The organism is Mycolicibacterium sp. SMGY-1XX, from assembly GCF_059132455.1.
In genome coordinates this window covers 6,705,152-6,761,269 of record NZ_CP101139.1, presented here as the reverse complement: position 1 = coordinate 6,761,269, position 56,118 = coordinate 6,705,152, and the positions used below count along the sequence as shown (strand labels likewise).

At 67.4% G+C, this 56,118-nt stretch carries 57 protein-coding genes (2 of these 57 only partly in view); 29 read left to right on the top strand and 28 right to left on the bottom strand.

What is annotated here, in order from left to right:
* Together NL241_RS32290 and NL241_RS32285 are read right to left on the bottom strand one after the other, a co-directional pair.
* Positions 1-466: the 5' end (the start) of a SpoIIE family protein phosphatase gene (locus NL241_RS32290; protein WP_494396124.1), read on the bottom strand. It extends 701 nt beyond the left edge of the window; the window shows 466 of its 1,167 coding nt (coding positions 1-466); the start codon lies at positions 464-466; its stop codon lies beyond the left edge, outside the window.
* Positions 466-1,266: an alpha/beta fold hydrolase gene (locus tag NL241_RS32285; RefSeq protein ID WP_487690234.1), complete on the bottom strand. Its 801-nt coding sequence runs from the start codon at positions 1,264-1,266 to the stop codon at positions 466-468. The genes NL241_RS32290 and NL241_RS32285 overlap by 1 nt, the downstream gene beginning before the upstream one ends.
* 72 nt (positions 1,267-1,338) lie before the next feature.
* Between NL241_RS32285 and NL241_RS32280 the strand changes: the two genes are divergently transcribed.
* The 5 genes from NL241_RS32280 (at position 1,339) to NL241_RS32260 (ending at position 4,392) form a co-directional block, all read left to right on the top strand.
* Complete coding sequence (locus NL241_RS32280) at positions 1,339-1,695, top strand: STAS domain-containing protein (RefSeq protein WP_487690237.1); 357 nt, start codon at positions 1,339-1,341, stop codon at positions 1,693-1,695.
* Positions 1,696-1,758: 63 nt separating this feature from the next.
* On the top strand, positions 1,759-2,424 hold the full coding sequence (locus NL241_RS32275) for a hypothetical protein (protein ID WP_487690240.1): 666 nt from the start codon (positions 1,759-1,761) through the stop codon (positions 2,422-2,424).
* Positions 2,425-2,467: 43 nt separating this feature from the next.
* A complete protein-coding gene (locus NL241_RS32270; protein WP_487690612.1) occupies positions 2,468-2,944 on the top strand; it encodes a MarR family winged helix-turn-helix transcriptional regulator in 477 nt (158 codons plus the stop codon).
* Positions 2,945-2,965: 21 nt separating this feature from the next.
* Positions 2,966-3,400: a DUF5313 domain-containing protein gene (locus tag NL241_RS32265; RefSeq protein WP_487690243.1), complete on the top strand. Its 435-nt coding sequence runs from the start codon at positions 2,966-2,968 to the stop codon at positions 3,398-3,400.
* 38 nt (positions 3,401-3,438) lie between these two features.
* Complete coding sequence (locus tag NL241_RS32260) at positions 3,439-4,392, top strand: TIGR03557 family F420-dependent LLM class oxidoreductase (RefSeq protein WP_494396123.1); 954 nt, start codon at positions 3,439-3,441, stop codon at positions 4,390-4,392.
* Positions 4,393-4,434: 42 nt separating this feature from the next.
* On the opposite strand, the gene NL241_RS32255 is transcribed toward NL241_RS32260, so the two are convergent.
* From NL241_RS32255 to NL241_RS32235, 5 genes are read right to left on the bottom strand one after another with little or no spacing between them, the layout of a single operon-like run.
* Positions 4,435-5,361 (bottom strand): TauD/TfdA dioxygenase family protein, encoded by a 927-nt coding sequence (locus NL241_RS32255; protein ID WP_494396122.1) that lies wholly within the window; start codon positions 5,359-5,361, stop codon positions 4,435-4,437.
* 15 nt (positions 5,362-5,376) lie between these two features.
* On the bottom strand, positions 5,377-6,432 hold the full coding sequence (locus NL241_RS32250; protein ID WP_487690252.1) for a PhnD/SsuA/transferrin family substrate-binding protein: 1,056 nt from the start codon (positions 6,430-6,432) through the stop codon (positions 5,377-5,379).
* 10 nt (positions 6,433-6,442) lie between these two features.
* Complete coding sequence (locus NL241_RS32245; protein WP_487690255.1) at positions 6,443-7,174, bottom strand: ABC transporter ATP-binding protein; 732 nt, start codon at positions 7,172-7,174, stop codon at positions 6,443-6,445.
* The gene (locus NL241_RS32240) at positions 7,161-8,006 is read right to left on the bottom strand and encodes an ABC transporter permease (RefSeq protein ID WP_494396121.1); all 846 of its coding nucleotides are present in this window, start codon (positions 8,004-8,006) and stop codon (positions 7,161-7,163) included. Before NL241_RS32240 ends, NL241_RS32245 begins: the two co-directional genes overlap by 14 nt.
* A gap of 1 nt (position 8,007) precedes the next feature.
* A complete protein-coding gene (locus NL241_RS32235) occupies positions 8,008-8,958 on the bottom strand; it encodes a TauD/TfdA dioxygenase family protein (RefSeq protein ID WP_487690261.1) in 951 nt (316 codons plus the stop codon).
* A 174-nt stretch (positions 8,959-9,132) separates the two neighbouring features.
* Here NL241_RS32235 and NL241_RS32230 point away from each other — a divergent pair, with 174 nt between their 5' ends.
* Together NL241_RS32230 and NL241_RS32225 are read left to right on the top strand one after the other, a co-directional pair.
* Positions 9,133-9,828, top strand: a complete 696-nt coding sequence (locus NL241_RS32230) for a fumarylacetoacetate hydrolase family protein (protein WP_494396120.1) — start codon at positions 9,133-9,135, stop codon at positions 9,826-9,828.
* 45 nt (positions 9,829-9,873) lie between these two features.
* Positions 9,874-10,668 (top strand): serine hydrolase, encoded by a 795-nt coding sequence (locus tag NL241_RS32225; RefSeq protein WP_494396119.1) that lies wholly within the window; start codon positions 9,874-9,876, stop codon positions 10,666-10,668.
* Here NL241_RS32225 and NL241_RS32220 read toward each other — a convergent pair.
* Positions 10,663-11,595, bottom strand: a complete 933-nt coding sequence (locus tag NL241_RS32220) for a phosphotransferase (protein ID WP_494396118.1) — start codon at positions 11,593-11,595, stop codon at positions 10,663-10,665. The genes NL241_RS32225 and NL241_RS32220 overlap by 6 nt on opposite strands.
* A 119-nt stretch (positions 11,596-11,714) precedes the next feature.
* Between NL241_RS32220 and NL241_RS32215 the strand changes: the two genes are divergently transcribed.
* Positions 11,715-12,260 carry a DUF302 domain-containing protein gene (locus tag NL241_RS32215; protein ID WP_487690272.1) on the top strand — a complete coding sequence of 182 codons (546 nt, stop codon included), beginning with the start codon at positions 11,715-11,717 and terminating at the stop codon, positions 12,258-12,260.
* 20 nt (positions 12,261-12,280) lie between these two features.
* On the opposite strand, the gene NL241_RS32210 is transcribed toward NL241_RS32215, so the two are convergent.
* Together NL241_RS32210 and NL241_RS32205 are read right to left on the bottom strand one after the other, a co-directional pair.
* Positions 12,281-12,979 (bottom strand): GAF and ANTAR domain-containing protein, encoded by a 699-nt coding sequence (locus NL241_RS32210; RefSeq protein ID WP_494396117.1) that lies wholly within the window; start codon positions 12,977-12,979, stop codon positions 12,281-12,283.
* Between the two features lie 73 nt (positions 12,980-13,052).
* Positions 13,053-14,012, bottom strand: a complete 960-nt coding sequence (locus NL241_RS32205) for an enolase C-terminal domain-like protein (protein WP_494396116.1) — start codon at positions 14,010-14,012, stop codon at positions 13,053-13,055.
* Between the two features lie 19 nt (positions 14,013-14,031).
* Here NL241_RS32205 and NL241_RS32200 point away from each other — a divergent pair, with 19 nt between their 5' ends.
* Together NL241_RS32200 and NL241_RS32195 are read left to right on the top strand one after the other, a co-directional pair.
* The gene (locus NL241_RS32200; protein WP_494396115.1) at positions 14,032-14,844 is read left to right on the top strand and encodes a PHP domain-containing protein; all 813 of its coding nucleotides are present in this window, start codon (positions 14,032-14,034) and stop codon (positions 14,842-14,844) included.
* A gap of 31 nt (positions 14,845-14,875) precedes the next feature.
* A complete protein-coding gene (locus NL241_RS32195) occupies positions 14,876-16,060 on the top strand; it encodes a metallophosphoesterase (protein WP_494396114.1) in 1,185 nt (394 codons plus the stop codon).
* Here NL241_RS32195 and NL241_RS32190 read toward each other — a convergent pair.
* Positions 16,035-16,658, bottom strand: coding sequence for a M15 family metallopeptidase (locus NL241_RS32190; RefSeq protein WP_494396113.1), 624 nt, complete (start codon positions 16,656-16,658; stop codon positions 16,035-16,037). The genes NL241_RS32195 and NL241_RS32190 overlap by 26 nt on opposite strands.
* Before the next feature lie 23 nt (positions 16,659-16,681).
* On the opposite strand from NL241_RS32190, the gene NL241_RS32185 reads away from it, so the two are divergent.
* Positions 16,682-17,149, top strand: a complete 468-nt coding sequence (locus NL241_RS32185) for a hypothetical protein (RefSeq protein ID WP_494396112.1) — start codon at positions 16,682-16,684, stop codon at positions 17,147-17,149.
* On the opposite strand, the gene NL241_RS32180 is transcribed toward NL241_RS32185, so the two are convergent.
* Positions 17,146-17,604, bottom strand: a complete 459-nt coding sequence (locus tag NL241_RS32180; RefSeq protein WP_487690290.1) for an acyl-CoA thioesterase — start codon at positions 17,602-17,604, stop codon at positions 17,146-17,148. The genes NL241_RS32185 and NL241_RS32180 overlap by 4 nt on opposite strands.
* Before the next feature lie 52 nt (positions 17,605-17,656).
* Here NL241_RS32180 and NL241_RS32175 point away from each other — a divergent pair, with 52 nt between their 5' ends.
* The 4 genes from NL241_RS32175 to NL241_RS32160 all read left to right on the top strand — a co-directional run bounded on the left by NL241_RS32175 (position 17,657) and on the right by NL241_RS32160 (position 23,284).
* Positions 17,657-18,766 carry an alcohol dehydrogenase catalytic domain-containing protein gene (locus NL241_RS32175; protein ID WP_487690293.1) on the top strand — a complete coding sequence of 370 codons (1,110 nt, stop codon included), beginning with the start codon at positions 17,657-17,659 and terminating at the stop codon, positions 18,764-18,766.
* A gap of 85 nt (positions 18,767-18,851) precedes the next feature.
* A complete protein-coding gene (gene oxc / locus NL241_RS32170; RefSeq protein ID WP_494396111.1) occupies positions 18,852-20,576 on the top strand; it encodes an oxalyl-CoA decarboxylase in 1,725 nt (574 codons plus the stop codon).
* A 12-nt stretch (positions 20,577-20,588) separates the two neighbouring features.
* Positions 20,589-21,863: a formyl-CoA transferase gene (frc, locus tag NL241_RS32165; RefSeq protein WP_494396110.1), complete on the top strand. Its 1,275-nt coding sequence runs from the start codon at positions 20,589-20,591 to the stop codon at positions 21,861-21,863.
* Complete coding sequence (locus NL241_RS32160) at positions 21,863-23,284, top strand: AMP-binding protein (protein WP_494396109.1); 1,422 nt, start codon at positions 21,863-21,865, stop codon at positions 23,282-23,284. The genes frc and NL241_RS32160 overlap by 1 nt, the downstream gene beginning before the upstream one ends.
* Here the strand turns inward: NL241_RS32160 and NL241_RS32155 are convergent.
* On the bottom strand, positions 23,271-23,444 hold the full coding sequence (locus NL241_RS32155; protein WP_487690632.1) for a hypothetical protein: 174 nt from the start codon (positions 23,442-23,444) through the stop codon (positions 23,271-23,273). The two genes, NL241_RS32160 and NL241_RS32155, sit on opposite strands and share 14 nt — an antisense overlap.
* Positions 23,441-23,782, bottom strand: a complete 342-nt coding sequence (locus NL241_RS32150; RefSeq protein WP_494396108.1) for a DUF3140 domain-containing protein — start codon at positions 23,780-23,782, stop codon at positions 23,441-23,443. The genes NL241_RS32155 and NL241_RS32150 overlap by 4 nt, the downstream gene beginning before the upstream one ends.
* 136 nt (positions 23,783-23,918) lie before the next feature.
* Here NL241_RS32150 and NL241_RS32145 point away from each other — a divergent pair, with 136 nt between their 5' ends.
* Together NL241_RS32145 and NL241_RS32140 are read left to right on the top strand one after the other, a co-directional pair.
* A complete protein-coding gene (locus tag NL241_RS32145) occupies positions 23,919-24,863 on the top strand; it encodes an endonuclease/exonuclease/phosphatase family protein (RefSeq protein WP_494396107.1) in 945 nt (314 codons plus the stop codon).
* A 75-nt stretch (positions 24,864-24,938) separates the two neighbouring features.
* Positions 24,939-25,679, top strand: coding sequence for a glycine betaine ABC transporter substrate-binding protein (locus tag NL241_RS32140; protein ID WP_494396106.1), 741 nt, complete (start codon positions 24,939-24,941; stop codon positions 25,677-25,679).
* Here NL241_RS32140 and NL241_RS32135 read toward each other — a convergent pair.
* On the bottom strand, positions 25,662-27,521 hold the full coding sequence (locus NL241_RS32135) for a sensor histidine kinase (protein ID WP_494396105.1): 1,860 nt from the start codon (positions 27,519-27,521) through the stop codon (positions 25,662-25,664). The genes NL241_RS32140 and NL241_RS32135 overlap by 18 nt on opposite strands.
* Positions 27,522-27,656: 135 nt before the next feature.
* Between NL241_RS32135 and NL241_RS32130 the strand changes: the two genes are divergently transcribed.
* Positions 27,657-28,022: a response regulator gene (locus NL241_RS32130; RefSeq protein WP_487690313.1), complete on the top strand. Its 366-nt coding sequence runs from the start codon at positions 27,657-27,659 to the stop codon at positions 28,020-28,022.
* Here the strand turns inward: NL241_RS32130 and NL241_RS32125 are convergent.
* The 7 genes from NL241_RS32125 to NL241_RS32095 all read right to left on the bottom strand — a co-directional run bounded on the left by NL241_RS32125 (position 28,000) and on the right by NL241_RS32095 (position 35,583).
* Positions 28,000-28,653 (bottom strand): response regulator transcription factor, encoded by a 654-nt coding sequence (locus tag NL241_RS32125; protein WP_487690316.1) that lies wholly within the window; start codon positions 28,651-28,653, stop codon positions 28,000-28,002. The two genes, NL241_RS32130 and NL241_RS32125, sit on opposite strands and share 23 nt — an antisense overlap.
* A gap of 64 nt (positions 28,654-28,717) precedes the next feature.
* Positions 28,718-29,704 carry an FAD binding domain-containing protein gene (locus NL241_RS32120; protein ID WP_494396104.1) on the bottom strand — a complete coding sequence of 329 codons (987 nt, stop codon included), beginning with the start codon at positions 29,702-29,704 and terminating at the stop codon, positions 28,718-28,720.
* Positions 29,701-30,210 (bottom strand): (2Fe-2S)-binding protein, encoded by a 510-nt coding sequence (locus NL241_RS32115; protein ID WP_494396103.1) that lies wholly within the window; start codon positions 30,208-30,210, stop codon positions 29,701-29,703. Before NL241_RS32115 ends, NL241_RS32120 begins: the two co-directional genes overlap by 4 nt.
* Positions 30,207-32,294, bottom strand: a complete 2,088-nt coding sequence (locus NL241_RS32110; RefSeq protein WP_494396102.1) for a xanthine dehydrogenase family protein molybdopterin-binding subunit — start codon at positions 32,292-32,294, stop codon at positions 30,207-30,209. The genes NL241_RS32115 and NL241_RS32110 overlap by 4 nt, the downstream gene beginning before the upstream one ends.
* Positions 32,295-32,299: 5 nt before the next feature.
* Entirely contained in the window at positions 32,300-33,139 is an 840-nt protein-coding gene (locus tag NL241_RS32105) for an alpha/beta fold hydrolase (RefSeq protein WP_494396101.1), read from the bottom strand.
* Positions 33,140-33,217: 78 nt separating this feature from the next.
* Positions 33,218-34,858 carry a peptide chain release factor 3 gene (locus NL241_RS32100; protein ID WP_494396100.1) on the bottom strand — a complete coding sequence of 547 codons (1,641 nt, stop codon included), beginning with the start codon at positions 34,856-34,858 and terminating at the stop codon, positions 33,218-33,220.
* A gap of 20 nt (positions 34,859-34,878) precedes the next feature.
* Positions 34,879-35,583, bottom strand: a complete 705-nt coding sequence (locus NL241_RS32095) for a potassium channel family protein (protein ID WP_487690614.1) — start codon at positions 35,581-35,583, stop codon at positions 34,879-34,881.
* A gap of 117 nt (positions 35,584-35,700) precedes the next feature.
* Between NL241_RS32095 and NL241_RS32090 the strand changes: the two genes are divergently transcribed.
* Positions 35,701-37,197: a potassium/proton antiporter gene (locus NL241_RS32090; protein ID WP_487690330.1), complete on the top strand. Its 1,497-nt coding sequence runs from the start codon at positions 35,701-35,703 to the stop codon at positions 37,195-37,197.
* Here NL241_RS32090 and NL241_RS32085 read toward each other — a convergent pair.
* On the bottom strand, positions 37,164-38,066 hold the full coding sequence (locus NL241_RS32085) for a LysR family transcriptional regulator (protein ID WP_487690333.1): 903 nt from the start codon (positions 38,064-38,066) through the stop codon (positions 37,164-37,166). The genes NL241_RS32090 and NL241_RS32085 overlap by 34 nt on opposite strands.
* 143 nt (positions 38,067-38,209) lie before the next feature.
* On the opposite strand from NL241_RS32085, the gene NL241_RS32080 reads away from it, so the two are divergent.
* Genes NL241_RS32080 through NL241_RS32060 form a run of 5 tightly spaced genes read left to right on the top strand, consistent with a single transcriptional unit; the run spans position 38,210 to position 43,096 of the window.
* Entirely contained in the window at positions 38,210-39,304 is a 1,095-nt protein-coding gene (locus tag NL241_RS32080) for a tartrate dehydrogenase (RefSeq protein WP_494396099.1), read from the top strand.
* A gap of 17 nt (positions 39,305-39,321) precedes the next feature.
* A complete protein-coding gene (dctA, locus tag NL241_RS32075; RefSeq protein ID WP_494396098.1) occupies positions 39,322-40,710 on the top strand; it encodes a C4-dicarboxylate transporter DctA in 1,389 nt (462 codons plus the stop codon).
* The gene (locus tag NL241_RS32070; RefSeq protein WP_494396097.1) at positions 40,707-41,819 is read left to right on the top strand and encodes a glycerate kinase; all 1,113 of its coding nucleotides are present in this window, start codon (positions 40,707-40,709) and stop codon (positions 41,817-41,819) included. The genes dctA and NL241_RS32070 overlap by 4 nt, the downstream gene beginning before the upstream one ends.
* Positions 41,800-42,705 (top strand): ATP-grasp fold amidoligase family protein, encoded by a 906-nt coding sequence (locus NL241_RS32065; RefSeq protein ID WP_494396096.1) that lies wholly within the window; start codon positions 41,800-41,802, stop codon positions 42,703-42,705. Before NL241_RS32070 ends, NL241_RS32065 begins: the two co-directional genes overlap by 20 nt.
* 10 nt (positions 42,706-42,715) lie before the next feature.
* Complete coding sequence (locus NL241_RS32060; RefSeq protein WP_487690346.1) at positions 42,716-43,096, top strand: VOC family protein; 381 nt, start codon at positions 42,716-42,718, stop codon at positions 43,094-43,096.
* Between the two features lie 4 nt (positions 43,097-43,100).
* Here the strand turns inward: NL241_RS32060 and NL241_RS32055 are convergent, their stop codons facing one another.
* The 3 genes from NL241_RS32055 to NL241_RS32045 form a co-directional block, all read right to left on the bottom strand.
* Positions 43,101-44,573, bottom strand: coding sequence for a protein adenylyltransferase SelO (locus NL241_RS32055; protein ID WP_494396095.1), 1,473 nt, complete (start codon positions 44,571-44,573; stop codon positions 43,101-43,103).
* The gene (gene treS, locus NL241_RS32050; protein ID WP_487690350.1) at positions 44,570-46,831 is read right to left on the bottom strand and encodes a maltose alpha-D-glucosyltransferase; all 2,262 of its coding nucleotides are present in this window, start codon (positions 46,829-46,831) and stop codon (positions 44,570-44,572) included. The genes NL241_RS32055 and treS overlap by 4 nt, the downstream gene beginning before the upstream one ends.
* 192 nt (positions 46,832-47,023) lie before the next feature.
* The gene (locus NL241_RS32045; protein WP_494396094.1) at positions 47,024-48,271 is read right to left on the bottom strand and encodes a multidrug effflux MFS transporter; all 1,248 of its coding nucleotides are present in this window, start codon (positions 48,269-48,271) and stop codon (positions 47,024-47,026) included.
* Between the two features lie 68 nt (positions 48,272-48,339).
* Between NL241_RS32045 and NL241_RS32040 the strand changes: the two genes are divergently transcribed.
* The 3 genes from NL241_RS32040 (at position 48,340) to NL241_RS32030 (ending at position 52,553) form a co-directional block, all read left to right on the top strand.
* Entirely contained in the window at positions 48,340-48,780 is a 441-nt protein-coding gene (locus NL241_RS32040) for a MarR family winged helix-turn-helix transcriptional regulator (RefSeq protein WP_487690355.1), read from the top strand.
* Between the two features lie 176 nt (positions 48,781-48,956).
* Positions 48,957-50,288 carry a serine/threonine-protein kinase gene (locus NL241_RS32035; RefSeq protein ID WP_487690358.1) on the top strand — a complete coding sequence of 444 codons (1,332 nt, stop codon included), beginning with the start codon at positions 48,957-48,959 and terminating at the stop codon, positions 50,286-50,288.
* Between the two features lie 198 nt (positions 50,289-50,486).
* Positions 50,487-52,553 (top strand): HNH endonuclease signature motif containing protein, encoded by a 2,067-nt coding sequence (locus tag NL241_RS32030; protein WP_494396093.1) that lies wholly within the window; start codon positions 50,487-50,489, stop codon positions 52,551-52,553.
* A 47-nt stretch (positions 52,554-52,600) separates the two neighbouring features.
* Here the strand turns inward: NL241_RS32030 and NL241_RS32025 are convergent, their stop codons facing one another.
* On the bottom strand, positions 52,601-52,987 hold the full coding sequence (locus NL241_RS32025; protein ID WP_494396092.1) for a DUF2237 family protein: 387 nt from the start codon (positions 52,985-52,987) through the stop codon (positions 52,601-52,603).
* Between the two features lie 265 nt (positions 52,988-53,252).
* On the opposite strand from NL241_RS32025, the gene NL241_RS32020 reads away from it, so the two are divergent.
* Together NL241_RS32020 and NL241_RS32015 are read left to right on the top strand one after the other, a co-directional pair.
* Positions 53,253-54,506 (top strand): MFS transporter, encoded by a 1,254-nt coding sequence (locus NL241_RS32020; RefSeq protein ID WP_487690616.1) that lies wholly within the window; start codon positions 53,253-53,255, stop codon positions 54,504-54,506.
* Between the two features lie 121 nt (positions 54,507-54,627).
* Positions 54,628-55,473, top strand: a complete 846-nt coding sequence (locus NL241_RS32015) for a class I SAM-dependent methyltransferase (RefSeq protein WP_494396091.1) — start codon at positions 54,628-54,630, stop codon at positions 55,471-55,473.
* Here the strand turns inward: NL241_RS32015 and NL241_RS32010 are convergent.
* Positions 55,457-56,118: the 3' portion of a M42 family metallopeptidase gene (locus tag NL241_RS32010; RefSeq protein WP_494396090.1), read on the bottom strand. It continues 409 nt past the right edge of the window; the window shows 662 of its 1,071 coding nt (coding positions 410-1,071); the start codon falls outside the window, past its right edge; its stop codon occupies positions 55,457-55,459. The genes NL241_RS32015 and NL241_RS32010 overlap by 17 nt on opposite strands.

The window sequence follows — 56,118 nt, the reverse complement described above, 5'->3', positions numbered from 1 at the left end:
GCAACAGGGAACGCTGCAGGGTGTCGGCGAGTACCTGTGCCCGTTCGCGTTCGGTGTCGGCGCGCTGCCGCGCGTGCAGGAGTTCGCGTTCGTAGGAACGGCGTTCGCGGGCATCCTGCACGGTGATGCGCAGGGCCACCGCCTCACCGTTCGGGCCCAACTTGACGTTGGCGGTGACAAAAACCGGGAAACGGCTGTCGTCGGCCGCCACGAGATCGACGGTGATCCCGCTGAGCTCTCCCCGCATCTGGAGCAGTGGCGCAAAGTGCGTTTCGTAGTGGATGCGCCCGCCGCCGTTGAGCAGATCGGGAAAACGCTTGCCCAGCAGATCCTCTCGTGTGAAACCGAGCCACCTTGTCAAAGTGGCGTTCACGTCGGTCAGCCGGCCGTCGGGCTGTGCGGTGACGAACCCGCAGGGAGCGTTGTCGAAGAAGTCGCCGAGGTCCACACGCGCCGCATCGGACATCAGGCGCGTCGGGCGAAGGCGGCGATCGTTGCCGCGGTGGCTTCAGGCACACTCAGGTGGGGGCAGTGGCCGGTGGCCTGAAGCGTCACCAGCTCGCTACCGGGAATGTGGTCGCGGACGTAGGCACCGACCTCACGGGGGGCCAACGTGTCGTCAGAGCATTCCACGACCAGGGTGGGCACCTGCACCTTGGCGAGATCGGCTCGGTTGTCGGACAGGAAGGTGGTGCGGGCGAAGGCCAGCGCCCGCGACGGTTCGGTCCGGCAGAAGCTGTCGGTGAGCTCGTCACCGAGTTCGGGACGATCGGGGGTGCCCATGATGGCCGGCGCCATGGCGCTGGCCCACCCCAGGTAGTTGCTCTCCATCGACTCGAGGAGTTCGTCGATGTCGCGCCGGGAGAAGCCGCCGCGGTAGCCGTCGTCATCGAGGTAACAGGGCGACGGGGTCAGCAGCACCAGCCCGCGGAAGGCGCTCGGTTCGGCGACAGCGGCCAGGACACCGATCATGGCGGCCACCGAGTGCCCCACGAACACGGCGTCCCGCAGCCCCAACCCGTCCACGATCTCCAGAACGTCGTCGGCGTAGCGCTGCAGTGTTGTGTATTGCGCGGCGTCCCAGGCGTCGGGATCCGATGATCCCGCCCCGACATGATCGAACAACACCAGACGAAACTCGGACTCGAGCCTCGGTACCACCAGACGCCACAGGTTCTGATCGCAGCCGAAGCCGTGCGCGAGAACGATGGTCGGCCCGTCGTCGCGCCCCACAACGTGCACGTTGTTGCGCGCTCGGACGTCCATGTCCCCAATACTCCCATCAGGTCCGTGTGCTGAGATACTGCACGGTAGGCACGGCGACCGTGGGGAGAGGTGATGACGGACGACGTATCCGGTGGTTTCGCCGTGCACGAACACGTGGTGGAGGGCATCACAGTGGTGGAGGTTCACGACGTGGTCGACATGCTCACCGCGCCGCTGCTCGGCACCGCCCTCGGCACCGCGCTGGCAGGCTCGCCGCGCGCGCTCGTCATCGATCTCAGCAAGGTCACCTTTCTGGCCTCGGCCGGCATGACGGTGCTCGTCAAGGCGAAGGAACAGATCGGCGAGCAAGCCGGGTTCGCTGTGGTCGCCGACGGTCCGGCGACCAGCAGGCCGCTCAAGCTGGTGGGGCTCGACGACGTACTCAATGTGCACCCCACCCTGGAGGCGGCGCTGCTGTCGTTGGGCTGACGTCGACCAGGCGCGCATCTTGACATCAGGTTGCAGGCCGGCACCAGGTGGCATCCTGGAGGAGTGGGCCTGGTCATCCGGCTGATCGAGTTGCTGATCATCGTGGTTCCGTTGATCGGCGTCATCTTCGCGGGCTCGAAGGCCGTCTCGAGATTCCGGAGACAGGCGACGGATCCGGAGGGGACGGCACCGGCCCCGGCCGTGGTCGCCGAAACCGGGTCGACCAACCAGGCTGCGCGCTGGCGCGCGATCCAGCGCACGATCGGCGAGCATGATCGCACCGACACCAGATGGCTGGAGTACGAGCTCGACCCGGTCACCTTGCTGGACTATCCGCTGATGACCGACATGTCCGAGCCCGTCACCGAGCGTTTCCACCGGGCCAAGTGGCGCGCCGATCTGCTGCGGCCCGCAACCGCGGAGGCGCTGCTCGACGACCGTGATGCCGCCGCCGAGTACCGCGCCGCGGTCGAGGATTACGTCAGCGCGTTCGCTGTCGCCGAGGCCGAAGCGACGCGCCGCAAGCGGAGCTACTTCGCCGAGGACGACCAGCAGCGGGTGGCGCGCGCGCAGAACCTGCTGAGAATGGCCACCGACGACGGGGCGACGCAACAGGAACGCGAGCGGGCGTACGGCCTCGCGAGGCGAGAGCTGGAGGGGCTGGTGGTACTGCCGGAGCGGGCGCGGGCTCAGATCGAACGTGGGATCTCGGGAGAGCTGGGCACGTAGATCGTTAGGGCACTAACAATTAGTGTACTATCTAAGCGTGACGATCGAGACCGTACGTGAGGCCGACCCCCTCGCACTCGAACAGCAAGTCTGTTTCGCGTTGGCGGTCACCAATCGCGCGGTCCTTGCGGTTTACCGTCCACTGCTCGAACCGCTGGGTCTCACGCACCCGCAGTATCTGGTGATGCTCGCACTCTGGGACCGCCGCAAAGACGGTCCGGGGCCGCTGTCGGTGAAGCAGATCGCCACCACCTTGCAGCTCGATTCGGCCACCCTTTCTCCCATGCTCAAACGCCTCGAGGCGCTGGGGTTCATCACGCGCACCCGGAGCGTCGCCGACGAGCGCTCCACAGCCGTCGAACTCACCGCGGCCGGGGTGGAACTGCGTGAGCGGGCGGTGGCCATCCCGCCCGCCGTGATCGCCCGGCTCGGGGTCGACATGGCCGAACTCGAGCAACTGCACCGCGTCCTCACCCGGGTGAACGCCGCCGCACTCGCGGCCGGCGCCCTGGAAAACTAGACCCGACGACACAGGAGCACCATGTCCGCCGACAAACCGAAGACCGCCGACAAACCGAATGTCTGGCAGTACATCGCCTTCTCCTACGGCAAGCGGTTGCCGGATTCCATGAAGCGATGGGTGGCCGAGGATCTCGCCGGCCAGGGCGCCGTCAGGCGTCACATGATCCGGTTCGCCATCCCGCCACTGTTGGTGCTCGGACCGATCTGGCTCATCCCCGCGTCCTTCTACGTGCGTCTGGAGATGACGGCGCCGATCTACATCTGGGCGTTGCTGATGGCGCTGGCCTTGAACAAGGTGTGGCGTCGGCACCGGCTGGCGCAGCACGGCCTGGACCCCAACCTCGTCGACGTGATCAAACGCAAACGCGACGCCCACATCCACGACGACTACATCCGCCGGTTCGGCCCGCGGCCCGAGGACGCCAAGCGGCAGTCGAACAGCAGCCCGTTCTAGCGACGTGTGGGCCCCGGCCATGCGGGTAATAGGCACGCATGGCGAAGATCGGTTACTTCCTGTCGTGTGAGCAGTACACCCCGTCACAATTGATCGACCAGGCCAAGCGCGCCGAGGATGCTGGGTTCGACGCGCTGTGGATCTCGGATCACTTTCACCCGTGGAACGACGAGCAGGGGCAGAGCGCGTTCGTCTGGGGTGTCATCGGTGCACTCTCGCAGGTGACGTCGCTGCCGGTGTCCACCGCGGTCACCTGCCCGCTGATCCGCATGCATCCGGCCATCGTCGCCCAGGCCGCCGCCACCGCCGCCGTTCAACTGAACGGCCGCTTCGTCCTGGGGGTGGGCACCGGTGAGGCGCTCAACGAGCACGTCCTCGGCGACCAGTGGCCGGCCCCGGCAGTGCGCCTGGAGATGCTGGAGGAAGCCATCGAGGTGATCCGGCGGCTGCACACGGGCAAGAAGATCAGCCACCGCGGTGAGTACTACGACGTCGAAGAGGCGCGCATCTACACCGTGCCCGACGAACCCGTGCCGATCTACGTGTCGGCCTTCGGGCCCAAGGCCGTTGACCTCGCGGCCCGGGTGGGCGACGGCTACTGCACCACGATGCCGGACGCCGACCTGATCAAGCAGTTCCGCGACGGTGGCGGTGGCGACAAACCCGTGCAAGCCGGGACGAAGGTCAGCTGGGACGCCGACGCCGACAAGGCGCTCGAGGTCGCCCATCGGTTGTGGGCCAACGAACAACTGCCCGGCCGGCTGGCCCAGACGTTGCCGTCCCCCAAGGATTTCGCCGATGCGATGACACTGGTGCCGCCGGACAAGGTGGCCGAGTCGGTGACCTGTGGCAGTGATCCGGACAAGCACGCCGCGCAGGTCAGGGAGTTCGTCGACGCCGGCGCCGACGAGGTGTACGTGCAGCAGGTGGGGCCCGACATCGAGGGGTTCTTCACCGCCTGGCAGCGCGACGTGCTGCCGCAGCTGCGTTGACGGCCGGGACCCGGTGTTGCGTCCGACACCGGGCGTGAGCCCTCAGATCGCTTCGAACGGTTCCCCGTCCAGGGCCACCGACGGTTCGCCGTCCGGGCCCACCGGAATGTCGCCCACCAGAGTGATGCGGTAGAGCCGGCGGTCATGGTCGGTGGTCAGATCGCTGGGCGCCAGGTGCACGGTGGAGCGGTTGTCCCAAAACGCGATACTGCCGGGCTCCCACTTGAACCGGACGGTGTACTCGGGCCGGGCGAGCTCGTCGTAGAACAGGCCCAGCAGCCGCCGACTCTCGTGTGGTGAGACGCCGACGATGTGGGTGGTGAAACCGGGGTTCACGTACAGGGCTTTCTCACCGGTCTCGGGGTGCACCCGCACCACAGGATGCTCGGTGAGCAGTGGCCGCTGATTGACCCGGCGCTGATAGTCCTCGGTGGCGGTGGTTCCGTCCGGGGGTGAAAAGCGGTGTACCGCACGAAGTGTCTCGGCCAGCCTCTGCACCGGTGCGGACAGGCCGGCATAGGCCGCGACGGTGTTCGACCATTGGGTGTCACCGCCGTAGGGCGGGATCACCTCCGCCCGCAAAATGGAGGCCGCCGGCGGGTTGACCGCCGCGGTGACATCGGCATGCCAGTTCGGCTTGTCGAATCCCCGGGTGGCGCCGTAGCGGGATTTGAAGCGGTCCCGGAAGATCGGGTAGATGGTCGGGTAGTTCGCGTCGGCGATCGAGTCGAACAGTGGATGGGCCGGTGTCGGTGCGCCGAAGGCCGATGCGAAACGCAGGTGATCGTCGTGGTCGATGAACTGATCGCGGAAGAACACCACTTTCCATTTCAGCAGCGCGGCGCGGATGTCCGCGGTCTGCGCGGAATCCAGCGGCCGGGTCAGGTCGACGCCCCGGATCTCGGCTCCGGTCCACCCTGATTGGGGTCGGACGTCAACGGCTTGCGCGGTGTGGGCTACCTGGGTCACTGGCTGGTCTCCTTGTCACTGGTTGATCGGCTTGGGTGTCACACCGTCGAGCTCGTTCTGGGCGGTGACGATGTCGTTGTAGCGGCCGTCGACGTACGGGGTCACGTCCACCAACGTCTTGGTGGTGCCGGTCTCGTGCAACCCGTCGGCGACCGTCTGGAACAGGGCGGTGGACTCGTCGTCGATCGGGTAGTAGGAGGCCACCCCGTCCTCCTCGTAGAGCTTCTTGCCCTGGTCGTAGGTGATGCCCTGCTGCTCGACGTAATAGGCGTTGATCCACTCGTCGGCGTGGGTGTCCTTCCAATTGTTGGCTGCCACAGCGCGTCCCACGTAGTCACCGATCGCCGCGGCCTTGGCGGGGTCATCGAGAACGTCTTTGCGGACGATCAGGCTCTGGATACCGGTGTTGATTCCGGTGCCGTCGCCCAGGATCGGCGGTTCACCCAGCTGGTAGTACTGGTTGCCCAGGACGATCGCCGCCTCGACCGCACCGGCCGCGAAGGTCGGAACCACCTCTGCGCCGGCCAGTTCCACCGGTTGCACATCGGTGCGCAGGTCCAGCCCGTGCTTCTTCAACAGGGCCGCGGTCACCATATGGCGGCCGGAACCCGGCGGGTAGGCCACCCGTTTGCCGCGCAGGTCTTCGATGGAGTCGATCCCGCTGTCGGGCTTGGCCACCAGGTAGTAACCACCACTCGTGCCCGGATTGGCTTGTAGGCCGATGGTGACCAGATCGGTGACACCGCTGTCCACTGCGATCGGCACCGGCGCTTCGCCGATCGAGCCGATGTCCGCGGCGCCGGAACGCAACGCTTCGATCACCGCCGCGCCGCCGCTGAAATCGGCGAACTCGACGCTGTAGGGGGCGTCCTTGCCGGCGTCGGCGAGATTCCACGGCAGTGACTGGGTGGCGTTCTGCTCGGCGACCACGATCGCGGTGCCTGCGGGAACGTCGGTGTTGGTGGCGATCTGTACGGAATCGATGGCCTCTTCCGTGCCGTCATCGGACAGTCCACATGCTGCAGAGAGCAGCGAGACAGCAAGCAGGGCAGACACTTTCAGATATGACATGGGGTTGTCCTCAGAGTTGGATTTCGCCGGTGACGCCGAGTTCGGCGAGCAGTTGCCGGCGCAGGGTGGCGAACTCGTGTGAGTCGCGGGCCCGGGGTTTGGGCACCGTGACGTCGACATCCAGGGAGATGACGCCATCGGTCAGCACGATGACGCGGTCGGCCAGCAAGATGGCTTCGTCGACGTCGTGGGTGACGAGCAGGACCGCGGGGGTGTGCCTGCGGCACAGGTCGACCAGCAGGCCGTGCATCTTGATGCGGGTGAGCGCATCCAGGGCGCCGAACGGCTCGTCGAGCAGCAGCAGCTGTGGTTCGCGAACCAGGGCCCGCGCCAGTGCGACTCGCTGCGCTTCACCGCCGGAGAGGGTGCGCGGCCAGACCTTGGCCTTGTCGGCGAGGTTCACCTCGTCGAGTGCCGCGCGGGCCTTGGCCCGTACCGCCGCCGAGGCGGGTAGGCCGATGGTCACGTTCGTCAGCACCCGCTGCCATGGCAACAGCCGCGGATCCTGGAACACGATGGCCCGGCGTTCCGGAACCCGGACGTCACCGGTGAACTCGGCGTCCAGCGCGCCGAGGGCCCGCAGGAAGGTGCTCTTGCCCGACCCGCTGCGGCCCAGCAGCGCAACGAACTCTCCTGACCGGATCTCGAGGTCGAGTCCGTCCAGAACAACGTTCTCGCCGAACGACTTCCGGACATCGCGGGCGATGACGACGGTCTCGGTGAGCGTTTCAGTCGCCGTCATACGCACGTCTCCAGGTGAGCAGGCGCGCCTCCAGGAAGCGCACGATGAGGATCGAGGTGAGCCCGAGGATCGCGTACACCGCGATGAGGACGAACACCACGTCGATCTGGAAGTACTCGCGGGCGTCGGTCATCATGCGGCCCAGACCCTTCTTGGCGTTGATGGTCTCGGCGAAAATCAGCGACAGCCAGGAGGCGGTCAGGGCCAGCCGCAGGCCCACCAGGAACCCGGGCAGTGAACCGGGGATGATGACCCGGTAGATCAGCTCGGCCCGCCCGGCGCCGAACGAGCGGGCGGCCTCGACCAGGCCGGCGTCGACGCTGCGGATCGCACTGAAGGTGTTGATGTAGATGGCGACCGCCACCGCGAGGGTTATCAGCGTGATCTTGGGGACCTCGCTGATGCCGAACCAGACGATGAGCAACGGAACGAGCGCGAAGTTCGGTACCGCGCGCAGAACCTCCATGTTGGCGTCCACGAAGTTCTCGCCGATCCGGGAAAGCCCCGCGATCAGTGCCAGGACCAGACCCAGGGCGATGCCGAACACCGCGCCGTAGCCGACCCTCAGCAGGCTCGTGACCAGGTGCTCCTGCAGCGAACCCGCCGCGATCAGGTCCACCGCCGCGGCCAGCACCCGGGTGGGTGGCGGGACGGTCCGCTCATCGAAAACACCTGTGGTGGAAAGAATTTGCCACAGTGCGACAAGCAGGACCGGGCCGAACAGGCGTTGCAGCCAGCGTGGCACCAGCTGGCGCCGCTGCCGCTTGCTGATCAGCGCACGCGGGTCCACCAGCACCGCTGCGCTGCGCGCGCGGGGGAGCACCGTGGCCATGTCAGGCTGCTCCGAAGAACTCGCCTGAGATCGATTCCGACTGACGGCCGTCGGGGCCGACGGGGATGTCGCCGACCAGCGTGATGCGGTGCAGTACCCGGTCGCCGTCGACGTGCTCGAAATCGCGTGGGGCCAGGTGCAGCGCCGCCCGGTTGTCCCAGAACGCGACGCTGCCCGGCTCCCACTTGAACCGCACCGAGTACTCGGGGCGGGCGATCTCCTCGAACAGCAGATCCAGGATGTGCCGGCTCTCGCGCGGTGACAGATCCACGATCTCCCGGGTGAACGACGGGTTGACGTAGACCACCGGTTCCTTGGTCTCGGGATGGATCCGCACCACGGGGTGCACCGAAGCCAGTGGATTGGAGCGCACCAGATCGCCGATCTTCTCCGAGCTGCGGTCGGCGCCGACGTGCGTGCCGAACCGGTGTTCGGCACGCAGCTCGCCGATGAACTCCCGGACCGACTCGGACAGGCCCTGATACACGGCAGCGACGTTGGTGAACTGGGTGTCGCCGCCGAACGGTGGCACCACCTCGGCGCGCAGGATCGAATGTGACGGCGGATTGATCAGGGGTGTGACGTCGGCGTGCCAACCAGGACCGTTGGGACTCTGCCGCTTGCGGTACTTGGTGCCGTACCGGTGATCGTAGGCAGCGGGTGAGACCGTGTGGATCTGCGGGAAACCGGGCGGGGCGGAGTCACCTTCGTAGGGGTGTCCCGGTGTCACCGCGCCGAACTGAGCGCCGAACGCGATCTGTGCAGCGTGATCGAGGGTCTGATCCCGGAAGAACACCACCTTCCACTTGTGCAGCGCGGCGCGGATCGCCGCCTTCTCGGGTTCGGTCAGCGGTGTCGCCAGATCGACCCCGCTGATCAGGGCTCCGGTCCAGCCGGACAGCGGCGAAATCTGCACAGCGGTGGCCGTAACATCATCGGTGGCAGCAGTCATCGACACTTCCCCCTCGAAAGTGGTTGCAAGATCCTGGTATTCGACGTTAACGGGGAATTGCCGGATGGCTACGGGTTTGAATCGGCGTGAAAAGAAGGCCGCCGGCGGGCGCTGACACCCGGTACGGCACAATTGGATTCAATCTGAAGTCGAGCGAAAGTCGCAGGTAGCCCTATGTTCACCATCGCCCAGCCGACCCTCGCCGTGCGGAATTCGACCGAGCGGTTCCCGGTACGGCGGGTGTACTGCGTCGGACGCAACTATGCCGACCACGCCCGCGAGATGGGCGCCGACCCCGACCGCGAGCCGCCGTTCTACTTCGCCAAGCCGGCCGATGCCGTCTTCACCGTGACCGAGGGGTATCAAGGTGGCCCGGCCGGCGTCGCGCCCTATCCGCCGCAGACGGCCAATCTCCATCACGAGATCGAGCTGGTGGTGGCGCTAGGTGCCGGCGGGGCCGACATCCCGTCGGCGACCGCCCTCGAGCATGTCTGGGGTTACGCCGTCGGGGTCGACCTCACCCGCCGTGATCTGCAGGACGCCGCCAAGGCGGCGCGCCGGCCGTGGGATCTGTCGAAGGGGTTCGACGCCTCCGGCCCGGTGTCGGAGTTGGTGCCGGCGGCCGGTGTTCACCCGGACCGGGGCCGGATCTGGATCAGTGTCGATGATCAGTTGCGACAGGAAGGTGACCTGGCCGACCAGATCTGGCCGGTGGCCGATGTCATCGCGTACCTGTCCGCCTCGGTCACGCTGCAGCCCGGGGACCTGATCATGACGGGTACCCCGTCGGGCGTCGGGCGGATCGACCGCGGCCAGCGAGTGGACGCAGGGATCGACGGAGTCGGAGAGCTGCACTTCACGGTCGAATGAGCGCGCCTGTCGGCCGGTGAGCGCCCGGCCTGGGACAGTCGACGCATGAGGCGGGTGCTCCTGGTGGTGCTGATGTGCGTGCTTTTCGCCGTCGCGCCGACACCGGCCGCCCGGGCGGATTTCGCCGCCCGGATAACCCAGGCCGATGAGTACCTCCGAACCCGGCCGGGCACCGTCGGCTATGTGCTGCGGGACCGGACGACGGGACTGGCTCACCGCAACAGCGCGGCGGGGGCGATGATCTGGACCGCATCGACCATCAAACTGGCCATGGTGGTCGACCTGCTCACCCGGGCCACCGCAGGGCAGATCAGCCTCACCGCAGAAGACCGTCAGCTGATGGCCGACATGATGCACTCTTCGGACAGTGATGCCGCGGACGCATTGTGGGCCCGGTTCGGCGGCGCCGACCACATGGCGTTCAACCGCAATTTCCCGGCCTACGGGATGACCGGGCTGAGACCGCAGCCGGGCTTCGGTGACACCTACCCGGACTGGGGTTTCCAGAAGTCGACCGCCGACGACCTCGACCGGTTGATGAACTACACCCTCGGCAGACTGCCGGCAGCGCAGACTGCCGCGATCGTCGCCGAGATGCAGGGCGTCGACGCCAACCAACAGTGGGGAGTCTGGGGCGCGGGGCCCGACATGGCCCCCGGCAACAAGAACGGATGGTCACCGGAACAGGGCGGCTGGGTGGTCAACAGCGTGGGTTTCGCCGGCCCGGGCCAGCGGTACACCCTGGCGATCATGAACTCCCTCGATGGTGACGGTGGTTTCGAGGACGGGATGCAGACCACCACCCGTCTGGCCGAGATCCTGCTGGGTTCGGGCTCATGACAGTCCGGTCAAGGGCGGGCCGGCGCGCCATACCTCGATTGCAGGCGCCAACCCCTGCGCCAGCACCGGCAGCTCGGGGATCAGCGCCGCACACGCGATGAACTGCAACGTGCGGGCCGCATCCATCACCTGCTGGATCCCAGGGTCGGTGGTCCGTAGACCCACCCGCCGCGCCGCTGCGTCGTAAGCACCGTTGGCGTCGGGACCCATCATCGCCAGATCCCACTCGACCGGACCGCAGGTGACGTCCTCGAAGTCGGAGAATCTGATGCCGCTCCTGGTGCGAATGACGTTGTGCGACGGGCCGTCACCGTGCAGCGGCTGTACGTCGATGCCAGGGAAGGCGCGACTGAACGCCGCAGCGTCGCACAGCGCCGGCCGCAGGGTCTCGTATTCGGTTCGGGCACGGGCGATATCGGCATCGGTGAGCAGGTCCGAGGGGGACAGTGCGGCGAGCATGCCGGGCACGCCGACGTTGAACGGGGCCAGGAACGGCAGCGGGTGGGGATACCGCGCCAGCGCAGCGTTCAGTTCGGCGGTGTAGGCCACATCGACACCGGAGTACGGTGCGTGGTCGTCGGCAAGGTCGGCGAGGTCCCAGAACGTCATCGCGAAGCCGTTGTGGCGCACCGGTGCTCGCGGTACCAAGGCGGACGGAGCGATCACCGGGACGTCCCGCTCATCGAGCCACGCCACGACATCGAGTTCGCGCTGCTGCCGTCGCAATTGGGACTCTGGTGTCAGGCCCGGGGGTATCACCACCTGGACCCGCGCCACGAGGGGAGCAGGCCTCAGGTGCACGACCACCGAGAACACATCGTGCAGTACCACCCCGGTGTCGACATGCACCCCGAGAACTCGGGCCGCGTCGACCGCTGCCTGAGTCGCCCGCTGGCTTCGGCGGGCCTGTTGGTCTGCGCTGATCACCGGCGCCACCCTGCCACGGGCGACCTTGCGCTGTCACGCGGTTTTGGGGGCTAGCACTACCTGGAAATTGTGGGCAGCGCGGTGGTGGCCGCGCCGGTCGGCACGCGAGGCTGGTTACCATGCAATCTCACGTATCCACCGTGGAGCACCTGTCCCGCCGGTTGTCCGTGGTCGTCCCCGGCTCCTACGACGAGGTGCGGAGCCGTTACGAGCGTCTGGTACCGATCGTGGACTACGCCGCTTTCGCCGCCGCGCACACCTGGAACGAGGCGGTGATGGCCGCGGAAGACAGTGCACCACACGGATTCATGCGGTACTACCGCGGCGATATCGGTGCGGCGCTGGCTGATTCACCGTCGACAGGGCAAGCCACCGAGTACCTGATGGGCAATCACGTCATCGCCGAACGGATGTTCCGGCACGATCCGGCGGTGATGTTGCACGCTCCGTTGCGGACGGTGATCCACCTCGATCGGGCCGGCGAGACCCGCTTGGTGGTGGACCAACCCAGCCTGCTGTTCGCGAGTTTCGGGGTGGACGAGATCACCACTGTCGGGCTCCACCTCGACGAGCTGTTGGCGCGGCTTCTCGAGCTGCTCGGGGGCGAGGTTCCCATCGCCCTGCGCAGCGCAGCCGGTGCCGTGCGGGAACGGAGAGCGTCCTGAAGCTGCCGCCCAGGCCACGATCAATCCGGCGCCGACGTCTCCGTGACCCGGTGTGCCACTTCGGCGAGGGCGGTGTTCGACTCCTGCGAGAGTTTCTTGAGCAGCTCGAAAGCGCTCACCGCGTCGATACGGAACCGTTCCATCAGAATGCCTTTGGCCTGGCCGATCACATCGCGGCTCATCAGTGCACTGCGGAAGTTCTCCTCCCGGCGCGCGCTGTCCCAGGCCAGCGCGGCGTGCGTCGCGAACACCACACCCACGTCCACGCTGTCACTGTCGAAGGCCCGCGGAGCGTCGGCGTAGACGTTCAGCGCACCGAGCCGTTGCCGGCTGGTGAACAGTTCGAAGGCCAGGATCGACCGGATCGGTGTCAGGTCGAGCGCGGCTTGTCGGTAGCTGGGCCACCGGTGGTCCTCGGCGAGGTCGGTGACGTGCACGGTGTGGTGTTCCCAGGCGGCGACCAGGCATGGACCCTCGAGGAACCGCTGCTGGACCTCGTCGAGAATGCGCGCATAACGGTCGGTGGAAGCCTGCGTCGTCACTTCCCGCTTGCGGCTGACGACGGTCAGACCGGCGTACTGGGCACCAGGCACGGTTTTCACGGCCTGCGCGACGAGCTCATCTGTGACGACTTTGCCTTCATCGCCGGACCAGTTGTGCAACTCGCGGGCCAGGTCGGCGATACGCAGGTGCAGTGCTGCAGGGTCGTATTCGTCCATGGCGGTCCGTTCGATTGCGGTCTGTGTCGACTTTAGTGCGCAGTCCGTGGGCCCCGACGGTGTTGTACCGAGCTCACAAGAACGAGCGTGCCCGGGCGAGGCGAGCTTGCCACCACCGGATGGTGTTGCCGTCGGTGAGCGCCCACCGGGCCAGCAGTTCGGGTTCCGGTCGCGGTGGCATGGGAGCGACGGGTACGAAGCCATCCACCGGCACCAGCGCGCGCGTTTCGGTGGTCACATCGGCGGTCACCCAGCTCGGACGGCCGATCGCACAGTCCAGTGGCAGCTCGGGCAGGGTTCCGGCCAGCGCCGCCGCACCGGCCGAACCGACACTCGACTGGTGCCCGGCCCGCACCACGCCCGGCAGGCCGGTTGCCTCGGCGGCGCGCAGAGAACGCCGCACGCCTCCGAGGGCGGCGCAGCTCAACACGGCGATATCGGCGTGACCGCCCAGCGTCGACCACGATTCGACGCCGGCGACGTCGACGGCGATCGGGACATCGACCCGGCGCCTGACCTGGGCGAGTTCATCCACCCGGTCCACCGGGAGTTCGACATATTCGAGCGCGCCAGCGACACCGAGGAGGGCGGCTATCCCGGACGCCGCGGCCTCGACGTCCCAGTCGCCCCGCACCACGCAACGAATCCGGCCCTCGGGTCCCAGCGCATCGCGCACCGCCTCCACGCGCGAGCAGTCAGCGTCGAAGCTGCCCGCCCAGACGGTCACTTCGGCGGTGCGGCATCCCGATGACACCACCAGATCGCGCGCCACATCCGGATCGACCGCGGGCACCGCGACCGCGACAGGAACCCGGCCGCGGACGGGATCCGGCCAACCCACGGTGCCTGGCTCGACCGCCGCGGTGAGCCACCGAGCGGCGTGCCGGTCATCGGCGTCATGGGGCGGGCTGAATTCACCCCACCCCTGCGGCCCTTCGATGAGCATGCACACGCGTGGGCCTGACTCGCCGAAGCCCGGCAGTACCGGCAGTGCCACCACGACGGCATTGTCGAAGTCGATCAGTGTCTTCACGCATGGCACGATCGCACTGATGCTTCCTCCTGACAATCACGTGCACTCGGAATTCTCGTGGGATACCGGAATCCACGCGTCGATGAAGCAGACCTGCCGGCGTGCTGTCGAAGTAGGTCTGCCCGCCGTCGCCTTCACCGAACACATCGACTTCACCGAATGGGGCGCCGACGATCATCCGCACGGCGAAATCGTCTGGCGGGAAAGGGTTTCGCCCATCGATCTGGACGGATACCTGGCCAGCGTGCAGGAGTGCCGCGACCTGTTCCCCGAACTGCGCATCCTGACCGGGATCGAGGCCGGCGAGCCGCACCACTTCGCCGGCAGTGTCGCGGCTGTGCTGCGCCAGGCGCAGTTCGACCGGGTGCTCGGCTCGTTGCACTCGATCGTGCATGACGGTCGGTTGGTCTACACCGACCGTGTTTTCGGGTTGCGCCCGGCCGCCGATGTGGTGCGTGACTACTTCGCCGAACTGGTGAATCTCGTCGAGGGCTCCGGGGTCTTCCAGGTCCTCGCGCACTGCGACTATCCGCGCCGCTACTGGCCTAGCGCTGAGGGGCAGTACGTCGAAGCCGACTACGAGGAGGAGTACCGCGCGGTGTTCCGCGCATTGGCATCCTCGGGCCGGGCGCTGGAGCTCAACACCGCGAGCCCGCTTGCGTCGGCGACATTGATGCGGTGGTGGTACCAGGAGGGCGGCGGGGCCGTCTCGTTCGGCAGCGACGCGCACGTGCCATTGCGGGTGGGCCAGCACTTCGACGTCGCCGTGGACATCGTGTCCGCCGCCGGCTTTCGGCCCGGGCGTGACGAATACGACTTCTGGCGCCGGTGAGCGGCCGCTGACCGTCGGTACGCTGGCGGAAATGTCGGAAGCCCGCGCCGAGTCCGCGCCCAGAACCCGCGGTCGCCGCCGGTGGCGGCGCCTGGCCATCGTGTTCACCGTCATGGCGATCCTGCTCGGGGTGCCCTGGTGGACGCTTCTGTCGCCCGCGGCCGCATGGCCTGTCCCAGTGGTGGTGACGGGCACCCTGGTCCTGGTCGCCATGTTCGTCGCGCTGCCCGTCATGACCACACTCGGGCACGGCCGCCGGCACCTGGACTGGGCTGCGGTCACCGGGGACGTCCTACTGGGCTCGGCGTGGGTGCTGTTCGTGTGGTCGGTCATCGGCCAGGTGCTCGGTGCCGTGCTGTTTGCGGCGGGTGTGGCGGACCCGGTGCGGTCACGGCTGGTCGCCGCCGCGGTGCTGGTCGTGGTGGCCGTGTTGCTGGTGTGGGGAAACCGGGAGGCGATGCGGGTGCCGCGCACCCGTGAGGTCGAGGTGCTGCTGGATCGGCTCGGGCCCGGGCTCGACGGGCTGCGTGTCGTGATGATCACCGACACGCACTACGGGCCCATCGACCGCGCCGCGTGGTCGGCGGCGGTGATCGAGCGGGTGAACGAACTGGACGCCGACGTGGTCTGCCATGTCGGTGACGTCGCCGACGGCACCGTCGAGGTCCGTGAGGCGCAGGCTGCCCCGCTGGCCCGGGTGCGCAGCAGGCTGGCCAAGGTGTACGTCACCGGCAACCACGAGTACTTCAGCGAGGCGCAGGGCTGGCTCGACCACTTCCAGCGAATCGGCTGGGATGCCTTGCACAACAAGCACATCACGGTCGAACGGGGCGGTGACACGTTGGTGATCGCCGGCGTCGACGACCGCACCGCCGCCGCCTCCGGACTCGACGGGCACGGCGCCGACCTGGCCACCGCCTTGACCGGCGCCGACCCGCAGGCGCCGGTGCTGCTGTTGGCCCACCAGCCCAAACAGGTGGCCGCGGCCGTCGAGGCGGGCGTGGATCTGCAGATCTCCGGGCACACCCACGGCGGGCAGATCTGGCCGTTCAACGTCCTGGTTCGCCTTGACCAGCCGGTGGTCCACGGGCTGAGCCGTCACGGCGCCCGCACGCAGCTCTACACCAGCCGGGGCACCGGGTTCTGGGGGCCGCCGTTCCGGGTGTTCGCGCCCAGTGAGATCACCGTGCTCACCCTGCGGCGTTCGGTCGCATAGGCGGGCACCCACCCTGGCCGTCGGCGGTCAGCTCGTAATGCCACAGTTCGTTGGCGAAGACCTGGCACAACCCGAACCGCGGCCCGTTGCGTGACATCCACGCTGCCGCCTCCGGTGGACCGATGTCGACGGCTTTGCCGGTGACGTGCGCGGAGGTCTGCGGGGAAGCCACGAATTGCTGTGCCGCTTCGACACTTCCGTAGGTTCGCACGCCGTCGTCGAACAGCCGCTCCTGGAAACCCCGGGACCGCCAGCCCGAGTTGACGCGCATCTCGACGCCCTCGGCGGCCGCGGCGCGGGTGGCCTCCTGGACCGCCGACAGCAGCGCGGGATCCAACCGGCCGATGATCGGGTCGGCGACGTCGAAGGCGGTCATTTGCACTCCGTCGGGCAGGAATCCGCCGAATGAATCGACCGCGGTGTCACCCACCGAGAACGGTTGCTGCGGCGGTACCGGGCCGGTGGCGGCGGTACCGACCAGATCGGGGTCCTGATCGGCCGGTGGCTCGGCGTACGCGGGTGCCGCGCCGGCGCCGAAGACCAGCACTCCGCCGGCCAGCACGAAGACCGCTGCCGCCAGCCACCGACCGCTCCGCATGGGCAAACTCTACGATCTACGGCATGCAACGATCGCGCGGCGCCGTGATTCTGGCCGCGTTGGCGTGTGTGATGGCCGCTGTCGCGCTGGTGGTGTCGGTGTACACCTGGTGGCGGTCCGGGCGCGTCCCCGAGTACACCGTCGAGCAGCAGGCGTCGGCCAAGGACACCGCCTGCGCGGCGTACGCCACGGTCCGCACCGGGGTGGCCACCAACACCAACCTGGCCACCTCCGGTGGAGATGTCACCGGCGCGCTCGCCGCGGCGGCCAACGCCAGGGTGGCGCTGATCGGCGGCGGGCAGTACGTGCTGGCGCGCCTGGCGCCGGCGACCCCGGCTGAGCTGGCCGAACCGCTGCAGAAGTTCGGTGAGGCCCTGATGGATTTCGGTGCCGCCGCCACGGCGGGCGCGCTGAACACGGACCCGGCCCAGGCCGCGCGGCTGCAGGAGATCGACGCGCTCAACGGCACGCTGAAGGGGTTGTGTGGCTAATCGCGTTCCGCGGTCTCCAACAGCGCACGGATGACGTCGGGAATCGGCACCGGTCGGCGGGTGGTGCGGTCGACGTACACGTGGGTCCAGTGCCCGACGGCGGCCACCGGATGCTGCTGGTCGGTTTCGCCTGCCCCTGATTGAAACGCGCTCAGTCGGTACGTGACGCTGCTGCGGCCGAGCTTCGCCACGGCCAGGCCGATCATCAGCGGGTCGGGGAACTTCAGCTCGGCGTAGTAGCGGCAGCCGGACTCGGCGACCACTCCCAGCCACGGCGCCGTCAACGGGTCCACGCCGGTACTGGTGTTGATCCAGGCGTTGATGGCGGTGTCGAACAGCGCGTAGTACACCGCATTGTTGAGGTGGCCGAACATGTCGTTGTCGGTCCAGCGGGTCAGCACCGGCCAGTGCACCGGGAAGTCGGCGCTGGTCAAGGCGCGTTCGTTGGTGTCCATGCGCTGCAGTCTGGCAGGTGCGGCAGGCTAGGCGTAGTTAGGAGGCAAAGTCATGACCATCTCCATTCGCGGTGCAGTGCTCGACGAGATCGGGCTTTCGCGGCCCTACACCGACTCCACTCCGCTGCACATCGCCGAGCTCGAACTCGATGCACCGGGTGAGGGTGAGCTGCTCATCCGCATCGAGGCCGCGGGGCTGTGCCACTCGGATCTGTCCGTCGTCGACGGCAACCGGGTCCGGCCGATGCCGATGCTGCTGGGCCATGAAGCCGCCGGTGTGGTCGAGCAGGTCGGGGGCAGCTCCGATCTGTCGGTCGGCCAGCGGGTGGTGATGACCTTCCTGCCCCGCTGCGGTGAGTGTTCGGCGTGCGCCACCGACGGCTTGGCGCCCTGCATCCCCGGCAGTGCCGCCAACGGTGCCGGCACCCTGATGAGCGGTGCGGTCCGGCTGAACCGGGCCGGGCAACCGGTTCTGCATCATCTCGGGGTGTCGGGGTTTGCCACGCATGCCGTGGTGGACCGGCGGTCGGTGGTGCCCGTCGATGCGGATGTGCCGCCGACGGTGGCTTCGCTGCTGGGCTGTGCGGTGCTCACCGGCGGCGGTGCGGTGCTCAACGCCGGGCAGCCGCGAGCCGGCCAGACCGTGGTGGTGGTGGGCCTCGGCGGGGTCGGGATGGCCGCGGTGCTCACCGCCCTGGCTCACGACGATGTGCGCGTGGTCGGGGTGGACCGGCTACCCGACAAGCTCGCGGACGCGTCGGCTGCCGGTGCGCATGAGGTGTACACCCCGGATGAAGCCGTCGAGGCCGGGATCAAGGCTCCCGTGGTGATCGAGGCGGTGGGCCATCCCGCGGCGTTGGAGACCGCCGTCGCGCTCACCGGGCCGGGCGGCCGCACCATCACCGTCGGCCTGCCGCGCCCAGATGCGCGGATCACGTTGTCCCCGTTGGGGTTCGTGGCCGAAGGCAGGTCGCTGATCGGCAGCTACCTGGGTTCGGCGGTGCCGGCGCGCGACATTCCCCGTTTCGTCGAGTTGTGGCGATCGGGCCGGTTGCCCGTCGAGTCGCTGGTCTCGGCGACCATCACCCTCGACGAGATCAACCACGGGATGGATGAACTCGCCGACGGCCGGGCGGTGCGCCAGGTGATCGAATTCGGGTGAGGCCGCGGTAATGGCGGCTAGCACTACCTGAGGGTGTCCAGCCAGCCCGGTGGTTCTGCCGCCCACCGCGCATGACACTCGGTACATGACCGAGACAGCGCAACACGCGGACACTTTGACCGACGGCTTCCACCTCGTTGTCGACGCGCTCGAGCTCAACGACGTCGAGACCATCTACGGCGTGGTCGGCATCCCCATCACCGACCTCGCCCGGCTGGCTCAGGCCTCTGGAATCCGTTACATCGGCTTCCGGCACGAGTCCGCGGCCGGCCATGCCGCAGCGGCAGCGGGCTTCTTGACCAAGAAACCCGGCATCCTGCTGACCGTTTCGGGACCCGGCTTCCTCAACGGCATGGTGGCGCTGGCCAACGCCACCGTCAACTGCTTCCCGATGGTGCACATCGCAGGCTCCAGTGACCGCGCGATCGTAGATCTGCAGCGCGGCGATTACGAAGAACTGGATCAGATGAACGCCGCAAAGCAGTTCGCCAAGGCCAGCTTTCGCATCAACCGGGTGGAAGACATCGGCCGAGGGGTGGCCCGCGCCATCCGCACCGCCGTGTCGGGCCGGCCCGGCGGGGTGTACCTCGACATCCCCGCATCGGTGCTGGCGCAGACCATCGACGCCGCCGCCGGTGCGGCATCGGTTTGGAAGGTCAACGACCCTGCACCACCGCAATTCCCGTCACACCGCAGCGTCCTGGAGGCGATCGGCCTGTTGGCCCAGGCGCAGCGACCGCTGATCGTCCTCGGCAAGGGCGCTGCGTACTCGCAGGCCGACGACACCATCACGAACTTCGTCGAGCAGACCGGCATCCCGTTCATCCCGATGTCGATGGCCAAAGGCCTGCTGCCCGATGACCATCCGCAATCGGCTGCAGCGGCCCGTTCACTGGCGTTGGCCGAGGCCGACGTGGTGCTGCTGATCGGAGCGCGGCTGAACTGGCTGCTCGCCCACGGCGAGGCACCGCAGTGGGCGCCGACCGCCAAGTTCATCCAGATCGACATCGATGCAGCGGAATTCGACAGCAACCAGCCGACCGCGGTGCCCCTGGCCGGTGACATCGGCTCGGTGCTCAGCGCCCTGGTGGACACCCTGGACCGGCACCCGGTCAGCTGTCCGCAGGCCTGGCGGCACGAGCTGGCCGAACGCACCCGCGTCAACGACGCCAAGATGGCGACCCGACTGGCCGAAGACCCCGAACCCATGCGGTTCTACAACGCACTGCGCGCAGTGCGCGACGTGTTGCGCGACCACCCGGAGGCGTACGTCGTCAACGAAGGCGCCAACACCCTCGATATCGGGCGCAACGTGCTGGGCATGACCGTGCCACGCCACCGCCTCGATTGCGGCACCTGGGGCGTCATGGGAATCGGCCTCGGATACGCCATCGCCGCGGCGGTGGAGTCGGGCCAGCCGGTGGTGGCGATCGAGGGTGACAGCGCGTTCGGATTCAGCGGCATGGAGATCGAAACCATCTGCCGTTACCAGCTTCCCGTCACCGTCGTCATCCTCAACAACGGCGGGGTGTACCGCGGCGACGACCCATCTCGTTTCGGCGGCCCCGAGGCCCCTGACCCCGCTCCGACGGTACTGGCCGCCCGCGCCCATCACGAACACCTCATCCAGGCGTTCGGCGGCACCGGCCACCACGTGCGTACCTCCGCAGAACTGCAGTCCGCACTCATCGAAGCGATCGCCGCGCGGCGGCCGGCACTCATCGACTGCGAACTCGACATCCATGCCGGCACCGAGAGCGGACATCTGACCAACCTCAATCCGCGCAGCGCACTGCAAGCTGCCCACTGAAAGGACATCGCCATGACTGCACCGCTGGCCGGTATCAAGGTCATCGACTTCACCGGCGTGCAAGCCGGACCGGCTTGTACGCAGATGCTCGCCTGGTTCGGAGCCGACGTCCTCAAGGTCGAGCGGGTGACCGGGGGTGACGTGACCCGGCACCAACTGCGCGACGTCCCGGAACTGGACGCTTTGTACTTCACCATGCTCAACAGCAACAAGAAATCGCTGGCCATCAACACCAAGACTCCGGAGGGTCTCGAGGTCATGGAGAAGCTGATCCGCGGCGCCGACATCCTGGTGGAGAACTTCGCTCCCGGCGCGATGGATCGGATGGGCTTGTCCTGGGAACACATTCACGAGATCAACCCGCGTCTGATCTTCGGATCGGTCAAGGGATTCAACGACGAGTCCCCCTGGAAGGATCTGAAGGTCTACGAGAACGTCGCCCAGGCCGCCGGCGGTGCCGCATCCACCACCGGGTTCTGGGACGGCCCGCCGACGGTGAGTGCGGCGGCGCTCGGGGACAGCAACACCGGTATGCACCTGCTGATCGGGTTGTTGACAGCGCTGCTGGCTCGCGAGAAAACCGGCGTAGGACAGAAGGTCTCGGTGTCGATGCAGGACGCCGTACTGAACCTGTGCCGAGTGAAGCTGCGGGACCAGGAACGGCTCGAAGCGGTCGGATACCTGGAAGAGTATCCGCAGTACCCCAACGGCACGTTCGGTGACGCGGTGCCCCGCGGCGGCAATGCCGGCGGCGGCGGGCAGCCCGGCTGGGTGCTCAAATGCAAAGGCTGGCAGGATGATCCGAACGCCTACATCTACTTCACCATCCAGGAACAGAACTGGGCCAAGACGTGTGAGGCGCTGGGCAAGCCGCAGTGGGTGGACGATCCCGCCTACCGCACGGCGGCCGCCCGGCAACCACACCTTTTCGACATCTTCGCCGATATCGAGAAGTGGCTGTCCGACAAGACCAAATACGAAGCGGTCGACATCCTGCGCAGGTACGACGTGCCGTGCGCGCCGGTGCTCAGCATGAAGGAGATCGCCTACGATCCCGCCCTGCGCGCCAGTGGCACCGTCGTGGAGGTGGAGCAGGAGGGGCGCGGCAAGTTCCTGACCGTCGGCAGCCCGGTCAAGTTCTCCGATTTCACCCCGCAGATCACGGGTGCGCCACTGCTGGGTGAGCACAGCACCGAAGTGCTGACCGGCCTGGGCTACACCGACGAGCAGATCGCCGGGCTCAGCACCGCGGGGATCATCCGTGAAACCCACCTGGCGCAACGCTGATGTGGCAACACTTGGCGGATCTGCTGGCCGATGCCGCGCCGCAGTCGACGGCACTGATCGCCGGGGACGAGCGCGAGCAGATCACGTATGCCGAACTCGGGCAACGGGTTTCCGTCCGTGCCGCCGCGCTCACGCGCCAGGGGCTGCGCCCGGGTGAGGTGATCGGGATCCAGGGCCGCAACAGCGTCGACTATGTGGTGAACCTGTTGGCGGCCACCAGCGCCGGGATGGTGGCGGCCCCGTTGGATCCCGCGCTGCCGGACGAGGAGCGGCACCGCCGTCTCGACCTGGTGGGAGCACGGACCGTGCTGGCCGACGGGCAGGCCGCCGTCGGTGAACTCCGTGATGTGGCGGGGCCGGTGGGTCTGGGCGGGGACGACGCGCTGGTGATGCTGACCTCCGGGACGACCGGTACGCCGAAGATGGTGCCCTGGACCCACACCGGCCTGTCCGCCGGCGTTGCGGCGGTGGTCGACAGCTACGGGCTCAGCGCGGCCGATGCCACTGTGGCGGTGATGCCGTTGTTCCACGGGCACGGCCTGGTGGCGGCGCTGTTGGCCACCCTCACCGCCGGGGGCGCGGTCCTGCTGCCGAGCCACGGCAGGTTCACCGCGCACACGTTCGCCGACGACATGAGGGCCGCAGGAGCGACGTGGTACACCGCGGTGCCGACCATTCACCGGATAGTCCTGCAACGCGGTGATGTGCTGCCGGCGCTGCGGTTCATCCGCAGCTGCAGCGCGCCGCTGAGCCCGGATCTGGTCACCGAACTGGAAGCGCGGTTCGACACACAGGTGGTGGCGGCGTACGGGATGACCGAGACCACCCACCAGGCCAGTTCGGTGCGGCCCGGCGACGCGCTTCCGGTGCGTCTACACACCGTGGGAACGCCCGCGGGACTCGTCGCGCGCGTCGTCGGCAGCGACGGGAACGAGTGCGGCCCAGGTGAGTCAGGAGAGATCATGTTCTGCGGGCCGACGGTGATGCGCGGGTATCTCGGAACACAGCCCGCGGATCCGTTCCGCGACGGCTGGCTGCGGACAGGCGATCTCGGCGTGCTGGACCTCGACGGCAACCTGGTGGTCACCGGGCGGATCAAGAACCTGATCAACCGCGGTGGCGAGAAGATCTCCCCGGAGCACGTCGAACAGGTCCTGTTGACCTTCCCCGGTATCGTCCAGGCCGCCGTGGTGGGGGTGCCCGACGACCTCTATGGCGAACAGGTGGCCGCAGCGGTGGTCACCCGCTCGTCGGCACCCGTCGACATGGCTGCACTCACCGAGTACTGCCGCAGCCTACTGGCGCCGTTCGAGATCCCACAGCGCATCATGACGGTGGGTGAACTTCCTCTGACCGCGAAGAAGGACATCGACCGTGCCGCGGTGTCGCGCGGCCTGGCAACGGCGCTCAGCGGTCGGTAGGGCCCGCGGTCGGCACGTCGGGATCGTCGTCGGCAGGCGGCTCGGGATCACGCCACTCTTCGGCGCGACTGGAGCGATTGCCCTTGATGGTGCCCTGTAGCTCGGCTTTGAGCGAGTCGTCCTCGCGTGCACTGTGTTTGGAGCTTCCGCGTTCCATCATCGTCCCTCCTTGAGGGGATCGTGCCCGAGTGTCATCAGCCGGTAGCGCCAGTGCGCCTGACCGGCAGTGGGTTCCGGTTCGTCGCCGCGCTCGGCACGGATGCGGTCGACGACGTTGCGCATCACCCGGACGTCGTCGTCGGTCAGATCGGTCCGGCGTTTCTGCAGGATCGCCAGAACGTGTTTACCTGTTTCGCTACCGGCCTGGTCGGGCAATTCCTCGGCGTCCTCGGTGGCCGCACGGGTGCGCAACCACTCCGAGAGCTCCCGCGAGGTCATGTTCACAACGCGGTGGAATTCATTCCACAGTTCGCTGTCGACGTCCACGTGTGCGGACACGCGGCTCACCTCCCGTTTCGTCGGCGGTTTTTCGGTGGTCCCCAACGGCTACCCGTCTGGGCGCGATCGAATCCGGACATCCGATTGGGTGTCACCGATGCCGGGTATCAACCCCACGTGGACCTGAGCACCACCCTTGCGCGCCGCCCGCCAGGCGCCGACCCGGCGGGCGGTTGACGTGCTGCGCCGTCACCAGATCGCCCTACCGGTCGGCTATTTCGACGTGCATTCCGACAGCTGGCGCGACAGGGCGCCGGCCACCCGCCCCGTCGAGTGTGACCACCTGACGGTGGCGACGTACAACATCTGGTTCAACGATCTCTACGCCGCGCAACGCTACCGCGCCATCGCAGCTCTACTGTCCCGGGAACTGCCCGACGTCATGGTGTTCCAGGAAGTCACCGAGCAGGCGCTCGAGATCTTCCTCGCGCAGTCCTGGGTCAGGAAGCATTACGCGCGGGTGGCCATCACCGGCGGCGATCTGGGCCCGTACGGGATGCTGATGCTGTCGCGGCTGCCGATCCGGCGCGCCACCTACACCCGCCTGCCCACGCATCTGGCCCGGGGATATCTGAGCGCGCAGTTCGACGTCAACGGCGTGGCGCAGACCATCGTCTCGCTGCACCTGGAGAGCAGCAAGAAGGCGAAACGGCTGCGGGCGCGCCAACTGTGGTGTGTGTTCCGGGCTCTGCGTGGCGCGGACCACGTGATCATGCTCGGCGATTTCAACATGCGCGACAACGAGAACCATCTGCTGCGCCCCGAGTACCGTGACATCTGGCCTGTGCTGCACCCCGATGATCCAGGGTTCACCGAGGACACCTCCATCAATCACATGCGCTACGACATGAAGAACAAGCATCGCCACGTGCGGTTCGACAGGGTGTTGGTCAAAGGGACGGCGTGGTCCCCGGACAGCATCGAACTGCTGGGCCGCGAACCGATTTCGCAGTCACTGCCCAGGATCTTCCCCTCGGATCATTTCGGTGTGCTGTGCCGCCTCGCCGCACAACCGGTCACGGATGCGGCCAGCGGCCATCGCCCTTGGCGGCGCCGACTTCTCGCTGTCCGGGCTCACTGATGGTGGGTTTCCCCACCTGCGATTTTGGTGGTAGCCCCCATTGGCTCAGCCCGCCGGGTGCGGTGGACTGAAGAGATGACCGAACCGATCCGAGTCGGGCACATCGACCTGAGTTTCCACGACGCCGCGGCCTGGGAGGTCGAGCGCATACTGGCCGAACACGGCCACGCGATCGAGCGCTCGGCTGCCCCGCACGAGGAGATGTTCGCCCGGTTGCGCCGCGGTGACATCGACGTCCTGGTCGCAGCCTGGCTACCGCACAGCCACGGCCAGTACCTCGCCCCGTTCGCGCGTGAGGTCAGCATGATCACCGTGCTGTACGAGCCGTACTGCATCTGGGGTGTGCCCGACTACGTGCCCATGGATTACGTGGCCGAGATCGGGGATCTGAGGAAACCCGTTGCCCTGCAACAGATGGAACGGCTGATCCAGGGCATCAATCCCGGCGCCGGCATCAGCCGGTTCTCCGCGCGAGCGGTCGAGGAGTACGGTCTGGCGGAACACGGGTACGAGTTCCGCGCCGGTACCGAAGAGCAGTGCTTCGGCCGCTTCATCCGCGCGGTCGCCGAACAGCGCTGGGTGGTCGTCCCGCTGTGGCATCCGCAATGGCTGCACCACCGCTACCGGATTCGTGAGCTGGGTGATCCGAAAGGTGTTCTCGGGGGCCGAGATCGGGCGACGCTGGTGGTCCGCAAGGACGCCGAAGAGCGGATCGGCCTGGCGGCTCTGGATGAACTGCGCAGACTGCACCTCGGCAATGCCACGGTCAGCGAACTCGACGATCGTCTGCAGCGGGCGTCAGTGGTCGGGCGCTAGCGGGATCGAGACCGACAGGGTGGTCCCGTCGCCGGGTGGGCTGCTGACCGTGAGCTCACCCGACAGCGCGTTCACCCGGTCCTTGAGCCCGATGAGGCCGGAGCCGCCGCCGGCGTGGGCGCCGCCCACACCGTCATCGGTGATGGCCAGCTCCAGGTGTTCACCGTGGGCGCGGGCGTGCACGGTGACGAAGGAGGCCTGGGCGTACTTGGCGGTGTTGGTGAGTGCTTCGGCCACAACGTAATACGCGGCCACCTCCACCGAGTCGGGGATCTTGCCATCGATTTCCAGCGTCAACTCGACCGGCACGGGGGACCGTCGCGCCAGGGTCTTGATCGCGGGTCCCAGGCCGCCGCGGGACAGGATGGCCGGGTGGATGCCGCGGGACAGCTCCTGCAGGTCGGCGTACAACCCCGACAACGCCTCGACCACACCGCTGAGCTGGGCGCCCAGTTCCGGATTGTCGGCAGCCACGGACGCCTGCATGGCGCCGAGTTCGAGGCCGAGCGAGACGATGCGCTGTTGGGCGCCGTCGTGCAGGTCACGCTCGAAACCGCGCCGGGCCTGATCGGCCGCGGCGACGATACGGGCCCGGGAGGCCTTGAGTTCGGCGCGGGTCTCCGCATTCAGGATCGCCGTCGCCACCAGGTCGGCGAAATCGCAGACGCGCGCCTCGGTTTCGGGCGGCATCGACGTCGACCGGGTGGAGCCCACGATCAGCGCACCCCACACCCGGCCGTCCACGGTGACCGGAGCGCCCAGCCCCGAGGCGAGGCCCAGTTCGTGGATACGGGCCGCGATGGGGCCCATGACGCCGCTGTAGTCGTCCACGCGCGCCGGCCGGCCGGAGTCCTTGATCCGGATGGTCACGCTGTCACCCACCAGCGAGACACGTTCGCCGGGGGAGAAGCTGCGGTGCATATCGGTATCGGTACCGGCCAGCACCTGCGCCTCGCTGTCGGATTCGTACCGCACCAGCGTCACGTGCTCGGCCCGCAGGCCGCGTGCCAGTTCCGCCACGGCAACGGGGTAGATGTCGGTGGGGTCGGCGCCGCGGGCGACGAGTGTGGCGACGCGCCGCAACGCAGCCTGCTGCTCGGCCATGCTGCTGACAGCGGCGTTGATCTGCTCCCGGTCGCGAGCCGCGGACAACAGTGCGTCCAGCGACGGCACCAAGCGGCGCACGCGCTCGGTCTGTGCGTTCGACAGGGTCGCCGGTACCAGCAGACTGCCCACCGGGGCAGTCCCGTCGCTGAGCGCGACGACGTGGTGGCCGTCGCCGGTCAGCCCGGTTTCGGTGGTCAGCGTGGCGTACGGGATCTCCAGTACTTCGGCCATCCGGGCGCTGGCCGCCTCCAGTGCGGCCGGCAGGTCGGCGGCGCGCAACATGATGCGCGCCAACTCGGCGGACAGGTCGGCCTCGCGGCGACGTTGGTCGGCTTCCAGCGCCCGCAGCCGCGCCTGCCCGACCAGGACATTGGACAGCAGCGCAATCGTCAGGAACAGCAGACCCGCCGGGGCGAGGCTGCCACTGCCCTCCATGACGTGGAACCACACGTAGGCCAGCGTGCTGGCCAGCGAGGTGGCCAGGGCCAGGCCGAATCCCCAGCTCGCCGAGACCACCAGCACGCCGAGCAGGAAGACGGCACCGAAGGCGTTCTCCGGCGCCACCTGTTTGAGCAGGTGCACCAGCATGACCTCGGCGGCGATCAGGACCGCGGCGGTGGCCACGCCCGCCGTCAACGGCGGTGCGGTGGGGCGTAGGACCAATGCCAGCAAGCGGGTGCGGAGCGACCCGTCGGTGTGGTCCGGTGGCGTGATATCGCCTGGACCGATGCTCATCACCCGCTGATCGTAAGGCCGAAGACAGTGCTCAGCACCGGTCCGGCCGGGGTTCGGCCAGATCTTCCCGGTAGCGGTAATGCCACCGCCGCAACGCTCTGACAATCTGGAAATGTGCGGCAACAAGGTGATCCGATGCGCTGTCTGATAGTCGACGACAGCGCCGCTTTCCGGGCGGCTGCGCGCAGCATGCTCGAACGGGCGGGGATCGACGTGGTGGGTATGGCCACCACCGAAGCCGAAGCGCTGAGCTGCAGCCAGGACCTGCAGCCCGACGTCATCCTGCTCGACATCGACCTGGGCGCCGAGAGCGGTTTCGACGTGGCCGAGGCCTTGCACCGGGCAGGCCCGCCGGAGCCGTCGGTGATCCTGATCTCGACACATTCGGAGCAGGATTTCGCCGACCTCATCGCCGACAGCCCGGCGCTGGGGTTCCTGCCGAAATTCTCGTTGTCGCCGGAATCGATCCGCAGGATGGTCAGCGGGAGTCGAGGTACATGATCACCGCGCGGACCCGGCGGTGATCATCGCCGGTCTCCGGCAGATCCAGCTTGGTCAGGATGCTGCGCACGTGCTTTTCCACGGTGCCTTCGGTGACCCAGAGCCGGCGGCCGATCCCGGCATTGGACAGTCCTTCGGCCATCAGCGTCAGGACCTCGTGTTCGCGGGTGCTCAGCGCCGCCAGGGGGTCATCGCGCCGACGGGCTGAGACGAGTTCCTGGACCAGCGCAGGGTCGACGATCGAGGCGCCCCCGGCGATCCGTCCCACCGTGTCGACGAAGTCGGCCACATCGGTGACCCGGGTCTTCAACAGGTAACCGATGGCGCGTCCGCCGGCCAGCAGCTCCATCGCATGGTCCACATCGACGTGCGCGGACAGCACCAGAATTGCGGTATCGGGGAACTCGGCTCGAATCACCTGCGCGGCATCGAGGCCTTCGCTGGTGTGCGTGGGCGGCATCCGGATGTCGGTGACCACGAGGTCGGGTTTGTGTGCCCGGACCACCGACAGCAGCGAATCGCTGTCGCCGGCCTGCCCGACGATCTCGAAGCCGGACCGTTCCAGCAGGCTGGCCAGTCCCTCGCGTAACAGGACGTCGTCGTCGGCGATCACGACCCGTACGTCACTCATGGCGGCCTCCTGCATCGAAGCGGTGTCGCCAGATTGTTCCATGCCCGCCGAGCCGTGCGCTGCTTCAGCGCTCCTGCGCGGCCAGCGTCAACGCCCTGACCACACTGTGCTTGCCCAGGTCGACCTTGAAGCCGTTCTGGCTCAGGGGTTTTGCCCCGCGTAATGCCGCCTCGGCCGCAGCGTGAAAAGCCTGGGGGCCCGGCGGCTGACCGATCAAGGCGTCTTCGGCGTCGCGAACGCGCCACGGGCCGGCCGCGACACCACCGAGAGCCAGTGCGGCCGCGCGGATCACACCGTCGTCGATCACCAGGCCCGCGGCCACCGATACCAGGGCGAAGGCGTAACTGTGCCGATCACGGACCTTGAGATACCACGAGTGCGCGGCGAACGGCGAGGGCGCCAGCTCGATACCGGTGATCAAGTCGCCGGGCCGCAACGTGTTGTCACGCTGCGGGGTGGTGCCGGGGAGCCGGAAGAAGTCTGCGATGGCAATGTTCCGTCGCCCGTCGGCACCGTGAATCTGAACGGTGGCGTCGAGTGCGGCCAGGGCGACGGCCATGTCGGAGGGGTGCACGGCCACACAGTCGTCGCCGGCGCCGAAGATGGCGTGTTCACGGTTGAACCCGTGCAGCGCCGCGCACCCGGAACCGGGCCGGCGTTTGTTGCAGGCGGCGAACGCGGGGTCCATGAAGTACGGGCACCGGGTGCGCTGGGTCAGGTTGCCGCCGGCGGTGGCCATGTTGCGCAGCTGGGTGGTCGCCCCGCTGAGGATGGCCTGCGACAGCATCGGGTACTGGGTGCGGATCAGCCGATGGTTGGCGACGGCGGAGTTGGTGACGCCCGCTTCGATGACGACGCCGCCGTCCGGGGTGGCGGTGATGGCGGACAGGTTCAGCTGCCGCAGGTCCACCAGAGTGTCGGGCTGCTCGACCCCGTTCTTCATCAGATCGAGGAGATTGGTGCCACCGGCGTAGTAGCGGCCACCGGTCTCGGTGACGCGGCGCACAGCATCCTCGGGTGAGGTGGCGCGCTGGAAATCGAAGGTCTTCACTGCCGGCCGCTTTCGGCCACCGTGCTGATCGCGGCGACGATATTGGCATACGCACCGCACCGGCAGATGTTGCCCGCCATGCGTTCTCTGATCTCGCAGGCTGTCAAGGCGGCGCACCCGGATCCTTCGAACGAGGCCACGCTGAGGTCGCCCCGGGCATGCTCACGCAGCATCGCATGCGCCGACATGATCTGCCCCGGAGTGCAATAGCCGCACTGGAATCCGTCCTGTTCCAGGAACGCCTCCTGCAGCGGATGCAACGTGTCACCGTCGGCGAGTCCCTCGATGGTCACCACCTCGGCTCCGTCCACGGACACCGCCAACGTCAGGCAGCTCACCACACGCTCCCCGTTCACCGCGACGGTGCAGGCGCCGCAGAGCCCGTGGTCACAGCCCTTCTTGGTGCCCGTCGAGGCGAGCCGCTCGCGCAGCACGTCCAGCAGGGTGGTGCGGACGTCGACCGCAAGGTCGTGTCTGTGGCCGTTCACGGTCAGTTCGATGTTCATCGGACATCCGGGGATGGGTAGGGAATCATCAGGTCCTCCAGTGTGATCGGAAGGTCACGCACCCGCTTTCCGGTGGCGTGAAAGACTGCGTTGGCTATCGCGGCGGGGACACCGCAGGCGCCGATCTCGCCGATACCGCGCACGCCCACCGGGTCGAGGCCGTAGTCGGGAGTGTCGACGAAGGTGATGTCGAAGTCGGGACGGTCGGCGTGGGTGGGTACGTAGTACTCGCCGATGAGCTGTGACGAATTCTTGTCGTAGGGAACGCTTTCCAGCAATGCCATGCCGAGACCGAACGTGATGCCGCCCATCACCTGATTGCGTGCCAGCTTGGGGTTGAGCACCCGCCCGCAGTCCATCACGGCCACCCAGCGGGTCACCGTCACACGGCCGAGCTGCTCGTCGACTTCGACCTCGCAGAAATGTGCACCGAAGGACTGCGAGACCCCGCCGGCGCCGCCGTCGGGTGTGCTGGTGACGGTGAAGTCGAGTTCCTCGCCGGCCTCGGCGCGCCTGCGCCATTCCTGCGCCGCCTGCAGTACCGCCGAACCCACAGTGGCGCTGGTCTGGGAGGCGCCGCTATAGGGTGCATCCGGGAAATGCGAGTCGCCGGAGACGAATTCGACGCGTTCGAGCCCAAGCCCGGTGGCGTCGGCGGCGATCTGGGTCATCACGGTGCGTACGCCGGTGCCCACTTCGTGGGTGGCCGACGCGAACCGTACCCGCCCATCGGCCAGCGTGCTCACCCGGCACGACGCCGGCATCCGGCGGCCGGGATAGGTGGCGGTGGCCATTCCCCACCCGACCTGGGTGCCGTTGCGCTGCAACGAACGCGACGTCAGGGGTCGATCCTGCCAGCCGAAGCGGGCGGCGCCCGCGTGATAGCAGTCGAGCAGGTGGGCGCCCGACCACCTCTGGCCGGTGGTCTGGTCGTGGTCGGCATGATTGCGGATGCGCAGTGCCAGCGGATCGACTCCGGCCTCGACGGCCAACTCGTCCATGGCCACCTCGAGGGCGAACAGCCCCGGTGCCTCGCCCGGCCCGCGCATGAAACACGGCGTCGGCGCGTTGATCGGCTGGGTGCGGTGTGACACCACCAGATGCGGTGACCGGTACAGGAATCGGCTCGACAACCCCGCCGGCTCGCAGAAATGCGCGACGGTGGAGGTCTCCGTCTCGGTGTGGTGTTCGGTGCTCAGGATGTGCCCGGCCACATCGGCGGCCAACACCAGGTCCTGCGCGGTGCGCGGCCGGTGCCCGGTGGAGGAGAACATCTGATTGCGCGTCAGTACCAGCTTGACGGGCCGCCCGACTTCGCGGGCCGCAACGGCGGTCAGGGCGACGTGCATCCACAGGAAGCTCTTGGAGCCGAACGCGCCACCGACCAACGGCGACAGAATGCGGATGTGGTCCTCGGGCATATCGAGATAGGCTGCGAGGACGCGTCTTTCGCCGGTGATCCACCGGGTGGTGTCGTGCAGGATGAGGTGGTCGCCGTCCCACTGCGCGATGGTGGCCGACAGTTCGATCGGGTAGTGGGCGTTGATCGGTGTCGTGTAGTGCGACGCGACCCGGTGCGCGGCCTCGGAGGGGGCAGCCCCGCGCTGGTCCTGCAGCTTCTCGTCCTCGAGTTTGACGAAGTGATCCGGTAGGTAGCTGTCGCGCCGGATCCGGCCGTCGTCGCCATCGGTACCCGGCCCGTAACGCAGGTCGAACAGGGAAGCGGCGTAGGTGGCCGTCTCCCAGGTGTCGGCGACCACCATCGCCATGTGCTGGCCGACGTGCACCACGGTCAGATCCGACAGCGGCGGCCTGCGTTCGATGGGCAGGTCCCAGGTGAGCTCCCGCGGTGGCTCGTGCAGCGCAGGACAATTCAGCGGGGTGAGGACGTGCAGCACACCTGGGACGGCCGCGGCGCGGCCGGAGCTGGCGCGAAGCGACGCGGCGGTGACCACACCACGTGGCACGTCGGCCTGCACCAGCACGGCGTAGGTCAGTCCGGCCACCGGCGTGTCCGCGGTGTAGCGGGCGTGGCCGGTGACCTTCGCCTTGCCCTCCACGCGGTCGATCGGGTCTCCGATCACCGTTGTCAACCCTTCAGGAAGGACAGCACGTCAGCGTTGATGACGTCCGCGTGCGTCGTGGGCATGCCATGCGGTAAACCCTGGTACGTCTTGAGGATTCCGTTCTGGAGCAGCTTCGCCGACTTGGGGCCCGAGGCCACGTACGGCACGATCTGATCGTCCTCACTGTGCATCACCAGGGTGGGCACGGAGATCTGCTTCAGGTCTTCGGTGAAGTCGGTCTGCGAGAACGCCACGATGCCGTCGTAATGGGCTTTGGCGCCGCCCATCATGCCCTGGCGCCACCAGTTGGCGATGATCGCCTCGTGTTCGTCAGAGGATTCACCGTTGAAGTTGTAGAACGGCCCGGTCGGCAGGGCTCGGTAGAACACCGAACGGTTGGCGGCCAACTGTGCCTGCAGGTCGTCGAACACCGACTTGGGCAGGCCTTCGGGGTTGGTGTCGGTCTGCACCATCAGGGGCGGAACCGCGCTGATGAGAACAGCTTTCGATACCCGGTCCTCGCCGTGGCGGGCCAGGTAACGCACCACCTCACCGCCGCCGGTGGAGTGGCCGATGTGAATGGCGTCGCGCAGGTCGAGCGCGGAGGTGAGGGCAGCCAGATCGTCGGCGTAGTGATCGAGGTCGTGGCCGTTGGCGCCCTGGGTCGAGCGGCCGTGCCCGCGGCGGTCGTGGGCGATCACCCGGTAACCCTGGGACAGAAAGAACAGCATCTGGTTGTCCCAGTCATCACTGGACAGCGGCCAGCCGTGGCTGAAGACGATGGGCTGGCCGGTGCCCCAGTCCTTGTAGAAGATGTCGATGCCGTCAGGTGTTCTCACGGTGGAGGAAGTGATGGTAGGCATGCCGACCACCTTGCTCGGTCAGCATCCCGGCGTCGTCAACGCCAGCCGCCAACCTGACTACCTGCTAGCCGGTAGTCGTCAATCGTCGCCGGCGGCAACCAGCGACTGCAGCGTCACCTTGGGGTTGTCGCGCTGGAAACCTTCGAGCCGCCATTTGGTGGAGAACAGTGCGAGCATCACCCCGTCGCTGCGGGTGAGTACCTCGGCCGACGGTTGCCTGTTCACGAAGTCGGCATCGGCCGGGTCGACCGCGCGGGCCACCTGATACGGCAGCGGTTCGAGCGCGATCGGTGCGGACAGCTCGGTCGCCATCCGATGGGTGGCCACCTCGAACTGCATGGGTCCGACCGCGGCCAGCACAGGGGACTGGTCACCGCGCCGGTCGGAGCGCAGCACCTGGACCACCCCCTCCTGCTCCAGCTGCTCGATACCCTTGCGGAACTGCTTGTGTTTGCTGGGGTCAGTGCCGCGGGCCACCGCGAAGTGTTCGGGGGAGAAGCTGGGAATCGGCGGGTAGTGCACCGGGACATCGCGGTACAACGTGTCACCCGGGCGCAGTGCCGCGGCGTTCGCGAGCCCGATGACGTCACCGGGCCACGCACTGTCGAGCGTGGAGCGGTTCTGCCCGAACACCGACTGGGCGTACTTGGTGACGAACGGCTTGCCGGTGGCGGCGTGGGTCAGCACGTCACCGCGCTGGAAGGTGCCCGAGCACACCCGCGCGTAGGCGATGCGGTCGCGGTGGGCGGAGTCCATGCCGGCCTGCACCTTGAACACGAAGGCGCTGAACGGGGACTCCGGCGAACGCCGGTTGCCGTCGACGTCCAGCGCACCCGACGGCGACGGGGCCAGCTGCACCAGCACGTCCAGCAGCTGGTTGACGCCGAAGTTCAGGGCCGCGGAGGTGAACAGCACCGGAGTGGAGCTGCCGCCCAGGAAGGACGCCTCGTCGTAGTCGGCGTCGTCGGCCTCGAGCAGTTCGGATTCCTCGACCGCGGTGTCCCAGTCGATGCCCGCGGCGTCGTGTGCGCGGTCCGGTGTGATGTGTTCCTCGGGTGCGGCGGTGGCACCGCCGGCGGTGCGGGTGAAGCGGATGAAATTGCCGGTGCGCCGGTCGAGCACGCCCTTGAAGTCTCCGGCGATACCGACCGGCCACGTCAGCGGCGTGGTCTTCAGACCGATGCGCTCGTTGATCTCGTCCATCAGTTCCAGGGCGTGCCGGCCCGGGCGGTCCCACTTGTTGATGACCGTGATGATCGGGATGCCCCGGTGTTTGCACACCTGGAACAGTTTGAGGGTCTGCGGCTCCAGGCCCTTGGCGGCGTCGATGAGCATCACCGCGCAGTCCACCGCCGACAGCACCCGGTAGGTGTCCTCGGAGAAGTCGGCGTGACCAGGGGTGTCCAGCAGATTGATCACGCAGTCCTGGCCGTTGGTGGAGTACGGGAACTGCAGCGCCGTGGACGTGATGGAGATGCCACGGGCCTTCTCCATGTCCATCCAGTCGGAAACGGTGGACCGGCGACCGGCCTTGCCGTGGATGGCGCCGGCCTCGGTGATGATCCGGGCGTGCAACACCAACGCTTCGGTCAGCGTCGACTTACCCGCGTCGGGGTGGCTGATTACTGCGAAGGTCCGACGACGACGCGCTTCGGCGGAGACATGGTTGGAATTCGTCCCGTCGGCGGTCGTCCGGACACCAGGGACGTTCTCGCTCATTGCGACGACGATGCTACCCGTCAAAGGCCGCTGTCCGAGCCTCCGGGAGGACGAGCGCGCAAGAGCTCGGCGCCGTGGATGGCGTCCCGGACCGAGCCCTCTGCGGAGCTGTCGGCCACGAACACCATCTCGTCACCGGCTTCGAGCACGTAATCGGCCGCGGGAAGAATGACCTCGCTGCCCCGCAGCACCGTGACCAGGGCGGTGTTCTCCGGCAGTTCCAGCATGCCAACCCGGGCACCGACAAGCGGGTTGTCGTCGGGCAGGGTCAGTTTGGTCAGCTCGGCCTGGCCTTCGCGGAAACCCATCAGGCGCACCAGGTGGCCGACGTCGATCGCACCCTCCACCCCCGCCACCAGCGCCCCGGGAGTGGATACGGCCACGTCGATACCCCAGGCCTGGCTGAACAACCATTCGTTGCGGACCTCGTTGATCCGGGCCACCACCCGGGACACGCCGAACTCGGTCTTGGCCAGTAGGCCGACCACCAGATTCGCTTTGTCGTCACCGGTGGCCGCGATCAGCACGTCGCACGTCTGCGCGCCGGCCTCCTCGAGAGTGGACAGCTCGCACGCGTCGCCCATGAGCCATTCGGCCGCCGCCACTGCCGGCGGGTCGAACCGGCGGCGCTCCTTCTCGATCAACAGCACCTTGTGGCCGTAGTCCAGGAGTTCGCGCGCGACGGAGCGACCGACGTTGCCTGCCCCGGCAACAGCGATCCGCAGTTTCCGCGCTGCCACCTGGTTATCTTCGCGCACTTCACGCGCGGCCGCGCAGTCCCGGTGCTGATTTACTGGGCACGCATCGAAGCGCCATCTGACAGCGGCCCGACAGGACTGACATTGACTTTGCAGCAGCTGTACCTGGCATTGCTGATCGGCGGGCTGGTCCTGCTGTTCAGCATCGTCGGTACGCGGGTGGCGACCCGGGTGGGTTTTCCGGCCCTGCTGTTCTTCCTGCTGGTCGGTGTGCTGCTCGGCGAGGACATCCTCGGCCTGGACTTCGACAACGCCGAGCTGGCCCGCAATGTCGGAACCGTCGCGCTGGCGGTCATCCTGGTCGAAGGCGGTTTGACCACCCGGTTCAGCGACATCCGCAGAGTGCTGGCACCGGCGGGAATGCTGGCGACGGTCGGGGTGGTGGTCAGTACCGTGATCACCGCGACCGGGGCACATGTGTTGCTGCGGATGGACTGGCAGCTGGCGTTGCTGCTGGGCGCCATCGTGTCCTCGACCGACGCCGCGGCGGTGTTCTCGGTGCTGCGGATGATCCCGCTGCCCAGCCGGGTGGCCGGGCTGCTGGAAGCCGAGTCCGGCTTCAACGACGCGCCCGCCGTCATCCTGGTGCTGATGTTCAGCGTCGTGCCGTTCGTCTTCGAACCCGACGGGGCGGCCTTCGATCTGGTGTACGAGCTGGGTGCCGGTGCTGCCGTCGGGCTGGCGTGCGGTGCCGTGGGTGCCACGCTGATCCGCCGCGTCGCCCTGCCGGCGTCCGGGCTCTATCCCATCGCGATCTTCGGGCTGGGCATGGTGGCGTTCGCCGCCGCGGGCAGCCTGCACGCCAGCGGATTCCTGGCGGCCTACCTGGCCGCGGTGGTGCTGGCCAACAGCGGATTGCCGCACCGGTCGGCCACCCGGTCCTTCGCCGAAGGGCTCGGTTGGCTGGCGCAGATCGGGCTGTTCGTGATCCTGGGCCTGCTGATCGATCCCAGTGAACTGCTGCCCGACGTCGTTCCGGCGATCGTGATCGGCCTGGTGCTGCTGTTCGTGGCGCGACCGGTGTCGGTGGTGGTGTCGCTGCTCGGGTTCACCATTCCCTGGCGCGAGCAGTTCTTCTTGTCCTGCGCCGGTCTGCGCGGCGCCGTCCCCATCGTGTTGACGACGTTTCCCATCGTCGCCGGCGTGCCCGACAGTTACCGGCTGCTCAACATCGTGTTCGTCCTGGTGGTGGTGTTCACGCTGATCCAGGGCCCGAGCCTGCGCCCGGTGGCGCAGGGCTTGGGCCTGATCTCCCGCGTCTCCACCCGGGAGATCCAGGTGGAGGCGGCACCGCTGGACGTGTTGGACGCCGAACTGCTCACCATGACCGTGCAGCCGGAATCGCGGCTGCACAACGTCACCGTGCTCGAACTGCGGCTGCCGGATCCCAGCGTGATCACGCTGATCATCCGCGACGGGCACACGTTCGTGCCACTCCCCGATACGCGGATCGAGACCGGTGACGAGTTGCTGATCGTCACCACCAGCAAGACCCGGGCTGCCGCAGAGCGACGCCTCAGGGCGGTCAGCCGCCGGGGCAAGCTCGCCTACTGGTTCGACGAGTACGGCGAGCGCGAGTAACGACGGGCCTGCTCCATCAGCGCGGCGGCCGGCGCGGTGAGGTGCCTGCCCCGGCTGACAGCGGCCACGTGCAGATAGGACTCCGGGACGATGCGTTGTACGCGGGCTCCGGCGCGGCGCGCGGATTCGGTCCAGGCCGACGGCATGACCGCACGGCCCAGACCGTTGAGCACCATCGGCAGGATCGAGGTGCGGTGCGCGATCTCGGCGGCGATGGTGATCCGGGTGCCTTCGGCGATCACCTCGTCGACCAGTGCACGCATCAGCGAACCGCGCTGCGAGACGATCAGCCGGCAGCCGTCGAGCTCGTCGCGGCGCACGGTGGGCCCCGGGCTCACAGGATCATCCGGGCCCGAAATCAGCACCAGCGCCTGGCTTTCCAGCGCAATCACGGTCAAGTCAGGGGCCCGGGTGGGTTCCGGGGAACCCAGGACACCGATCTCACAGGCTCCGCTGCGGACGCTGTCCAGGATCTCCTCCGGGGTGAAGCCGGCTTCGGCGTTGATGGTCACGTCGGGATGCTCTCGCGCGAACTCGGTCAAGATGGTGGTCAGCGGTTCCATGCCCGGTGACGGCATGGTGATCAGGTCCACCCGGCCACCGCGCAGCCCCCGGAGTTCACGGATCGCCGCATCGGCCTCGTCGACGTCGCGCAGGACCGTGCGGGCCGGGCCCACCAGCGCCTTGCCCGCCTCGCTGAGCACCACACCGCGTCCCACCCGGTGGAACAGCGGGGTACCGAGTTCGCGCTCGAAACCGGCGATGGCCTGAGACAGGGACGGCTGCGCCACCATCAGCTGTTCCGCGGCCCTGCTGAAACCACCGTGGTCCACCACGGCGAGGAAGAACTTGAGTTGGCGAACGTCCACGAGCAGACCCTCTCAGCTGCGTCGATAGGGCCAGCCTATACCCCGGATCGCACTTTGGTCTTGGACGCTCGCCCCCACTGTGACTGCTAATGGGATCTACGCGCTGTGTGACGCGCACAACAATGGATTCAGGGAGAGAACAGATGGCAGATCAGGTTTTCAGCATCGCGGCGATTCCGGCCGACGGCGTGGGGAAAGAGGTGGTGGCCGCGGGGCGACGCGTGCTGGACGCGCTGGCCGACCAGTCACAGGGCCGCTTCGCCTTCGCATGGACCGAATTCCCTTGGGGCTGTGAGTATTACGCGCAGACCGGCACGATGATGGCCGACGACGGGCTGGACACCCTGAAATCCTTCGACGCCATCTACTTCGGTGCGGTCGGCTGGCGCAACGTGCCCGACCACGTCAGCCTGTGGGGGCTGCGGCTGAACATCACCCAGAACTTCGACCAGTGGGCCAACGTCCGCCCGGTCAGGTTCCTGCCCGGAGTGGTGTCCCCGCTGCGCAAGGCCGATGACACCGAACTCGACTGGGTGGTCGTCCGGGAGAACAGCGAAGGCGAATACGCCGGGCTCGGTGGCCGCAACCTCAGCGGGCGCGGACCGGGCAACGAGGTGGCGCTGCAAACCGCGCTGTTCACCGAAAAGGGCTGCGAGCGGATCATGCGGTTCGCGTTCGACCTGGCCCGGACCCGCCGCGTCAAGAAGGTCTCCAGTGTCACCAAATCCAACGCGCAGCAGTACGGCATGGTGCTCTGGGACGAGGTATTCGCCAGGGTGGCAGCCGACTACCCCGACGTCGAGACCGAGAGCGTCCTGGTGGACGCGATGAGCGCGAAGTTCATCCTGCATCCCGAAGAACTGTCGGTGGTGGTGGCCTCGAACCTCAACGCCGACATCCTGTCCGACCTGGGTTCGGCGCTGGCAGGCAGCCTCGGCGTGGCCGCGAGTGCGAACCTCAATCCCGAGCGCCGCTTCCCGAGCATGTTCGAGCCCGTTCACGGGTCAGCCCCCGACATCGCCGGCCGTGGCGTGAGCAACCCTGTCGGCGCCATCGCCAGCGCCGCACTGATGCTGGATCACTTCGGTCTGCACGACGAAGCCCGCCGTGTCGAGGCGGCCATCGAGATCGCCACGGGCAACGGGGTGTTGACGCGTGACATCGGCGGCACCGCCGATACCGACACCATGACCGATGCCATTGTCGCCGCCCTCACTCCTGCCCTCACGCACGCCTGATCGGGAAGGTTGACACCATGATCGACATCGACCCGGCGGATACGCCGGCACGTGAGAAGAAGCGGTGGTACCGGCAGCTGTATTTCTGGGTGCTGATCGCCATCGTCGCCGGCGTCCTGGTCGGATGGCTCTCGCCATCCACCGGCGAGGCCATGGAGCCCATCGGCACCACGTTCATCACCGCGATGAAGATGCTGATCTGCCCGATCGTCTTCCTGACGATCGTCGGCGGTATCGCCAGCGTCGCCGACCTGAAAAAGGTTGGCATGACCGGTATCAAAGCGCTGACCTACTTCCAGGTGGGCACCATCCTCGCGATGGTCACCGGTCTGGTGGCCATCAACCTGTTCCGGCTCGGCGACGGGGTGAACGCCAACCCCGACACCATCGAGGCCAGTGAGTCCGCGCAGAAACTCATCACCGCGGGCGAAGAGAAACAATGGTGGGAGTTCATCACCCATCTGGTGCCCGACAGTGTGTTCGGTCCGTTCGTCGAGGGCGACATCCTGCAGGTGATCTTCCTGGCGGTGATCTTCGGTGTGGCGCTGAACGCCGTCGGCCAGATCGGTGGACCCGTGCTGGATGCGGTGAACCGGCTGACGGCCATCGTGTTCAAGGTGCTGGGCTACATCATGAAACTGGCTCCCCTGGGCGCGTTCGGGGCCATGGCCTACGCCATCGGCAAGTACGGAGTCTCGACACTGACCAGCCTGGGCAGCCTGATCCTGCTGTTCTACGTGACCTCCGCCCTGTTCGTGTTCGTGGTGCTCGGCTCCGTGATGGCGTACCTGCGGCTCAACATCTTCCACATGCTCCGGTATCTCAAGGAGGAGCTGCTGCTGATCCTGGGGACCTCCACCGCCGAACCGGCGCTGCCTGCCCTGATGCGCAAGCTCGAGCACGCCGGTGTCAGCAAGCCGACGGTGGGCCTGGTGGTGCCCACCGGCTACAGCTTCAACCTCGACGGCGCAGCCATCTATCTGTCGCTGGCAGCGCTGTACATCGCCCAGGCCACCAACACCGATCTGTCGATCGGCCAGCAGATCGGTCTGCTCGCCGTCATGTTGTTGACCTCCAAGGGTGCCGCCGGGGTGGCCGGTGGTGGATTCATCGCTCTCACAGCCACATTGAGCACCTTGGGCACCATCCCGGCCATCGGTATCATGCTGGTGTTCGGCATCGACAAGTTCATGTCGGAGTGCCGTGCGCTGGTCAACTTCATCGGCAACGCCGTCGCGACGCTGTTCGTCGCCAAGTGGAACGGTGAGGTCGACATCGACCGGGCGCGAAAGGTGTTCGCGGGCAAAGACGTTCCGCCGCTGCGCAGCGACCCTACTGAGCCTGCGGCCCCACAGCAGGTGCCCGCGCCTGACAACGCACCGGTGTTGGCGAGTACCACGAAGTGAGCACCGTGCTGATCGCGCCGGACAAGTTCAAGGGCAGCCTGACGGCCTCGGAGGTCGCCGACACCCTGGCCGAAGGGTTCGCCGCGGCCGGCATGGACGTCCTCACCCTGCCACTGGCAGACGGCGGCGACGGGAGCGTCGCCGCCGCTCTGGCCGCCGGTTTCGCCGCTCACGAGGTCATCGTGGAGTCCGCGCTCGGAACCCCTCATCGCAGTGTCATCGCCGTCCGCGGTGACACCGCGGTGGTGGAGGTGGCCAACACGTGCGGGCTGGCAACGCTGCCGCAGGGGCGACTGGCACCGCTGGATGCCTCGAGTCGCGGCTTCGGGCAGGCGATTCGGAGCGCGATCGAACTCGGCGTGCACCGGGTCGTGCTGGCACTCGGCGGCAGCGCCAGCAGTGACGCCGGTATCGGCATGCTGGCAGCGCTTGGATGTGAATTCCTGAACGTCGGCGGGGAAGTGCTGGTGGCCTCGGCGCGCAACCTGGCGGCCATCCACACCGTCAGGTGGGGGAGCGCCAGGCCCGCCGTGGAGCTGGTGGTGGCCGGCGATGTGATCAACCCACTGTCCGGCCCGTCCGGTGCGGCCGCGGTGTACGGCCCTCAGAAAGGCGCTTCCCAGGCCGAGATCGACGCGCTCGAAACCGGATACGACACCCTGATTCAGGCGTTTCACCGTTCGGGCTGGACCGACGCGGCGGCGGTTGCGGAGCTGTCCGGGGCGGGTGCGGCCGGGGGATGTGGTTTCGCGGCAGCGCTGCTGGGCGCCCGGATCGTCTCCGGGGCGCACTTCTTCCTCGACCTACTGGGCTTCGAGACCCTGTGCGAGGATGCCGATCTGGTGATCACCGGGGAGGGGAGACTGGACGGTCAGACGCTGTGCGGCAAATTGCCCGCCGCGGTGGCCGCCCGGGCCTTCCCCACGCCGGTGCTCGCCGTCGTCGGTAGAAACGACCTCGACGAGGGTGTGCCTTCACCGTTCGTCGACATCCTTGCTGTGGAGCACTTTTCACAGCAGAGCACCGCGCACGATCCCGTAGCGACCCGTCGTGCCCTGCGCCTGATCGCCGAGACCGTAGCATGTGCCGGTGAGTGTCCGCTGGCGTGAGCGAAGTGCCCTGGTCCGTGTCCTGCGTCTGTGGCGCACCAGGCGTCCACGGACGTTTCGGGAGAAGGTGCGCTACAAGATGCTCCGCGACCGCCGGCAGCTGGTGGTGACGTTCGCGGACAAAGCGGCGGTGCGCGCCTACGTCGCCGCCGCCGTCGGGGAGCACTACCTGCCGCGGGTGTACGCCGTCGTCGATGATCCCGCGGCGCTGCGCGAGGTGGACCTGCCCGAGTCCTACGTGGTCAAGCCCACCCACGGCAGCGGAGCCGCCATCGTGGTGTCCGACCGTGCCGATGCGCAGGCCCGGTTGTCCCGGGAGCCGGGAAGCTGGGTGTATCAGCATGTCCGGCCCGAGTTCGCGCCTCGGGAGGACATCATCAGGATCGCGCGCGGCTGGGTGACCCAGCTCTACGGCCAGGGCCCCAACCGGGAATGGGTGTACGGGCAGATTCCCCGCCGCATCATCGTCGAGGAGATGCTCGCCGGACCCGACGGGGCGGTCCCCGATGACTACAAATTCTTCGTCTTCCACGGCGAGTGCGCCTTCGTGCAGGTGGACAGTGGGCGGTTCGGCCGGCGCACCCAGGATTTCTTCCAGCCCGACTGGCGGCATCTTCCGCTGAGGGGAGGCCTGCCGTGGGCGGATCCGGAGCCTTCCCGGCCTGCCTGCCTGGCCGAGATGATCGACATCGCGCAGCGATTGGGCGCAGACACCGATTTCGTGCGCGTCGACCTGTATGCGGTTCCGGACGGCGCAGACAATCGTGTCGTCTTCGGTGAGTTGACCAGCTTCCCCGCGGGCGGGGACAGCCCATTCGATCCCGAATCGTTCGACGAGGTGTTCGGCCGTCCCTGGTCGGTGCCCCGGCGCTACCGCGAACGTTAGTCTGAACGGTATGAGCGTTCCCGTGGGATACCTGGCGTCGATATCCATCGACTGTCCGAATCCGGATGCCCTGGTGCGGTTTTACTGCGATTTACTGGGTCTGGAGGAGTTTTTCGCCACTCCGGACCGGGGCGTCATCTCACTGTCCGGTGCTGGTCCGATGGTCACCCTGATGCGGGTCGACGAGTACCAGGCGCCGTCATGGCCGAACGGGCCGCAGCACAAGCAGATGCATCTCGACCTCGCAGTCGATGACCTGGAACAGGCGGTGGCGGCGGCGAAAGCCATCGGTGCGGTCGAGGCCGAGGTCCAGGCGGCACCCGAGCAGTGGCGGGTACTGCTCGACCCGGTGGGGCACCCGTTCTGTCTGAGTACGGTCCGACCGGACTGAAAGATCAAGTGCCGCAGAACGTCCGGTAGTTCACGAAATCATCCGGCGCCGGCTCGGCGTAGCGTTCCAGTCCCGGCCGCTGGTCGTAGGGTGCGCTGAGCGCGACCAGCAACCGTTCCATCGGTGCGGTGTCACCTGCGGTTGCCGCCGCCAGCGCCTCCTCGACCAGATGATTGCGCGGGATGTAGAGGGGGTTGACCCGATCCATCGACTCGGCGTCGGGTCCCAGGGCGCGCCAGCGGTCCAGCCACGCATCGAAAGTGGCCAAGTCCACGAACAAGCCGCGGGACGGTTCGTTGTCGCCGCGGGCGGCGGCGCTCAGGTGACGGAAGAACGACGTGAAGTCGACCCGACTCTGCGTCAGCTGTGCGAGCAGATCGGTGATGAGACTTGCCACGAGGTCATCCGGAAGACCCTCGGCCAGACCGAGTTTGGCACGCATGCCCGTCGACCACGCGGATTCGTAGCGCGCCCGGAAACCGGTGAGGGAGTTCTGGGCGATGGTGATCGCCTCATCGGGTTCCTCGGCCAGCAGCGGCAACAGCGTCTCGGCGAACCGCGCCAGGTTCCAGCCGATGATCGCCGGCTGATTGCCGTAGGCGTAGCGCCCCCACTGATCGATCGAGCTGAACACCGTCTCCGGGGCGTAGGCCTCCATGAATGCGCACGGGCCGTAGTCGATGGTCTCGCCGGAGATGGTGGTGTTGTCGGTGTTCATCACACCGTGGATGAAGCCGACCATCATCCACTGGGCCACGAGTGCGGCCTGAACGTCGATCACCGCATCGAACAAGGCCAGGTAGGGGTTGTCGGCCTGTGCGGCCGCCGGGTGGTGCCGGGTGATCGCATGGTCGGCGAGGCGGCGCACCAGCCCGAGATCACCGGTCAACGCCGCGTACTGAAAGCTGCCCACCCGCAGGTGGCTGCTCGCCACCCGGGCCAGCACCGCGCCGGGCTGCACGGTCTCCCGTTGCACCGGCCGGCCCGTCGCCACCACCGCCAACGACCGGGTGGTCGGAATTCCCAAGGCGTGCATGGCTTCACTGACTATGTACTCGCGCAGCATGGGACCCACCACGGCCAACCCGTCGCCGCCGCGCGCAAACGGCGTGCGGCCCGAGCCCTTCAGATGAAGGTCACGCTCGCGGTCGTCCTGGCCGCGCAGTTCCCCGAGTAACAGCGCCCGGCCGTCCCCCAGCCGTGGCTGCAGATTGCCGAACTGGTGGCCGGCGTATGCCTGCGCCACCGGCGCGGCGTTCGAGGGCACCGCGGCACCCACCAGAAACCCCAGCCCGTCCTGGCTGCGCAGCCACTCGGGATCCAGACCCAGGTCCACGGCCAGGGCATCGTTGACCACGAGTAGCTGCGGGTGCGGTGCGGGTTCAGCCTGCCAGCGGACCGCCATTTCCGGCAGCTCGCGGGCGAACCGGTCATCGAGGGTGACCGGGATGACGCCGGTGCCCGGCTGAACTGTCATGCCAGCACCGGCCCTTCGACAGGAGCTTCGACCAGAAGCGACATCCCGTGATGCGCGGGCATCTCCACGGCGAAGCTGTGCAGGTCATCGACACTGGCGATGTGCTTGCCGGTGAACATGTCCGACACGGTGGAACCGGGCGGCAGCGTCTCGGAACGGACCGAGCCAGAGACCTCTTCGTTGGCGAAGTTGAGCACCGTCAGCTGATAGCGACCCTCCCCGGCCAGTTCGTGTACCAGCACGAGCATGCCGCGGTGGGCCACTTCCGGGATGTCGACCTGCCGGCTGGTCGCGATGCCGTAGTGCGACCGCACCCGCAGGATGGCCTGCAGCTGGCGCAGGAAGCTGGTCTCGTCGGCCAGCTGCTCCGGGATGGAACCGTAAAGGCTTCTGCCGCGCGGCATTCCGGCCGACGACTGGGTGGCGTCGGGGTTGACACCCATCAGATCGTGCGCGGCGCGGTTGATCCACCGGGTGTCACCGCCCTGCAGCAGCTGCGAGACCTGGGAGGTGGGCAGCGTGAGCATGCCGCACATGTCCCAGCCCGACAGTGCGAAAACACCCGGCTGCAACGCGTTGAACATCGCCAGCAGCAGGTGGGCCCGACGGACGTGGTCCACCACAACGGGGTCGTCGATCCGGTCCAGATCAGAGATACCCAGGGCCGCCGCGATCACGGTGGCCGTGGTGCAGGCGATTCCGTTGGTGGTGAAAACCAGGTTGTACGAGGCATTTTCACCGGTGAGGTGCTGGGTGAGATCGGCGCGTACGGAGGCACCGAGCTCTTCGCCGGTGATCTCCGAACCCTTGTAGGTGAAGTGGTCGTCGCGGTGCCCGTGCGACCAGTGCAGCAGCTCGTAGGTGAGCTCGTCGTGGTTCTGCAGTGCGTGCACCAGTGACGCCGGGTCCACGCCCAGTTCGAGGGTGGTGCGCAGACACAGGCGCAGGAATTCGGTGTCCGCGGTGGCCAGGGCGTGGTGATAGGCGGGCCGGTTGACGAAGTCATAGGACAGGTCGGCGCCGGCTTCACCGATCTCACGGATGTCGTCGATGGTGAGGTTGAGCTCCTGGAACGTGAAACCGCCCACCTTGCGCACCATGCTGGCGATCAGGTGATTGGCCGCCTCCGACAACGGGTGGCCTTCCGACCAGGCGGTGCTGTCCTCGGCTGCCGTCTTCTCCGCGCCGAGGAAACCGTTGGCGTCCAGGCGCAGACCGCCGGTGCCGAGGTCGGCCAGTGAGTGCAGGGCGTCGCCGATCACCAGGCGCATACCGGCGAACGACGGATCCAACCAGTTGATCGACGGCTGCCCGTCCTTGAAGTAGTGCAGATACACCCAGCGCCGCTCCACGCCGTCGATCCCCACCACCGGCCGGGTGACGCTCCAGTTGGTCTCCTTGACCCCCTCGGCGTAGAAGATGACGCGCTGCAGCCGCCCGATGATGTAACCGGCCTTGTCCAACCACTCTTCGGTGGCGGTGTCGATGTTGACCGAGTCGGCGCCCTGCGGAACCTCGGGCAGGTGCTCCCAGTCCCGGGGGTCGATCTCGACCATGTGATAGATGCCGGGGTAGTCGGCGTACTTCATCTCGGCCAGGCGGAAGTCGGCACCTTTGCCGGTATGGCCCGGGACGATGTCGTCGATGATGGTGCCGCCGTACCAGCCGGCGGTGCCGCACATCTGCCGGAATTCTTCTTCCGTGCCGAACGCCGGGTCGATCTGCGTGCTGATGCGGTCGAAGTGGCCGTCCACGCTGGGAGTCTGCTCCCAGCCCCAGATGCCGCCCGCGCGCTTGACCGGACCGGTGTGGACGGCCTCGATGCCGATCTCGGAGAAGGCCTGCCACATGTCCTCGTCGGCCATGGCTTTGAGGAACGACTCGTTGGGACGGGTGATCAACGACAGCGGGTAGGCGGTGAACCAGACCGCGGCCGTCTCCACCGCGCCGCGCGGACTCGGTGTGGCGTAGGGGTTCTGCCACATCGAACCCTGACCGGAGAATTGCTGGCTGATCTCGTTGGCGTCGGACAGCATCGACTGGGACAACAGCCACGACACATAGGCCGGGTTGTCGCCACGGGCGGGGCCGTCCTGGTTCAGCGAGCGCCGGGTGAACGAGGTCTTGACGCGCGGCCGGAACCGCAGTGAGCGTGGGCGCGCAGGATGCAGGTGCTCGTCGAACGTGATTTCGGTCGGCTCGTTCGTCTGATCCTCGCGGGCTTGATCATCGCGTTCCGACTCTGCCGCCTGAGTCATGAATCCCTTTCGCGAAAAGCTCGTAGTAGAAGGCTCGTGAAGCCGCGTCGATGCGTTGGCGTCGGCCGCGGGCGTTCTAGGGGGTATTGCCAACCCCAGGCGCAGATAAAACCGCCCACGGCGACACTGGGCACATCCCCGACATGAGAAACCACCCTACGGACCAATCCTGTCGGCGGCGCGGCCTCGCGGTTAGTCCGAGGTGGGAGAGCTTTCCGGGCGGGGCGCCGCGGTGACGAACCCGGTGACGGCCACGGCGGCGCACCCCACCATCACCAGCGCCAAGGGCAACGCGGTGTGTTCGCCGCCCAGGCCCACCAGTGGCGCCACTAGGGCGCCGATGCCGAACTGCAGGGCGCCCAGCACCGCGGATCCGGTCCCCGCCTGGTGCGGGACGGCGGCCAGCGCCAGTGCGGTGGCATTGCCCAGGATCAGACCCTGGCTGGCCACGGCAACGAAGATCGGTATCGCCAGTGTCCAGACGGGCGCCCCGGTGAGGACCAGCGCAAGCAACACCAAGGCGGCGGCCGAAGCGGTCAGCAGTCCGACGCCGAGGAGGGTGCGTACCGCAAAACGCTGCGACAACCGGGCCGACAGGGCGCTCATCACGCTGATTCCCAGCGCGTTGACCCCGAAGGTCAGCCCGTACTGAACCGGCGTCATTCCCATCATGGTCTGGAACACGAAGGGCGAGGCGGAGATGTAGGCCATCATCACCGCGAAGCCGAAGGCGAACGCCACCGTGTGGCCGGCGTAGGTCCGGGTGAGCAGCGCGCGTCGGGCCGTCGGCCCGGTGGTGGCCGCGCGCAACTCCTGCCGTCGCTCCTTGGGGTGCGACTCGCGCACCACGGCGGCGGTGACCACGAACATGAGCACCACCACGGCGCACACCACCCACAGGATGCCGCGCCAGCCGATCTGGCCCACCAGCAGACTGCCGGCGAACGGGGCGATGACGGGTGCCACCCCGCCGACGATCATCATCAAGCTGAAGGCCCGCGCCGCTGCCTTACCGCTGGCGAGGTCGGACACGATGGCCCGGCCGATCACCATGCCGGCGGCCCCGGTGAAGCCCTGCGCGAAGCGAGCGCCGGTGAGGACCTCGATGGTGGGCGCCGACGCAGCCACCGCGCTGGCACCGACACACAGCAGGGTGCCGGCCAGTAGTGGCCGAAGCCGGCCCAGTCGGTCCGACAGCGGGCCGAAAACCAGCTGGCCGAGGGTGATGCCGAGCAGGAACGCCATCAATGTCAGCTGCACCGCTGACGCGCTGGCCTCGAGTACTCCGGCCATTTCCGGAAACGCCGGCAGATACAGGTCGGTGGCCACCGGGGCGACCGCCGACAGCAGCGCCAGCGCCAGGAGAAGAGAGGTGGTGATGCCCCGGTCCGGCGTGGTCACCCCCGCGTGGCGTGCGCCGGCCACGTCGATATCAGTCATGGAAGTCTTCAAAGTAGTTATTTATTGATAACTATACAATCATAACTATCCTGTCGTACGATCGCGGCATGACCGACGGCGACGAACTGGCCGAACTGGCCCAGCTGATCCTCAGCGTCGCGCGGGAGATCCGGTTCCGCGGATACGACGACCCCGAGGCGGTGAGCCTGAACGCTTCGGAGGCCAACGTCATGCGCTACATCGACACCCACCCCGGCACCACGCCCAGCGCGGTCGCCGACGCGACCGGCCTGCGGCGCAGCAACCTGAGCACGGCCCTGCGCGATCTGGAGTCGCGTGGATTCGTCGAGCGCCGCGTCGACCCCAACGACGGGCGGGGAGTCAACCTGTTCCCGACCCCGCGGGCGGCGCGCAATCTGGAGCTGGTGCGACGCGAGTGGGCGCATGCCCTCGACGTCGGCCTCGGTGCTGATCACCGAGACATCGCTTCGGCGAAACGGCTGCTCCAGCGGCTGGAGGGCGGACTGGTGGCGGCCCGGCGCCGGTGATCGACCGCGCGCCGAGGGTGGGGTTCACTGTGCACCGCGACAAGCCGCAGGGTTTACTCGACTCCGCCGAAGTCAACAGGTAGGCAGCGGGAGGAGGTGGCGGCGCTGAGATCGACATCATCGGTGAGATCCGCCGTGCGCTGCGTCCACCGTCCCACCGGCAGCGACGGACCGTCATGGCGCTAGAGGCGGGCCAGGTGTTCGCCGGCTACGAGATCGTCGGCACGCTGGGTGTCGGCGGTATGGGTGAGGTGTACCTGGGTCAGCATCCCCGGTTGCCCCGTCGGGACGCGCTCAAGATCCTCCGCGGAACCGTGATCGAGGACCAGGAATACCGTCAGCGCTTCATCCGCGAGGCCGACATCGTTGCCGGGCTCTCGCACCCCAACATCGTCAGCGTGCACGACCGTGGCGAGGCCGACGGCCAGCTGTGGATCGCCATGGACTACATCGACGGCACCGACGCCGGCAAGCTGCTGGCCGACCGGTACCCCGACGGTATGCCGGTCGAGCTCGTCATCCGGATCGTCCGCGGCATCGCCGATGCGCTCGATTACGCGCACCAGCGCCAGCTGCTGCACCGCGACATCAAACCGGCCAACATCCTGATCACCGACGTCGACTCGGACGAACCGCGAATCTACCTCGGCGACTTCGGTATTGCGCGCTGGGCTGATGACACCAGCAAGCTGACCGCCACCGACGTGGCGGTGGGAACGGTGGCATACGCGGCGCCCGAGCAGTTGATGGGCGGCGACGTCGACGGCCGCGCCGACCAGTATGCGTTGGCGGCCACGGCTTTTCAGCTGCTCACCGGTAAACCGCTATTCCAGCACGGGAATCAGGCGGTGGTGATCAGTCAGCACATCAGCTCCGAGCCGCCCGATATCGGCGAGCGCAGACCCGAGCTCGCGGCGCTCAGTCCGGTGTTCGCGCGTGCGCTCGCCAAGACACCCCGGGAGCGGTTCGCCAGCTGCCGGCAGTTCGCCAGGGCATTGGAACAGCAGCTCGGTGTGCCCGACGACGACTCGGACGCCACCCAGTTGGCGTTCCCGTCAGGCCCGGGTAAGGCCCGGGGTGGCTCGCCGCGGCGAAACATGTTGTGGGTCGGGGGCATTGCGGCGGTGGTGTTGATCGCCGCGCTGGTGGCCACCATCGTGGTGCTCGAAGTCCGCAAACCGGACGAGCCGGCTACCGGCGCCCAACCGACCGCGGTGCCGCATCTGCCGGTGGTGATCATCGGCGCGGACTGCGAACCGCTGGGCGCGGCGGGCGAGAGCACCACCGGGGCGCAGGCGTACTGCGCGCATCTGCCCGCGGCCAATCAAGCGGTGTGGTCGCTGTACGAGGGCACCCTGCCCAGCCCCACCGTCACCCCCGGCCCGTCCGATGAGGTCTACCCGCCCGGCATCGAACAACAGGTGCAGCTGTGCGTGCAGCAGACCGGCAAGAGCCGCATCGAGTGCCGGGACGACGTGCGCCGCGGAAATATCAGCGGCCCGGCCTGATTCAGGCATAGTCTCACTACCCGCTTCCTCCCCACTTCCGATGTGCGAGCGCAACCTGCCGTCCCGTGTCAAGCCCCGTGCGTGGGGGTTGTGGATGAAGCGTTGACTGTGGATAAGTAGGCGCTTGTCGTGGTGGATTGCCTTGTGGCGCATGTCTTGTCGGTGGGCGTGGGTAGTCTCGAATGTATGTTCGAAGGCGTGATTGATCCGACCACTTGCGGGGATTTGTCCCCCGCGGCGATGGTCGATGCCATCGGCGCTTTCCACCGGGCTGAGGCCACCATGGTCGCGCACAAATGGACGATGATCGCCCGCCTGCTGGCCCACCACAAAGACCACGCCGCCGCCGAGGAGAAAACCTGGGCCTACGACGAATGGAACGCCGTGCGGGATCAGGTGGGCCCGGTGATGCGGCTGAGCGCACGGCGGGCCTCCACCCAGATGCGCCTGGCCGAAGGGCTGGCCCGGTGCCCGAAGGTCGCGGCACTCTTGGCGGCGGGGGTGATCAACACCCGGGTCGCTGAAACCCTGATCTACCGCACCGAGCTGCTGCTGCCGTCGGTGCAGGCCACCGTCGATGCCGAGCTCGCCGCCCGGGCGGGCGGCTACACCCTGCTCTCCGATGATGACTTGGTGCTGGCCGTGGATGCGATCATCGAAGAACACGATCCCGATGCGGTGCGCCGCTACCGTGAGGCTGCCCAAGGCTGTGATGTGGGGTTCGGTAAACGCGATGACGCTACCGGCACCGCGTCGCTGTATGGGCGGATCTCGGCAGCTGATGCGGAGTTGGGGATGCGGGTGCTGGATGCACTGGCCGCCACCGTGTGCAGCAACGATCCCCGCAGCAAAGGCGAGCTCCGCGCGGCGGCGCAAGGGGCGGTCTACGCCCGTCACGACCGGCTGGCCTGTCAGTGCGGTGACCGCACTTGCGAGGCAGCCAGTCTGCCTTCGGCGGTGCCGTCGGCGGTGATTCATGTGCTGGCCGAACAAGGCGCCCTCGAACATGTGCTGGCCCAGATCGACGCCCTGCGCCAAGCCCAGTCCACCGATGCCACCGCGGCCCCACCCACCATCGACTACGAGGTGCTGGCCCGCGAGGCCGCCGCGGCCGAAGCCGCCCGCATCCCCACCCCACCCCAACCGCCACCGTGGGAAAACAACACCCCCACAACCGAACCCGAACCCAAGCCGGAGCCAGAGGCTGGGCAGCCCGACGAACCGGCCGCCGATGACGGTGGCGTCGACTGGTCGCACTGGTGGACCACCTCACCCCGTGACGACGACGGGGAGGAGCCACCCTGGGCGCACCCCACCCCACCCGCGCTGGAAGCACCTGACAAGACAGACGGCGCCGGCGACGAAACAGGCGACGACATCGACGAGGGCGCTGACCGCATCAATGAGACGGACGAGTCCGACGGCGCCGTCGGCGACACCGGTACCGACGACCCCGACGCTGACGACGGGGACGAGGGCGAGCCGCCGTGGGGCACCGGCAGTGCCCCGCCACCCCCACCCGGACCCACCACCCCCGACACCGGCGGCGGAACCACCGCAGCCACCCCCGACGCAGACGACCGGGTGAACGACGCTGCCTCCGAGCAGGTCTGGACCCAGGATCTGCCGCAGACACCGGCCGCGCACACCCCACCACGACGGCCGCGCCCTGCAGTCACCCTCGGTGGCACCCTCATCCCACTCGACCAACTCGCCGCCATGCTCCGCGACGGCGCCACCGTCACCGCTCTCCCGATCCCGCCCGCGGCACCTGCCCGCGGTTACAAGTTCACCGGCAAGGCCCGCGAGTTCATCCAATGCCGCGATATGCGATGTCGGTTCCCGGGCTGCACCCGCAAAACCGAATACGCCGACATCGACCACACCGTCCCGCACGGCGACGGCGGACCCACCCATCCCTCCAATGGGAAGGTGCTGTGTCGAGAACATCACCTCGCGAAGACCTTTGGTGACGGCTGGTGTGACGAGCAATTGCCCAACGGCGACGTCCGCTGGACCGCACCCACCGGCCACACCTACATCACGCAACCGACGAGCAGACTGCTGTTCCCCGACTGGGATTCCACCACCGCCGCCCTGCCACCCCCGACACCCACAAGACACCGCACAGCGCACCCGGGTATCACCATGCCCACCCGCAAACGCACCCGCGACCAAGACCGCCAACAACACATCAACGCCGAACGCGAACACAACGCCCTGCAACGCGCGTTGGGGAAACCCCCACGAAAATCACCGTTCTAGAGGAGTCGCCGCACCGGTGGCGCCGCTGTCCCGGATTGACCGGGAGCTCAGAGACCTTCCAGATCGTCGGGAACGTCCACGGCGTACTGCCGCAACTCGTCCAGGCTGATCAACTCGAGTGTGCGTTCGTGGGTGCCCGCCAACACCACCGGGCATGCCTGGCCGTCACGGTGCGCACGCAACCAATTCGCGGCGGTGACACACCAGCGGTCACCCGGCACCAGCCCGGGAAACCGGTACTGCGGCATCGGCGTCGACAGGTCATTGCCGATGGAGCGCTGGTGGGCGAGGAATTCAGCGGTGACCACACCACAGATAATGTGTCGGCCCGCGTCCTCCTCACCGGTGGAACAGCAGCCATCCCGGTAGAACCCGGTGACCGGATCGGTGCCGCACGGCTCCAGTGGGCCTCCGAGGACATTGCGCTCCGGCATCCCACAAGTATGACCGCGGCCGGGGTGGGCAGACCAGGGCGATGGTAGAACCGCCAGATTTACGTCGCTGGGAACACCGGGCTGAATGGCCGTTGGCTGCCGTTGCCGAGTCCCCTACGACGGCTCCGGCTCGTCGTTCTCGTCGGTGCGCTGCAGCAGGCGATGTGAGGATCGGCGGGGTCGTTCTGCCGCTGCGCGCGCAATCGGAACCGGGGTCACCTAATCTTCGTCGGTGACCCTCACAGCAACGCCGACGAAACTCCGCTTGCGCCGCGTCGCATCTGCGAGCTTCGTGGGCACGGCCATCGAGTACTACGACTTCTTCATCTACGGCACTGCCGCGGCGCTGGTGTTCCCGTCGGTCTTCTTCCCCAATCTGAGTCCGACAGTGGCGACAGTGGCCTCACTGTCGACGTTCGCGGTCGCCTTCCTGTCCCGGCCGGTGGGTGCCGCGGTGTTCGGTCACTTCGGGGATCGGCTGGGGCGCAAGCGAACTCTGGTCGCCACGCTGCTGATCATGGGGTTCTCCACGGTCGCGGTGGGCCTGGTGCCCAGCGCCGACACCATCGGCATGGCCGCGCCGCTGCTCCTGCTGGCCCTGCGGCTCTTGCAGGGTTTCGCAGTCGGTGGCGAGTGGGCCGGTTCGGCCTTGCTCAGTGCGGAGTACGCACCGCGCGACCAACGCGGCCGCTACGGCATGTTCACCCAATTGGGTGTGGGCGCCGGCCTGGTGTTGGGCAACGCGGTGTTCCTGGTTGTGAACCTGACGGTCGGGGAGAAGAGCCCGACCTTCATGGACTGGGGATGGCGGCTGCCGTTCCTGTTCAGCGCGGTCCTGCTGGTGATCGCCCTGTACATCCGCGTGAGCATCGATGAGACACCGGTTTTCTCCGCCCAGGTGCACGGTCCGGCGCAGGCGCCGCTGTCGGAACTCTTCGGTGCACAGTTGCGTCACACCCTGCTGGCCTCGGGGTGCATGATCGGCATCTTCACGTTCAGCTTCATGGGCGGCACCTATCTGATGGGTTACGCCACCACGATCCTGGCGCATCCGCGCGAGCTCGTGCTGTCGGTAGGGGTGCTCGGTGGGGTGGCCATGCTGGTGTGCACGGCGATCTCAGCCGGGTTGTGCGACCGGGTAGGCCGACGGCGGATGATCCTGAGCGGGTTCGCCCTCGCGGTGCCGTGGTCGTTCGCAGTGATGCCCTTGATGGACACCGACTCTCCGGTGTTGTTCGGCGTGGCCATCGTCGGCACCTACGCCATCCTCGGCATCGCCAGCGGACCGATGGCGGCGTTCCTGCCCGAGATCTTCGCAACGAGGTACCGGTACAGCGGTGCCGGTCTGGCGTTCAACCTGGGCGGCATCGTCGGTGGCGCGGTGCCCCCAATCGTCGCTGGGCCGCTGGTGGACCTGTTCGGTCCCGACGTGATCGGCGTGATGATGGCCGTGCTCGTCGCCGTCAGTCTGGTGGTGACGTGGCTACTGCCGGAGACCAAGGGCGCGGAGTTGCGCTGAGCCGTCGGCGCTGGGCTGCCAGGAAAAGTGGGACGACTCGCCGGAGGGATTTCCAAGGCGTCGCCCGAACCTGAAAAGAAATTCCTTTGGTGCAGTGGAGCTCCGGGGCTACCATCGCCCGGTGGACGAAGACTGGCGGGCGCTCAATCACGCCAACTGGGAGTCGCGGGTGCCGGTGCACACCGCGGCCGACGGCTACGACCTGGCGGCCTTCGAGGATCCCGACCACCTGTCCGATGTGGTGCGCTACGACGCACCGAGGTTGGGGCGGCTCGACGGGCTGAACGTCGCACATCTGCAGTGCCACATCGGAACCGACACAGTGTCATTGGCGCGGCTGGGTGCGAACTCGGTGACCGGTCTCGACTTCTCCGGATCCGCGGTGCGGGCGGCGACGGAACTGGCTGCGCGTGCTGGAGTGAACTGCCGATTCGTCGAGGCCGATCTGTACGACGCCGTGACCGCGCTCGGAACCCGTTTCGATCTCGTCTACACCGGAATCGGTGCCATCTGCTGGCTTCCGCACATCAAACCTTGGGCCCACGTGGTGGCGACGCTGCTGGAACCGGGCGGGCGCTTCTTCATGCGGGAGGGCCACCCCGTGCTGTGGTCGATGTGCGAGCCCCGCCCGGACGGGTTGCTGGTGATCGAGTACCCGTACTTCGAGGCCGACGGTGTGATCTTCGAGGAGGACACCAGTTACGCCGGTACTGCGACGGTTACCCAGCCGCGGGCGATGTCGTTCAACCACGGCCTCGGAGAGATCTTCACGGCACTCACCGAAGCCGGCCTGACGGTGACCCATCTCGAGGAGCATCGTGAAGTGCCGTGGAATCCACTGGATTTCGACGGGCAGAGCGACGTCATGGTCGAAAGCCCGGATTTCCCGGGCGAATTCGTCCTGGCGCGCGATCGCGACCGGATGCCGTTGACCTACACCCTGCAGGCGGTCAAGCCGTTGGATTGAGCAGGAAGTCGGCCACCACGGCGGCCACCTGCGGAATCGCTTCGGGGGCGATCACTTCGTAACCGTGCGTACTCAGGGTCGGTACACACAGGAGCCCCGCACGTGGTGTCAGTCCTGTCGACTTGGCATGAGAGGCATCGGATTCGAACGCACCCAGCACCGCCGCTTGGGGGGAGAAACCGAGTCCGTCGGCGATGTTCATCAACCGGTCCGCGACGTCTTTGTCGTACACGCACTGCGCGTCGCCGTAACCGACGATGGGTCCGCCGTGAACGGTTGTGGCGTACTCGATTTCGGTGGGACCGACCTCCAGGGCGAGAGTCAGGTCGCCGGGCAGCGTGCGGTTTGCGTACGCCGCGCCGACGCCGCCGATCTCCTCATTGGTGGTGAACACCAGATAGCTGTCCTGCGCCGGCCGGACTCCACGTTCGGCGAACAACCGCGCGGTGTGCAGCAGCGCCGCCACCGGAGCGCGGTCGTCCAGGAAATACGAACCCAGATAGCCGTTGATATCGGTCAGCGTCCGCTTACTGCGCTCGATGCACACGCGGGTGCCCGGCCCGATACCGGCGTCCGCCAGGTCATCTGGGGAACAGGCGGTGAACACGTAGACATTGGTCAGGGCCAGCGCCTTGTCACCCTGGC

Bases quoted from the DNA above. Each gene is read 5' to 3' on its own strand.
- NL241_RS32185 (WP_494396112.1), top strand. From the start codon at position 16,682: ATGCAACGATCGCGCGGCGCCGTGATTCTGGCCGCGTTGGCGTGTGTG.
- NL241_RS32195 (WP_494396114.1), top strand. From the start codon at position 14,876: ATGTCGGAAGCCCGCGCCGAGTCCGCGCCCAGAACCCGCGGTCGCCGC.
- NL241_RS32155 (WP_487690632.1), bottom strand. From the start codon at position 23,444: ATGATGGAACGCGGAAGCTCCAAACACAGTGCACGCGAGGACGACTCG.
- NL241_RS32265 (WP_487690243.1), top strand. From the start codon at position 2,966: ATGTCCGCCGACAAACCGAAGACCGCCGACAAACCGAATGTCTGGCAG.
- NL241_RS32035 (WP_487690358.1), top strand. From the start codon at position 48,957: ATGGCGCTAGAGGCGGGCCAGGTGTTCGCCGGCTACGAGATCGTCGGC.
- NL241_RS32285 (WP_487690234.1), bottom strand. From the start codon at position 1,266: ATGGACGTCCGAGCGCGCAACAACGTGCACGTTGTGGGGCGCGACGAC.
- NL241_RS32230 (WP_494396120.1), top strand. From the start codon at position 9,133: ATGTTCACCATCGCCCAGCCGACCCTCGCCGTGCGGAATTCGACCGAG.
- frc (WP_494396110.1), top strand. From the start codon at position 20,589: ATGACTGCACCGCTGGCCGGTATCAAGGTCATCGACTTCACCGGCGTG.
- NL241_RS32105 (WP_494396101.1), bottom strand. From the start codon at position 33,139: ATGCCTACCATCACTTCCTCCACCGTGAGAACACCTGACGGCATCGAC.
- NL241_RS32245 (WP_487690255.1), bottom strand. From the start codon at position 7,174: ATGACGGCGACTGAAACGCTCACCGAGACCGTCGTCATCGCCCGCGAT.
- NL241_RS32025 (WP_494396092.1), bottom strand. From the start codon at position 52,987: ATGCCGGAGCGCAATGTCCTCGGAGGCCCACTGGAGCCGTGCGGCACC.
- NL241_RS32240 (WP_494396121.1), bottom strand. From the start codon at position 8,006: ATGGCCACGGTGCTCCCCCGCGCGCGCAGCGCAGCGGTGCTGGTGGAC.
- NL241_RS32175 (WP_487690293.1), top strand. From the start codon at position 17,657: ATGACCATCTCCATTCGCGGTGCAGTGCTCGACGAGATCGGGCTTTCG.
- NL241_RS32225 (WP_494396119.1), top strand. From the start codon at position 9,874: ATGAGGCGGGTGCTCCTGGTGGTGCTGATGTGCGTGCTTTTCGCCGTC.
- NL241_RS32115 (WP_494396103.1), bottom strand. From the start codon at position 30,210: ATGAACATCGAACTGACCGTGAACGGCCACAGACACGACCTTGCGGTC.
- treS (WP_487690350.1), bottom strand. From the start codon at position 46,831: ATGACTCAGGCGGCAGAGTCGGAACGCGATGATCAAGCCCGCGAGGAT.
- NL241_RS32125 (WP_487690316.1), bottom strand. From the start codon at position 28,653: ATGAGTGACGTACGGGTCGTGATCGCCGACGACGACGTCCTGTTACGC.
- NL241_RS32260 (WP_494396123.1), top strand. From the start codon at position 3,439: ATGGCGAAGATCGGTTACTTCCTGTCGTGTGAGCAGTACACCCCGTCA.
- NL241_RS32210 (WP_494396117.1), bottom strand. From the start codon at position 12,979: ATGGACGAATACGACCCTGCAGCACTGCACCTGCGTATCGCCGACCTG.
- NL241_RS32040 (WP_487690355.1), top strand. From the start codon at position 48,340: ATGACCGACGGCGACGAACTGGCCGAACTGGCCCAGCTGATCCTCAGC.
- NL241_RS32250 (WP_487690252.1), bottom strand. From the start codon at position 6,432: ATGTCATATCTGAAAGTGTCTGCCCTGCTTGCTGTCTCGCTGCTCTCT.
- NL241_RS32055 (WP_494396095.1), bottom strand. From the start codon at position 44,573: ATGACAGTTCAGCCGGGCACCGGCGTCATCCCGGTCACCCTCGATGAC.
- oxc (WP_494396111.1), top strand. From the start codon at position 18,852: ATGACCGAGACAGCGCAACACGCGGACACTTTGACCGACGGCTTCCAC.
- NL241_RS32100 (WP_494396100.1), bottom strand. From the start codon at position 34,858: ATGAGCGAGAACGTCCCTGGTGTCCGGACGACCGCCGACGGGACGAAT.
- NL241_RS32200 (WP_494396115.1), top strand. From the start codon at position 14,032: ATGCTTCCTCCTGACAATCACGTGCACTCGGAATTCTCGTGGGATACC.
- NL241_RS32135 (WP_494396105.1), bottom strand. From the start codon at position 27,521: ATGAGCATCGGTCCAGGCGATATCACGCCACCGGACCACACCGACGGG.
- NL241_RS32235 (WP_487690261.1), bottom strand. From the start codon at position 8,958: ATGACTGCTGCCACCGATGATGTTACGGCCACCGCTGTGCAGATTTCG.
- dctA (WP_494396098.1), top strand. From the start codon at position 39,322: ATGATCGACATCGACCCGGCGGATACGCCGGCACGTGAGAAGAAGCGG.
- NL241_RS32045 (WP_494396094.1), bottom strand. From the start codon at position 48,271: ATGACTGATATCGACGTGGCCGGCGCACGCCACGCGGGGGTGACCACG.
- NL241_RS32130 (WP_487690313.1), top strand. From the start codon at position 27,657: ATGCGCTGTCTGATAGTCGACGACAGCGCCGCTTTCCGGGCGGCTGCG.
- NL241_RS32060 (WP_487690346.1), top strand. From the start codon at position 42,716: ATGAGCGTTCCCGTGGGATACCTGGCGTCGATATCCATCGACTGTCCG.
- NL241_RS32180 (WP_487690290.1), bottom strand. From the start codon at position 17,604: ATGGACACCAACGAACGCGCCTTGACCAGCGCCGACTTCCCGGTGCAC.
- NL241_RS32160 (WP_494396109.1), top strand. From the start codon at position 21,863: ATGTGGCAACACTTGGCGGATCTGCTGGCCGATGCCGCGCCGCAGTCG.
- NL241_RS32215 (WP_487690272.1), top strand. From the start codon at position 11,715: ATGCAATCTCACGTATCCACCGTGGAGCACCTGTCCCGCCGGTTGTCC.
- NL241_RS32190 (WP_494396113.1), bottom strand. From the start codon at position 16,658: ATGCGGAGCGGTCGGTGGCTGGCGGCAGCGGTCTTCGTGCTGGCCGGC.
- NL241_RS32280 (WP_487690237.1), top strand. From the start codon at position 1,339: ATGACGGACGACGTATCCGGTGGTTTCGCCGTGCACGAACACGTGGTG.
- NL241_RS32140 (WP_494396106.1), top strand. From the start codon at position 24,939: ATGACCGAACCGATCCGAGTCGGGCACATCGACCTGAGTTTCCACGAC.
- NL241_RS32080 (WP_494396099.1), top strand. From the start codon at position 38,210: ATGGCAGATCAGGTTTTCAGCATCGCGGCGATTCCGGCCGACGGCGTG.